The organism is Yinghuangia sp. YIM S10712 (genome assembly GCF_051388935.1).
GTDB lineage: Bacteria > Actinomycetota > Actinomycetes > Streptomycetales > Streptomycetaceae > Yinghuangia.
Genome location: NZ_JBPKBI010000010.1, coordinates 174384 through 231593 on the forward strand (window position 1 = coordinate 174384; position 57210 = coordinate 231593).

Consider the following 57210-nt stretch of genomic DNA (forward strand, 5'->3'; position numbering starts at 1 on the left):
TGGACGAGCGCGGGCCCGCGCCGTGGCCCACCGCCTCGATCGAGGCCTTCGCCGAGGCGGCCGACCTGTCGGTCGAGCGGGCGACGCTGCTCACCTTCGGCTTCGAACCCCGGGACGCGTACCTGATCGGTCGCGGCGGCACCGGACTGTCCGCGTCCCTGCTCGCCGCGTCCGGCCTACAGGAGAGCCGCGTGGCGGACGCGGGCGCCAGGCTCGCCCGCGAGGCGACGATCGAGGACCGCATGGAGGTGCCCGAACTGCTGATGCCGGACGACCCGGCAGACCTGTGGGCCGACCGCCTCGCCGTCGACCGCGCGGCAGCCTGGTGGAACTCACGGAAACGCAACACCTGAGCGCGACCAGGGCGCAAAACATCGCTACTTTGTCCGCGCTTGCTCGTGCAGCGCTGGTGTCCGTCAGGTCGGCGGCCCATTGGCGGCCGACCTGACGAGGAACCGCCGATGGCCCGGTACAGCCGTAGCGGATGGGCCTGCTGTCGTGGCAGGTTCGCTGCGGGCCGGGCCGATAGGTCCTCGGCGGGCCGAGGCGCGGGGCTGCCTGCCACCTGTCCCGCAGGGTCTTTGCGTCGCCCGATGGAGGAAATCGTTGCCGCCAACGGAGCAACGCGCCTTGAAAACACGAATCACGGGACGGCACGGTGAAAGTTCCAATCGGCCCTGGAGGTGCCCGTGACGGAGCGGGACGCGTCTCCGAAGGATCAGGTCACCACCGTGCTCCAGGCAGCCGTCGGCGGCACTTCCCTGGCGGCCGGGCTCGTATTCGTATTCATCAACGCGGCCTACATTCACTTCTATGAGGAATTTGGTGTACAGCCGGAGCAGGTCGGCCTCAATCGCCTCAATATCCTCGCCAGGACAGGAGGGATTGTTCTGGCGATCATGATCGTGGTGTTCTGTGCGGGGTCTCTCGCGGTCAGGTTCCCGTCTGGCAGACGGACTTCGCTCACCGCCTTTTCTGCCTGCGCCCTGGCATTCGCTTTCGCGGCGTACCGCTCCTTTGAATGGGCCTACCCCTGGGCGATTCTGAACGATCCCCCCGCCATTCTGCCGAAAGCAGGGGTAGGACTATTCCTGGGGACCTTTGCCCTTGGCTTCTGGCTCGTCGGATCCACCAGGGAGACGTGGCGCGATCGTCGGTATCAAGATGTCGCTCCTCGTGTGGTCGCCGAACGCAAGAGGAACTTCTGGTTCAGGTCGGCAGTCGGCCTATTCGCTATCGTGATGGCAATGGCGCTTGTCGAATTCGGTGCCGTGCAAGCCCGCCAGGAAAGCGTTCTTGCCGGCAAGAACGTCAAGGCGGCAACCATCCTCGAATACCCATTTCTGGATGTCAAAGCGCGATACGCCAGAGTCCTCCAGTCCGATGTGAAACCCGATGTGCAGGCGAGACTACAAGATCCTTGGCTGCTCTATCTGGGGCGGAATTCTGATTCCGCGGTATTCGTCAGTTGTGGAAGCGCCATCACATTATCTGCGGCGAACCTCGCGTTCGAGACAACCAACAAGGACGAGCCCTACGGTGGGGATAAGGACAAGTTGACCGGGAGCGGCCGCAACGCGGAACAAGCCAGGGACAGGTACAGGCGTTTTTGCGATTCGCGTTGAGACACGCTCCAGGCACCACTTCCTCCCACCGGAGGTATGCAAGCTGCTGCGACTCAAGGCGGTCGATGTCGGTTTGGTGGTGCCGGGTCAGGAGTTCACGATTCGGTCGACGGCCGCGTTGACGAGTTGGTCGCGTTCGGCGGCGGTGAACACGTCGGGCAGGGTGAGTTGTTCGACGATGAGCCAGTTGAGCGCCAGGTAGAGCAGCCGTACGGCGGTTGCGTCGCCGGGTAGGCCGGACGCCTCGTTGTAGGCCACGTTGGCGGCGACATCGGCACGTACGCGCTCGGTGAGTACGGCGCGCAGCCCCGGGCGCCGGGTGGCCTCCAAGCGCAGTTCGAGCAGCGCCAGGTAGCCGGTGCGGAAGGCGCTGACCCGCTCCACGAGCTCGCGCATCAACGTGGCGTAGGTCTCCCGGTCCGTACCGGCCGACCGATGGCGGGCGATCATCGCCTCGTCGGGCTGAAGCCGCTCGTACACCCGTGCGCCCGCCTGGGTGAGCAGGTCGTCTCGGTTGGCGAAGTAGTTGGACGCTGTCCCGGGCGGCACCGCGGCCGCGGCGTCCACCGCCCGCAGGGTCAGCCCCCGCGCACCCTCCCTGGCCAGGACCTCGATGGCGGCGTCGACCAGTGCCGCTCTCCGTTCGTCGTTCCTGCGGGCCATTGACACCACTCCAAGCAAAGTAGTAATTTCAAAGTACTTCAGTCAGAGTACTTCAATCGGAGCATGTCCATGCGCGAACTTGTGTACTACATCGCTTCCACCCTCGACGGCCACATCGCCGGCCCGGACGGCGCCGACCCCACCGGCCCCGACGGTTTCTGGCCGGTCCCGGGCGACTACCTGGAGCATCTCGCCACCGAGTACCCCGAGACCCTGCCCGGCCCGGCCCGTCAGGCACTCGGCATCACCGCCGAGGGCACCCGCTTCGACACCGTCATCGGAGGGCGGAAGACGTACCAGATCGGTCTCGACGCCGGCGTCACCGACGCCTACCCGCACCTGCGTCACCTGGTGTTCTCCCGAACCCTGACCGAAAGCCCGGATCCAGCCGTCGAGCTGGTCACCGGCGATCCGATCGCCAAGGTCCGGGAACTGAAGCAGCAGGACGGCAAGGACATCTGGCTGATCGGGGGCGGGGAACTGGCCGGCGCCCTTTACCCGGAGATCGATCGGCTCGTCATCAAGCTCGCCCCCCTGACCATCGGCACCGGCATCCCGCTGTTCGGCCGCAGCGCGACGTTCGATCCGCGCAACTGGCGGTTGACCGACCACACCGTCCTGGACAGCGGCGCGGCCTTCCTGACCTACGCCCGGCCCTCGACCGGGTAGGACGAGCTGTTCGCGGCGCGGCCCCGAGGACCGGTTCATCCGGGGGCGCGCAGGCGTCGCTGTGTGCGGGCGGCGGCGAAGCCGGTGACGGCTCCGAGGAGGGTGGTGGCGAGTTCGGTGGTGTTGAGCGCTTCGGTCTTCAGCAGTTCTTGGAGGACGGGGACGTACAGGGCGAGCAGACCGAGTGCGACGGAGCCGAGGACGGCGGCGGGCAGGGAGGGGTTGTCGCGGGTCAGCGGCCGGTCGCGCAGGCCCATGACAATGCCGAGCTGGGCGAACAGCAGGGTGATGAAGAGCATCGACTGCCAAGGGCGTTGGTCGTGGTCGGCCCAGGTGCCGACGGCGAGGGTGACCGCGGTGACGACCGCGCCGAGGACGAGGATGCGCTGCCACAGGCCGTCGCCCAGGATGCTTTGGCCGGGTGGGCGCGGCGGGCGGCGCATGCTGTGCGGTTCGGTCGGTTCTGCGCCGAGGGCGACGCCGGTCAGGCCGTGGGTCAGAAGGTTGATCCACAGAATCTGGGCGGCGACGAGTGGGACGGCCAGCCCGAACGCGGGGCCGAGCAGCATGACGGCGATCTCGGCCGCGCCGCCCGCGAGGCCGTACAACAGGAAGCGGCGGATGTTGGTGTAGACGCGGCGGCCTTCCTCGACCGCCGCGACAACGGTGCCGATTTCGTCGTCGGCGAGCACGAGGTCGGCCGCCTGCCGTGCGACTTCGGTGCCGCGGCGGCCCATCGCGACGCCGATGTCGGCCTGTCGGAGCGCGGGGCCGTCGTTGACGCCGTCGCCGTTCATCGCGGTGACCGCGCCGTCGGCGCGCCAGGCCTGGATGATCTCCAGTTTCTGTTCCGGCGTCGTACGGGCGAACACGCGCGTCGCGACGACCTGGGACGGTGCGGCGTCCGGGAGTTCGGCCCCGGTCAGCACCTCGGCGTCGTCGTCGGCGATGCCCAGGCGGCTCGCGATGGCGCGGGCGGTCGCGGGGTGGTCACCGGTGATCATGACGGCGGTGATGCCGGCTGAGCGGCACGCGCGAACGGTCTCGCGGGCCGACGGCTTGGGGGGATCGCTGATCGCGACCAGGCCCAGCAGGGACATGGTGTTCTCGACGTCCTCGGCCCGGGCCGGGACCGCGTCGAGGTTCCGTGTCGCCACGGCGAGCACACGGTGGCCTTGGGCGGCGAGTCGGTCGGCGGCATCGCGTGCCGAGGCGAGCAGTTCGGCTGTGCCTTCGACGAACTCCGGTGCGAGTACGACCTCGGGAGCGCCCTTGAGGACGGCCCGGATTCGGCCGGCGCGGTCCCGGTGAACGGTGGTCATGCGCTTGCGGGCGCTGTCGAAGGGCGCCTCCGCGACACGGGGGTGTTCGGCGCGCAGGTCGTCGCGGTCGAGCCCGAGCTTGGCCGCCGCGGTCAGCAGCGCCGCCTCGGTCGGGTCGCCGAGGGTTGTCCAGGATGCGTCGGGGGCTTCTGCCGCGGGTGGCACCAAGGCGGCGTCGTTGCACAGGGCGGCTGCGGTGAGCAGCTCGCGCAGGTGGGCGTCCCGCGTGTCGGCGCGGCGTCCGTCGACGAGGACTTCGCCGATGGGTGCGTAGCCAGTCCCGCTCAGGTCGGCGGTGCCGTACGGCGTCCACAGCCGCTGCGCGACCATGCGCCCCTCGGTCAGGGTGCCGGTCTTGTCGGTCGCCAGGACCGTCACCGATCCCAGCGTCTCGACGGCGGGCAGGTTGCGGACGATCGCCCGGCGCGCGGCCATGCGGCGTGCGCCGAGGGCGAGTCCGAGCGTGACGACCGCGGGCAGCGACTCGGGGACCGCCGCGACGGCCAGGCTGATCGCGGTGACCGCCATCTCCTCGACCGGCCGGCCGCGCAGCAGGCCGAGGACGAACACCACGACGCACAGCGCGATCACGACCGCCGCCAGCACACGCCCGAGCTGGGCGAGGCGGCGTTGCAGGGGCGTGGGGCCGGGCCGTCCGGTCATCAGGGCCGCGATCCGCCCGAGCGTCGACGCCGCGCCGGTGGCGGTGACCAGGCCGACACCGCGACCGCGGGCGACGACCGTCCCGGCCTGGAGCCGGCCGGCCGGATCGGGTCGGTCGGGTTTCGCACCGCTGCCCGCGGCGGTCGCCGGGGCGGTCTTGTCGACGGGGACCGATTCGCCGGTCACCGTCGACTCGTCCACGAGCAGCGCGGACGCGTCGAGGAGATCGGCGTCCGCGGGGACGATGTCGCCCTCTTCGAGGAGCACGACGTCGCCGGGCACCACGTCGGCCGAGGGGATCTCCGTCTCGCCGCCGTCGCGCCGCACGCGGACGGTCGGCGCGGACAAGTCCGACAGCGCCGTCACGGCCTTGTCGGCACGTACCTCCTGAATGACACCGACGACGGTGTTCACCGTGACGACCAGCAGAATCACCGCGGTGTCGGCGAAGTCGCCGGTGAGCGCGGTCAACACCGCGGCGCCCAGCAGTACGAGCACCAGCGGGTCGCGCAGTTGGGCGACGACGCGTGCCCACAGCGGAGTCCGGGCGCCGCGCGCGACGCTGTTGGGGCCGTATTCGGACAGTCGTTCGGCGGCCTCCCGGGTGGTGAGGCCGCCGAACGGGTCCTGTGCCGCCGGCTTGGCGGCGGACCGGGTTTCGGGTTCACGCATCGTCGGACCCGCTCGGGACGACGACCAACGGGCAGCGGGCGTGGTGCACGAGCCCGTGGCTCACCGAGCCGAGGAGCATGCGGCGAAACCCGCCCACGCCGCGGGAGCCCACGACCAGCGACAGCGCGTCTTCGGACGCTTCGGTCAACATGCGTACCGGATGCCCCGCACGAACCTCGCCATGAGCCGGGACGTCCGGATACCGGGCCGTCCACGAGGTGAGGGAGCGCTCCAGCGTCTCCCGGGAGTCGCGGGCGGCGGCGTCCGCGACCATGGTGGCGCCTGTGCCCAGCGGGAACGACCAGGCGAGGACCGCGAGCACCGAAGCACCGTGCGCGGACGCCTCGTCGAACGCAAACTCCATGGCGAGGTCCGCGCCCCGGGATCCGTCCACGCCCACGACGACGGTGGGCGGCGTGGGCGTGGCGTCGCTGTGTGGGGCATGACGGATGACGGCCACCGGGCACGAGGCGTGCGCGATCACCGGAACCGCGACGCTCCCGGTGGTGAACGCCTCGCGCAGAGACGACAGGTGACGCGAGCCGAGGACGACCATGGACGCTCCCTCGGCCGCTTCCCCGAGCACGTGCTCCGCGGTTCCGTCCGTCAGCCGCTCGTCGACGTGCAGATTCGGGTGCCGGGCCAGCGCCGCGGTCCGTACTTCGTTCAGGAAGCGCCGGTTGGCGTCCCGATAACGGCTGTGCCAGGTCTCCCAGGGGGCTTTGGGGGCAAGCGACTCGTCCGCACCGAACGGCCAGTCGAGCGCGCGGACCAGGCGCAGCGGCCGACCGTGCAGCGCGGCCTCGTCCGCGGCCCAGGCCGCGGCCAGCCGCCCGGCGTCGGTGTCCTCGACACCGACGACGATGGGCGCGTTCGTCGGAACGCTGGGCATGTCCGGTTCCCTTCCGCGGCCGACCCGGTGCCGGTCGCTGCTTTCGACTCTGTGCCACGGCCGACCGCCTCGCCACGGCTGCTCGGCCCTGTGCAACTGCTCGCAAGCGGGTTACCCGTTCTGCCCGCCTATCGTCCCGTCGTCCTGCCGGCCGATGCCGACGCGGAAGCCGCTCGGGCCGGGGAGCCGGGACGACCGGTGAGGCCGGTCCTGCGCCGCAAGTCCGAAGCATCGACTCTTCTGCTTCCCGTACCGGGCCACGGCACCCGCCGCAACCGCCGGGTCAGCGCTCGGTCAGAATCCTCGCACCCGCCAAGCGGATCGTCGGGCCACCCCGACCCGAGGCGACGCGGGCGGCGGGCGTCCGCGTCGTACGGCCCCAGGTTCGAGGCGTTGCCTTGCGGCAACGCGGTGGAAGGAGGCACATGGCCCAGCCCCCTGGCTCCGACGGGCCGAGCCGGCGCCGTTTTGTCCCCGGGATGCCCGGAGTCGCCGTGCTGAGGGAGTATCGGCTTGGTTGGCTTCGCGGGGATGTCGTCGCCGGTGTGACGGTTGCCGCGTACCTGGTGCCTCAGGTCATGGCCTACAGCAGCATCGCCGGCCTGCCACCGGTCGCCGGACTGTGGGCGATCCTGCCCGCCATCGGGATTTACGCTGTGCTCGGGTCCTCCCGGCTGCTGTCGGCCGGGCCGGAGTCGACGACCGCCCTGATGACCGCGACCGTGGTCGCACCGCTCGCGGCCGGGGACGCCGGGCGCTACGCGGTCCTCGCCGGGAAACTCGCCGTCGTGATCGGGGGGTTGTGTCTGATCGCGTGGGCCGCCCGCCTCGGTTTCGTCGCCGACCTGCTCTCGCGCCCCGTCCTGATCGGCTACCTCGCCGGCGTCGCGCTGCTCATGATCGTGGACCAGCTTGCCAAGCTGACCGGGGTGCCGGTCGACGGCGACGGCTTCTTTCCCCAGGTGTGGTCGTTTCTGAGGCGGCTGCCCGAGGCGGAGACGGCGACCGTCGTCGTCAGCGCCGGCGCGTTGCTGCTGCTGTTCGCCACGGCGTACTTCTTCCCCCGCGTGCCGGCGCCGTTGCTGATCGTCGTGCTCGGCGCCATCCTGGTGGCGGTCCTCGACCTGGAGCGGCACGGGGTCGAGTTGGTCGGCACCATCCCCTCCGGACTCCCCGAGTTCTCCGCACCGGACCTCGGCGAGCTGCACCAACTCGCGCTCCCCGCCGCCGGCGTGCTCCTCGTCGGCTACACCGACATGATCCTCACCGGCCGCGCCTTCGCCTCCACCGACAAAGGGGAACGCCTCGACGCGAACCAGGAGCTGCTCGCGCTGGGCACCGCCAATCTCGGCTCGGGCCTCCTGCACGGCTTCCCGGTGAGCAGCAGTGCCAGCCGGACCACGCTCGCCCAGGCATCCGGCGCCCGGACGCAGGCGTACGCCCTCATCGCGGGCGCGTGCGTCCTCGCGGTGCTGCTTTTCCTCGGCACGCCTCTCCGGTACGTACCGAAGGCCGTGCTCGGCGCGCTCGTCGTCTACGCCGCCGTCCGGATGCTCGACCTGGCGGGCTTCCGGCGGCTGGCGTCCTTCCGCCGCCGGGAACTCCTGCTGGCCCTCGGCTGCCTCGCCGGGGTCCTCGCCCTCGACATCCTGTACGGGGTGCTGGTGGCCGTCGGCCTGTCGGTGGCCGAACTGCTGACCCGGGTCGCGCGCCCGCACGATGCCGTCCAAGGGATCGTGCCAGGCGTGGCCGGCATGCACGACATCGAGGACTACCCGCACGCCCGCACCATCCCGGGGCTGGTGGTCTACCGCTACGACTCGCCGCTGTTCTTCGCCAACGCCGAGGACTTCCGCCGCCGCGCCCTGGCCGCCGTCGCCGAGGAAAGCTCCCCGGTACGGTGGTTCGTCCTCAATACCGAGGCCAACGTCGAAGTCGACATCACCGCGCTGGACTCGCTCGACTCCCTGCGCCGGGAACTGACCGAGCGCGGCATAACCTTCGCCCTGGCCCGGGTCAAGCAGGATCTGCACAAAGACCTGGACGCCTACGGTCTGATCGAATCCATAGGGCCGGCACGGATCTTCCCGACCCTGCCCACCGCGGTGAACGCGTACCAGGCCTGGCGGGATGCCGAGGAAGACGACACACAGGCAACCGGCCGTCCCGCATAGCCTGGACGACGCATGGGACATGCGTCGCCAATGAGCCGACCTTCGGAAGCGGCGACCACGGCGACGCAAGGGTCAGGTTCCGCCGTGGCCCGTGAGGTAGATCGCGAGCCAGATGGCGCCGCCGACGAGGTGCGTGCCGAAGAAGAACACGAGCATCCAGCGGATGATGCCCCGTTCGATGTCTCTCTGGGATTGTCCGCGCCGGACGGGCGGGCCCGGCGCGGTGGTCGGGGAGTGCGGGGGATCGTGGCGCCGGTCGGTCATGACGGCTCCCCGTCGCGCGAGAGCGGTTCGACGCTGTCCTCGCGGGCACCGCCGGGGGCGGTGGGGCGGATGCGCAGGTTGGCGCCGTCGATGGCGGCTCGGTCGAGTGCGGCGCGGACCGTCGCGGCGTCGGCGCGCCTGGGCGGAACCGGGATTCCGTCGGGGGTGATGACGGTGATTTCGTACGGCATGGTGTCGGCCTCTCGGCATGGGGTTGCGCGGGCATGGTGGCCGGTCACATCGGCAGGGTGATCCAGATGGTCTTGCCGCGTTCGTCGATGTCGGGACGGGCGATGTGCGTGCCGCCGAGTTCGTTGACGAGTTCGGCGATGAGGTCCAGGCCGCGTCCGGCCCGGTCGGTGGTGGGGGTGAAGCGCGGCAGGAAGGGGTGGCGGTCGTGGACGCCGAAGGCCAGGACGCCGTCGGCATGGGCGTAGATGACGTCGAGGCTGGGGGAGGCCGGAGCGGCGTGCCTGACGCTGTTGGTGACGAGCTCGGTGAGGATCAGCAGCGCCTGGCCGAGGGTGAGGTGGGTGGGGGCGACACCCCAGGCGGTCCAGGTCTGCTCGCCGGTCCGGCGGGCCAGGGCGACGGTGGCCGGAAGAGTCGGAGCGGTCAGCACATGCCGGCGGTGCGCGGCGGTCGGCAGGGTCATCGCGTGCTCCCGCGGCGCTGCTTGTCGGGGACGGAGTGGGCGGGGCGGACGAGCCGGTGGCCGGTGACGCTCTGCGGGTGCAGCCGCAGCAGGGTGTCGTGCGGGCCGAGTGCCCAGCCGGGCAGGTTGCGGCGGTGGTGCGCCTCGATGTGCGGGTCGGTGACCGGTGTGGCCGGGCCGAGCGCGGTGACGGACCATCCGTGCGCGGCTGCCGGGTCGATCTCGTCGGCGTGGTACGCGAGGATCGCCGGCCTGTCGGCGGAGCCGGACAGTGCGGCGGCGGGTATCGCGGCGCGCACGACCAGGGCGCCGTGTTCGAGGACGTGCCGGGCGGGACGGATCGCGGGCAGACCGTGCAGGGTGAACACCAGGCGGCCGACGGTGGAGCCGTCCAGCAGCCACAGGGCCTCGGCGCCGGAGACCTCCACGAGGCGCGGAGCGGACGAGCCGGAGGCGGTCATCGGGCACGCTCCCATCGGCCGATTTCTGCGGTGATCCCGGCGCCGTCCTCGGCGGTTGTGTCGTGGCCGGCGCCGACGGGCAGGATCCCGGCGTCGTGAAGGTGCCTCCGCGCGTCGGCGATCGCCTCCGGGGTGGTGGCGAACACCCGTCCTGCCGTCCGCAAGTGGTCGACGACCCCGAGGGCGTCGAGGGTGCGGTGGTGGTCGGGCCTGATGCCGGAGACGTACACGGCGATGCCCCGGGCTTCGAGGCGGTCGACCGCGTCCCCCAGGACGAGCGCGCCCGAGGCGTCGATGGTGCTGACCCGGGACATGCGCAGGATCACCACCTGGACATCGGCGACGTCGGACAGCTCCAGCAGGAAGCGGTGCGCGGCGGCGAAGAACAGCGGGCCGTCGATGCGGTACGCCACGATGTGCTCGGCCAGCAGCGCGTGTTCCTCCGCGCTGTGGTCCTCGGAAAGGTCGTCGTGCAGCGGCACGTTCTCCAACCGGGCGTCCTTCGCGACCGCGCGCAGCGCCAGCGCCCCGGCGACCAGCAGCCCCAGGATGACCGCCTTGACCAGGTCCAGCGCCAAGGTGGCGGCGGCGGTCGCCACCAGGATCACCGCGTCCGAACGGGTCGCGCGGGCCATCGCGCGGACCGAGCCGACCTCCACCATGCGGATCGCGGTGGCCAGCAGCACCCCGGCGAGCGCGGCAAGGGGGATTCTCTCCACCAGCGGGGCGGCGGCGAACACCACGCCTGCCAGTACCACCGCGTGGGTGATCGCGGCGAGTCGCGACCCGGCGCCGCTGCGCACGTTCACCGCGGTCCGGGCGATCGCCGCGGTGGCCGGCACCCCGCCGAACAGCGGGGTGGCCAGGTTGGCGATCCCTTGGCCGAACAACTCCCTGTCGGGGTCGTGCTTCTGATTGACCGTCATGCCGTCTGCCACGGTCGCCGACAGCAGCGACTCCAGCGCCGCCAACGCCGCGACCGCGACCGCGGGGGCGAGCAGCGAGGACAACGCCGAGGCGTCGACGAACCCGAAGTCCGGAGCCGGGAGTCCGGCGGGCAGTTCGCCGATCCGCGCCACATCGAGGTGCGCAACTTGCGCGGACACGGTCGCGGCGGCGACCGCGAGCAGGGAGAACGGCACGGTGGGGCGCCGACGCGCACCCAGCAGCATGACGACCGCCACCGATACGGCCAGCACCGGAGCCGCGCCGTGCGGTCCGCTCGCGAAGTCCCGGACGGTGCGCCACGCCACGACCGCGGTGTTGTCGCCCTCGGGCACCGGCACGCCGAGCGCGGCCGGGACCTGCTGCAAGGCGATGATCCCGGCGATGCCGAGCGTGAACCCCTCGACCACCGGGGCGGGGATGTAGGCCATGTAGCGGCCCGCACGAACCAGGGCCAGCCCGATCAGCAGCAGCCCGGCCAGGAAGCCCACGGTCAGGACACCGTTCGCGCCGTACTTGTGCACGATCGGTACGAGTACGACCGTCATCGCGCCGGTCGGACCGGACACCTGGAGGTTCGACCCGCCGAACACCGCCGCCAGCACACCCGCCACGACGGCGGTCGCCAGCCCCGCCTCCGCGCCCAGCCCCGAGGAGATTCCGAATCCGAGGGCGAGCGGCAGCGCGACAATGGCCACGGTGAACCCGGCCATCAGGTCCCGGCGCGGCTGTCGGCGCATCGCCGCCACGTCGGCGCGTACGGGCAGGAGGGAACGCAACCGGCGCCATGCCGGACGACACCACGTGCTCACTGTGCGGCGGCCTCCGCCTCGCGCAGTTCCTCCAGCAGTTCGTGCTGCCCGGCGAGCATCTCGGTGAGAATGCGGCGCGCGGCCCGCATGAGGTCGGCGACGTCGCCACCGGCGAGCTGGTAGACCACGGTCGCGCCGTCCCGGCTGGAGGTGACGATGCCCGAGCGGCGCAACACCGCGAGCTGTTGGGACAGGCTGGACGGCTCGATCTCGATCGCGGCCAGCAGGTCACGCACGGGCATCGGCCCGTTCTGCAACAGCTCCAGAACCCGGATGCGCACCGGGTGGCCGAGCATGCGGAAGAACTCCGCCTTCGCCTGGTACAGCGGAACCGGCACCACAGTCACCTTCTTTCCTCCTCACATGCGGCAGCGCCGCTGCCGTTCGCCGTTCGGCCGTCCTCGCCCGCGGGCACCTCGACGCGTTCGATCCGCGCGAGCGCCAGCGCCTCCTCCATCTCGTCCACGGCGTCCCGCACCGCGGACGCGTTGCGGGACGCGGCTGCCGCGGCCAAATCCGCGCGGGCCTTCCGCACCCGGCCGCGTACCGCTTCGGCGTGTTCGTCGCCCGTCCGCTTCGCAGGGGTCAACCGGCCTGCTCCGTTCGTTCGAAGGGATTGGTGTACGCCCGTTCCGCCATCGCTCCGGCGTCCTTCCTCGTCCGCAGGAACGCGTCGCGGACCGCGCCGCAGGACCGACCGTTGTGCCGCCCGCGTGCCCGACAACGCGATCGGCCGCACGCGACGAGGCCGGACGACCCTCACGGCCCATCGGGCAGCCCATCCGACGCGCGCATGAACCATCATGTAAGGAATTGAAGAAATTTGCAATTAACCAACAAGGTCATCCCGTCCGCCTGGTGAGGACGAGGCGCAACGCCGGCAGCGGGGCGCGCCTTCGACGAAGGCAAACCGGGCGCCTCCAGGCCGTCCCGAAGCCGGCGGACGGCGTGCCCCGGCTCCACTTTGAACGTGAACTTGTCGTAGCGCGCCGGGAGTTCGACACCGCCCCAGACGGCTCCTCACCGCCTCCCGAACCGGTCGGGGGAGGGCTTCAAGGCGCGTTGGTAAGGTCCGGCGGTGCGCCGGTGTCCGGCCGGGAGCGCGGGGGACGGAGTTCGGGAGGATGGAGACCCTGTGCAGAGGCAACTGCTCGGCGACCGCTACACCGTCACGACTCTGCTCGGCCGCGGCGGGATGGGCGAGGTGTGGGAGGCCTGGGACGCCGAGTTGGAGCGTACGGTCGCGGTCAAGCTGCTCACCTCCCCGCCTGCGGGCCCGGCCGCCGACCCGTCCGACGACCCGCGTGGCGGCCGACCGCTGCGTCGCGAGGCACGGGCGGTCGCGCGGTTGACACACCCGAACATCGCCGCGGTCCACGACGTCGGCCGTGCCACGGACGGGCGCGACTTTCTCGTGATGGAGCTGGTGCACGGGGCGAGCGTGCGCGAGCTGCTGGTCGGGGGTCCGCTGCCGTGGCCGACCGCGGCCGACATCGGTGCGCAGACCGCGCACGCGTTGGCGGCGGCGCACCGGGCGCAGGTGGTCCACTGCGACGTCAAGCCGTCGAACCTGCTGGTCACCGAGGACCACGTGGTGAAGGTGGTCGACTTCGGCGTTGCGGCCACCGGGCCGAATTCCACGTCCGACGGCGGCCCGGTCGCGGGTCGTGTGGAGCTGGTGGGTACGGCCGCGTACACCGCGCCCGAGCGTGCTTTGGGGCATCCGCCCCGCCCGGCGGCGGACCTGTACTCGCTGGGTTGTGTGCTGTACGAGGCCCTGACCGGACAGCCGCCGTTCGCCGGTGACGCGCCGACAAGCGTGCTGCACCGGCACGTTCGCGAACTGCCGACCCCACTGGGACAGCTACGACCGGACGTCCCCAAGGAGTTCGCCACGCTCGTGGACCGGCTCCTGGCGAAGAACCCGCACGACCGGCCGGATTCGGCCGCCGCGACCGCGGCGATGCTCGCCGGCATCGCGGGCACCGCCCCGGCCGGGCAGGCCGCCGGGGCGGATCCGGGCGCCACGCAACTGCTGCCGCCCGTACCGTCGGCAGCCGCCGACGACCCGCCCACCGCGCTGCTCCAGCCCGCGACCGAAGACGAGCACGTGCCGCATTCGGATGGTCGTCGTGACCGGCGTGGTCTGATGCTCGCCGCGGGGCTGGTCGGTGCCCTGCTGGCCGTCGGGCTGGTGATCGGGCTCCTGGTCGCCATCGACACCGGCGGTGGTTCCGAGGCACCCGAGGCAAAGGCCACCACCGGCGCCCCCACCTTGCCCGGCCCCTCCCTCCCGGCTTCACCGGGGACGGCAACCGCCTCCGAAGCCGCGGCACCATCGGCTGCCGCCTCACCGACCACGGCGTCCCCCACCCCGACGACCTCGGCGCCGACCTCCGCGCCGGCGACCACCACACCCCCGGTGACACCACAGGCCGACCTGGCCGCAGATCTGAGCGCCGCCTACACCACCGCGTCGGCCGGCATGCAGCCGAACCTGGCCCGGTCGACCCGCAGTGACGTGAACGAGATTGTCGCGAATCTGCGGAGCGGCGAAGAGGACAAGGCCGCCGCGAGAGCCCGCGACCTGCGCGGACGCTTGGTCGAAGCGCAGCAGAAGGGCCGGTGGGACGGCGACGCCGCGTTCCTGCAACTCCTCGGCCGTATAGCCGCCGGCTGAACCGGCGACCCGCTGGTCACGATGCGTGCGGTGCCCTGTCACCCCGGACTCCGGCCCCGCCTGACGGACTCAGCGGGTGGGACCGGGAGAAAGGCAACGGCGGCGTCCGCGCGGACGCCGCACAGGCAAAGGGCGCCGGCCGTGCGGAGCTCCCCCGCACCGCGAGGCCGGCGCCCCGGTGTCATCCGGAACCGATCCGTGTCAGAGGGACGTCCGCCGCACGACCAGGTCGAAGGCGAAGGCCGTGTCGCATGAAAGCGGAACGGTCTTGCCCAGGACGGTGACGGAAACCTGAGCCGCCAGAGGCGACTTGCGGCCCTTGGTCACGATGCGTTGCCCGGCGTCCTCGATCACCTCGTCCACACGCTCCGGGCGACCGGCGCGCTCGTATGTGCCCTCGACGACGAGGGTGTACCGATCTCCTGCCGGCTCCTCGCCGAGCGGGCCGATCTCCACGTCCGCCTGGACGCTGCCCCGCTTGAACAGGCTCGTCGTTTCCGGTCCGAAGCCGCCGCCGTACTCACCGGACGGGGTCTCCACGACAACGTTCGCGTGCGCGCCGTAGGCGGAGTTCTCGTACAACTCCACGTACGCCGAGACGCCTTCGGCCGCGCCCGAACACGAAAGCGCGTGCCCGCGCTCGACCGTGACCGTTCCCGCCCCGCCACCGGCCGCGTGCGCCGCGGTCGGTGCCGCCGTTGCCAACGCCGCGCCGAGTGCGACGATCGCTGCGGCCTTTGCTGTTTTGTTCACTTTGCCCCCCAAGTTCTTCACCTGTCAGCGAGAAGACGATCAGGGACACAGGTCGGTTGCGTGGTAGGCGCCATCCTGCTGTGAATCGGCGGCCCCGGCGGGATCGGATGGGTCAGGCGGGGGAGGCGGCGGAGATGTCCGGATACGGGCCGAACGACCAAGGACAACCGGGAGTTCGCGTCCGGCCTGGAGCCGAGGGCCGATTCGTGCGGTGTGGTCGGCCCCGGCTCCAGGCCCCGGCTCCAGGCCCCGGCCCCGTCAGGTCGACCGTGCCGTCGGCCGGTCACCGATTTGTTCGGCGGCGCGGAGCAGTAGCGCGAGGTCGTCCCGTGCCCGGGCGACCCGTGAACGGACCGTTCCTATGGGGCAGCCCAGGATCTGCGCGGTTGCCGCGTAGTCGAGCCCGATCACTTGGGTGAGGACGAATGCCTCGCGCCGTTGCGGTGGGAGTGTGCGGCACAGGTCGGTGAGCGCAACGCCTTCGTCGAATCCGGGCACCCCCTTGTCCTGCCGGCGTTCGACGAGGTCGGCCCAGTCGGCGACTTCGGTGGTGCGCGGCCTCGAAGACGCCGCGCGGTACCTGTCCACCACGACGCGGCGGGCGATCGCCAGGAGCCAGGTGCGGGCGGAGGAGCGGCCGGTGAAGCGAGGCAGCGCCGTCCAGGCCCGCAGATAGGTCTCCTGGGTGAGGTCGTCGGCGCTTTGCACGTCGCTCAGATAGGCCAGGAAGCGCCACAGGTCACGGTAGGTGCTTCGGACGAACTCCTCGACGGCGCCGGGGGTTCCCCGGCCGGCTGCGAGGGCGTGCGCGGTCACCTCGGAGTCGTCCACCGTGCTCCTTTGAGGTAATGGTTCCCGATGCGGATCGGAGACCATGACGTCATGGACTGCACGCAATGGCGGGAAGTACTCTCCGCGGCGCTCGATGCCGAAGCCGGCATCGAGGAATCGGCCGCGGCTCGCGAGCACATGGCCGCCTGTTCGGGATGCGCGGAGTGGTCGGACACCGCGGCGGCCGTGGGCCGGGCGGTGCGGCGCGCGCCCGAACCGCCGGTGACGGGCGTCGAGCAGGTGCTCGGCGCACTGCGCGGTGACGCGGGCGGCGAGGCGATGTCTCCAGCCGGAGGGGTGGCTTCGGCACCCGGAAGCGGGTGACCCCAGTTTCCGTGTGGCGGTGGTTGGGTCGAGGTTTTCATGGTCGACGTCCTTGTGGGCGTGCGCTGGCGGTGACCGGCACAGGGGCAGGCCACGACCGCGGAGTCTTCTGCTGACGGCCGGCCGCGTCGCGCGGCTCGGGCTGTGCAGGACATGGCAGTTCATCGCCTGGCGACGCAGACGAAACTCGGCATCGAGCCGGCCGGGCGACGACGGCTCCCTTGGGCAGGGCATGTCCTGTCAACGTGCGACCCCTGCCCGCGGGTGGGCGTGCGCCATCGACGGCGGACGCGCGCTCAGAATGCGCTCCTGCGGGCAGGTCAGATCGCGACGTGCGCCGGCGGGCCGCGTCGGCTCAGCGGGCGGAAGGCCCAGCGCGGCGTCGCCTTCGGCCGCCGGTGCGGAGCACGGGCGTGGCGGGCGGCCGGGGGGACTCCATAGCCCCCGGTCCACAGGCGAACAAGGGCCAGCACAAAGCTGGTTCGCGCAGCCAACAGTCGGAGGAGGTAAAAGAGGGCTTTCTCGCCGCGCCGCAGCCACAAGGCACAGCCGAACGCCGCGAATGCGTGCATGACCAGCATGCCGACGCCGCCGTGCAGCAGCACGGCTTCCGAGCCGTGCCCGGGGTGGGCCGCCATCGCGCTCATGACTTCGCCGTCCGGCATCTCGTGTGCATGCCGGACGGGCGGTGGCTGCCGGGCGAGTGCGGGGTCGAGACCCATCCGGTCCAGCAGTGACGCGGCCGACCATTGCGGTCCCGCGTCGGCGGGGATGCCGTCCTCGTTGCACAGCAACAGCCGCAGCCACTGGGCTTCGATCTGTTCCCGGGTGAGTCCGTGTCCCGAGGCGCCTGGTCGGGTCAACGCGAACAGGGTGTGCAGGGCCGCCTGCGTGGTGAGCACACCGGCGCTGATCGCGACCAGACCGCGCTCACGGGCCGCAGCGGCCCAGGCCACCGCGGTCAGCGCCGCGAAGGCCGCGAAGGCCGCCCACTCGGGAACCGGGGTGTCCGACATGAAGGCATGGCCGACCAGCGCGAGCAGTACGCAGACCGCTGCGAACAACGTGGCGCGCAGCAGTCGGAGCGGTCGGCCGGCAGGCATCGGGGCTCATGCTGCCATCCGCCCGCCCGCACCCTCGCGGCAGGTGGCGCGAACTCCCCACCGGCGTGCGGCTCCCGGAACCCGACAGACCAACCGTCCGACCCCTTCAGGGGCCGATGGGTGCTGTTCTGGGCGCGGTGGGTCAGCGGATGAGGCCGCGGGGGCGTACGACGCCGAGGCCGAGGTGTGTCACGAAGCCGGGGGCGGCGGCGCAGACGGCGGGGATGGCTGTCAGGCCGGCGTACGCGGTCAGGCTGCCGCCGTCGCGGTTGTCGTCGAGTGTGAGTTCCAGCGACGGTTCGCCGTCGATGATGATGCGGTAGCGGCCGTCGCCGTGATCCCAGGCCGGTTCCATGTCCTCGCGGCCGACCGCCCAGACGGTGTGGAAGGTGATGAGCGGCTTGCCGTCCGCCAGTGCGGTCCATTCGTAGTGCTGGCCGGCGACGGTACCGGCGGGGATGTCGCCGTTCGGATGTGCGATGTCCTTTTGTGCGATGGCGAATGTCGTCTCGGACTTCAAGCCGTCGATCGACTTGCCGAGGCCTTCCGCGATCATGGCCATGGATTGCGCGAAGTGGTGGATCGCGTCGGGTGATCGGCTGGGGTTGGCGGCCAGGTCCTCCGGGTCACGCCCGAAGCCCATGCGTTCCATCCAGGGCGACGGATGTGCCAGGAAGTCCACGATTTCGTACACGTGCACGTGGTCGATCCGACCCGTGAGCCTGGCGAGTGTGAGCGGCAGGATGTCGCCCGCGAAGCCGGGGTGGATGCCGGAGCCGTGGAACGAGACTCCGCCGTCGCGGCATGCCGCCTCGATCTTTTCGACGTCCGCGCGGACGTGCTCGGTCGGGTGGAACGGGCCGACCGGGGAGACGACGTTCTTTCCGGAGCGCAACAGGCGGCAGACCATGTCGATGTCCGGTACGAGCGGGGCGAAGTGGACGCAGTCGGCCTCCAGCGCGACTATCGCGTCCTTGTCGTCCGTCGCGGCAACGTGGACGTCGGCGATTCCCGCGATGTGTCCGGCGTCTTTCCCGACCTTGTCAGGGTCGGTGACCAGTACGCCGACGAGTTCCATGGCGGGGTTGTCCACGATGTGCCGGATGGACGCCTTCCCGATGTTTCCGGTCGCCCATTGCACGACGCGGTGAACTTTTTCGGGCATCGATGTCTCTCCTTTTTGTCGGGTGGCCCGGACCGGTGCCAGGTCATTCGTCGGTGTTCGGGGTGGTGGTCGTGCGGCGTTCGTCGGCACGGGCCCGGACGTCGGTGTCGGAGCAGAAGCCGCGGCCGGTGCGTTTGAGGCACAGCAGGCCGAGGAGCCTTCCGTGTTCGTCGATGACGGCGAGGCGGCGGCGCCCGGTGTTCCTCATGGAGCGCCGGACGGCCTCCAGGTCGGCGTCCGGTCCGATGACGCGGCCGTCGAGGCGACCGGTCAGGCGGGCCGGCAGGTTCGCGGGCCGAGTGTCGAGGTCCGGGCGTTCCACGACGGAGACCAGGTCGGCACCTTCGGTGATCAGCACGGCGTGGACGTGGTCGTTGCGGAGGATGTCGCGCGCCTGGGCGACCGTGCTTTCCGGGCCGCAGACTTTCGGGGCCCGGATCATCCCGTCCGCCACCGTACGACCGGAGGTGTCACGAATAGGCGCGGCCCCGGAGCAGGGCCGCCCTACGGCATCGGTGTCGGTGGGCGTGCCCGTACCGCCGCCGCGGACCGTCTGCGGGGGGACGTCGCCCCCGGGGAAGGCCGGGCGGTTCGGTCCGGGGGCTTCTGGGCCGGCCGGCGGTTGGGGATCGGCCATCGTGTCCCTTGTTCCGTACGGTCCGCGGCGGTTGTCTCAGCGCGGCTCGGGCGCGGATTCAGGCTTGGACGCTGACTCGACCGGGTGGATGGTGACCGGTATACCGGAGTAGTGGGCCATGCCGGTGACCAGGTCGATGTCGTCCTTGTCGGTGAGCCGGTTGACGTTGGCGCCCTGGTGCCCGTGCGGGACGGACACCGCCCCGCGGCGGATCACCGGGTCGGCCTTGGCGACACCGGTCAACTGACCCGTGGCGCTGCGGACCACCACCGGCTGTGCGTCGAGCACCCCCGCGGCCTCGGCGTCGTCCGGGTGGATGAGAATGAGCGGCGGCTCGCCCAGGAAGCCGAACTGCGAGTTGAGCTGCCGCTTTTGCCGTCGCGGCACCATGACCAGCGGGGCGGTGTCGGCGAGCGAGGCCAGCTGGTCGACGAGGATGCGGGGGGCGAGGCGCCAGCCGCCGACGCGTTCGATGTGCCGGTCGACCCAAGGTGCCGGGAACTCGCGTTCGACCTCGGCCCAGCCGTTGGCCAGCACCTCGTCGTAGGGGCGCCGCCCGTACGACGAGATCTGTGCGAGCCGCTCGTCGTCGCCGACGTCCGGGCCGGCGGGGTCGATGTCGTATCCCATGCGGCGGCCCATTTCGGAGATGACCCACCATGTGGACCGGCGGTCGCCGACCGGCGGGACGATCGCGGGGGTGTGCTGCGCGGCGATGCGCGGGCTCAGGAAGTCCCACAGCGACACGTCGGCCCGCTCCAACTGGTCCTTGGTGGGCAGGACATGCGTCGACAGGGCGGTGGTCTCGTTCTCGATGATCTCGATGGTCGCGAAGACGTCGAGCTTCTTGAGAGCCGGAATCAGCCTTTCCGTGTCCGGGAACGCGGTGACCAGGTGGCCGCCGAGGTTCAGCAGGACTCGGATGTTCCCGGCGTCGATCTCGTCGGGGAGGACCGCGCACGGCCATTCGCCCAGGAAGGACTGCGTCTCCGGGCGGCTGGGGGCGCCGGGACCAAACGAGCCCTCGGCCGGCGACACGGGCATTTCGGTGTCTTCGAGCCGGTAGCCGAAGCCGGGATGGAACCAGAAACCCCCCGGCCGGTTCATCGACCCGGTGACGGCCATCAGCGCCCACGTGAGCCATACCGTGACGTTCGCGCTCGCCGACATCGTGACGCCGGTTCCGGTCCCGATCGCGACGCGCCCGGCCCGACGAACCCCTTCGAGCAGGCGCACGAGCTGCTCCTCGGGGACGTCGGCTACCTCGGCGGCGCGGGAGAGCGTGTACGGCTCGACCGCCTCGGCCAGCACGTCGCAGTCCTGGGTGTGCCGGGCGATGAAGTCGCGGTCGGCGCCGTCCCGGAGGATCCCGCGGACCAGATAGGCGAGCACCGCGAAGTCCATCCCCGGGCGCGCCGCAATGTGGTTGCCGGCCAGGCGCGCGGTCTCGGTGTGGCGCGGGTCCATGACCCAGATCTCCGCGTGCTCGCGCACCTCGCGCAGATGGCCGGTCGGGTTGGGCATGGCGACGGTGTGGCCGTGCGAGACGACGGGGTTGCTGCCGACGTACATCATGAACGAGGCGCTGCCGTCGTCGGGCCGGCCGCTCAGCGCCACAGAGCCGCCGACCAGGTCGGCCACGAGGGTCTTGGCGGTGCCGTCGATGGTCAGCGGGCTGAACTTGGCGGGCGTCCCGATGGCCGCGTACAGGGCTTGGGCCATGCGGTACCCGGCGGCGTCCATGCCGATGCCGCTGCCGAAGAACACGCCGACCGATTGGGGGCCGTGGCGGTCGATGATCTCGCGTACGCGCGTGCCCAGATCGCCGAGAACCGCGTCCCAGGTGCTCGGCGCGAGGGCGCCGTCGATCTTCATCATCGGATGTTCGATCCGGTCCGGATGGTGGTGCATGCCCGGGAGCCCACGGCCCTTCGGACACGTGTAGCCCTGGGACAGCGGATGGTCGCGGTCGCCGCGCACCTTGACCACCTCGTCGCCGTCGACGTCGACGAGAATGCCGCAGACCGAAGTGCAGACGCGGCAGAAGCTTCGGACTGTACGCACACCGGTCATCGCAGTCTCCTGTTGTGGATGGCTTGTCGTGTCGCGCACGGCCATGGGCGGTCTCCGGCTCTCGTCCCGCGGCGTCGGTCGGGGCGATGCGTCTGCCGGAAGGGAAGGCCTTGGGGGGGAGCGGATGCGGCAGGCCAGGACGAGCACGGCCGGGATCGCGTCGACGGCTCGGTTCGGGGGTGCGGGCGGCCGAGACGAGGACACGGCGGGTGTGATCCATCCACCTGCACCTCCACCTCCGTCCGCGCCTTGGCCCGGACCGGGCGACGCACCCGAGATGTTAAACGATCGGCTAGCTTTCCTCTAGCCGATCGTTTAAAAAAAATGCCGTCGTTCGCCCATGGCTGTCCGTCTCCCCGGCGCCCGGCGCCCGGTGTGTTACCCGGTGTATTCCCTGCCCGGCCGGCACGCCGCGGGAACCCGGTGGCCGAGACGGAGCCCCTCCGTCCATGGGAGGACAACCTTGTGGTGGGCATTGCTAGGCTCCCTCGGATGCCCCCCAAGGACACTGCGGGAACCGCGCGCGAGCGGATGCGGAGCGCCGCTTTGAGCTTGATCTCCCTGCACGGAGTCAACGGCACTTCCCTACAGATGATCGCCGACGAGATCGGCGTCACGAAGGCCGCCGTTTACTACCACTTCCCCACCAAGGAAGACCTCGTCCACGCGATCATCGCCCCCTACGTCGCCCAGCTCACCCCCCTGGTCGAGGCGGCGGAACGGCAACGGCGGCGCGCCGACAGGGCCGAGGCCATCCTGGCCGGCCTGGTCGACCTGGTGGTGGGCAACCGCCACCTCAACGCCGCCCTGCTCGCCGACCCCGTCATCGTCCGCGTCCTGCGCGCCAGGTCGGACATGCGGGAACTGGACCGGCGCATCACCGAGTTGCTCGCCGGCCCAGACCCCGACGCCCGTACCCTGACCACCACCGTCATGCTCAGCAGCGGCCTCACGCTCGCCCCGGTCGACCCGCGCCTGGCCCACCTCGACGACGACACTTTGCGCGACAGCCTCCTCGCCACCGGCCGCCGACTCCTGCGGCTGCGCACACCTGCCCCCGGAAAAGCCTGACTGCCCTCACCAGTCGGCCAGGGCAGTCAGGGTCAGTCAGGGGTAGTCAGGCTCAGTCAGGGGCAGCCAAGTCACTGCTCGCCATCGCGGGCTGGTCGGGTCCCACGGCTCGGGCGCCGAGATGTGCCCGTCGTAGCCGGACCCGGTCGCCTCGGATGCCTCGCGCAGCAGCACGAATCCATTGACAGGGTGAGGCTCGAACCGCTCGACCGCGTTGGCCCGGCCCCGGATTCCGCCGCGCCCGCGGACGGGTGTCCGCCTCCTGAGGGCGATGGCCGGGGACGGACGCGATCTTCTCGGCTGGTCGGCCCCGATATCCACTTGCTTTGAGTAATCACATGATTTCCTCATTTGATGTGGAATATCAAGGATTCTCCCGCCCCCAGGGAAGGACAGCGGCATGATCCGTAAGCTGGCTGCGGAGTTGTTGGGAACAGGACTGCTCGTCTATGTCGCCGTCGGCGTGGCGACACTGTCTTTCGGTTTCGGTACCGCGGGGCAGAGCTTCGCCGCCGGCGTGGTCGCCACCGCACTTGCGTTCGGCCTCGTGCTCCTGGCCCTGGCGTACGTGCTCGGACCCATCTCCGGATGCCATGTCAACCCGGCGGTGACACTCGGGGCGCTCTTGGCACGCGGTATTTCGGTGACCGAGGCGGTCGGATACTGGGTCGCGCAGTTCGCCGGAGGCATTCTCGGCGCGCTGCTCCTGTGGGGGACCTTCACCGATTCGCCGTTCTACAGCCGCGGGTCCACGGGCCTCGGAGCGAACGGCTGGGGCGACGCCAGTCCCCTGGAGATCGGCTGGGGCGGCGCGTTCCTGATCGAGGTCGTGCTGACGGCGCTGTTCGTGTTCGTCGTCCTCAGCGTGACCGGCAAGACGGCGAACGCGACGATCGCCGGGCTGACCGTCGGGTTCGCGCTCGCCATGTGCCACCTGCTCGGCATCCCGGTCACCGGGACGTCGGTGAACCCGGCCCGCAGCCTCGGCCCCGCCCTCGTGGTGGGCGGCGACGCACTGGAACAGGTCTGGCTCTTCATCGTCGCGCCACTCGTGGGCGGCGTCCTGGCAGCCGTCCTGCACTGGCTGCTCAACACGAAACCCGTGGCCGCCCCGCCGAACGAACACCCCGCCGGCGGTGCCACGTAGCCGACACCAAGGTGCGCCGCCGACGAGGACGGGTGCCACCGGACGTCCTGAAGGCCGCCCGGTGGCACCCGTCCTCGCGCAGGCTTCCTCAGAACTCCTCGTCGAAGGTCACCGTGCCGGTCACGCCGACCTGGTAGGCGGACACTTTCCGTTCGAAGAAGTTCGCGAGCTCCTGGACGTCCTGCAGGGCCATGAACGGGAAGGGGTTGCCGCTGCCGTAAAGGGGGTCCAGGCCGAGCCGGGTCAGTCGTCGGTCGGCGACGTGCTCCAGGTAGGTGCGCATGTCCGCGGTCGTCAGGCCGGGTACGCCGCCGCCGAGGAGGTCTTCGGCGAACGCGGCCTCGGCGTCGACTGCCTCGGCGAGCATGCGCCTTACGTCGTCGGCGAGTTCATCGTCGAACAGGTCCGGTGACTCGGCCCGGACGGTGTCCACGACATCGAAGGCGAACTCCATGTGCGCCGACTCGTCGCGGAACACCCAGTTCGTTCCCGACGCCAGGCCGCCCAGGACACCGCGTGAGCGCAGGAAGTACACGTACGCGAACGCCCCGTAGAAGAAAAGGCCTTCCACACACGCGGCGAAGCAGATGAGGTTGAGCAGGAACACGCGCTGGTCCTCGCGCGTCTCCAGCCGTTCCAGCGCCGTGGCCGAGTCGATCCAACGGAAGCAGAACTCGGCCTTGCGCCGGATCGACGGAATGTGCTCGACCGCCGCGAACGCCTTTTCCCGCTCGGCTTCGTCGGGCAGGTAGGTGTCCAGCAGTGTCAGGTAGAACTGGACGTGCACTGCCTCCTCGTACAACTGCCGTGACAGGTACAGCCGCGCCTCGGGCGCGTTGATGTGCCGATAGAGGTTCAGCACGAGGTTGTTCGCGACGATCGTGTCGCCGGTCGCGAAGAACGCCACGAGCCGTTGCACCAAATGCCGTTCGGGCGGGGCGAGCCGCGCGAGGTCGGGCAGGTCGGACGCGAGGTCGACTTCCTCGACGGTCCACGTGTTGCGGATCGCCGCGCGGTAGCGCTCGTAGAACGCGGGGTAGCGCATCGGCCGCAGAGTGAGGCTCATACCCGGGTCCAGCAGGTTCGTCCGGGTCGCGGTCGCCGTGGGGTGGGTGGTCACTGGCAGGCCTCGCACGACTCGGGGTTCTCCAGCGAACAGGCGACCGCGTCTTCCGCGGCGACAGGTGCCTGGGTGGCCAGGTGGGTGGCCACGGTGGCCTGCGCGATGCGCGTCGCCGGCCGCGAGCGCAGGTAGTACGTCGTCTTCAGGCCCGACCGCCACGCGTGCCGGTACATCGACGACAGCTTCCCGATCGTCGGGTCGGCCATGAACAGGTTGAGCGACTGCGACTGGTCGATGTACGGAGCCCGCGCCGCCGCAGCGTCGATGAGCGCCCGCTGCGGGAGTTCCCATGCGGTTCGGTACAACGCCCTTACTTCTTGGGGAAGTTCAGTGATGTCCTGGACCGATCCCTCGGCCCGGCGGATGCGTTCGCGGACGTCGGCGGTCCACAGTCCGCGTGCCTTGAGCTCCCGTACCAGGTAGGCGTTGATCTGAAGGAACTCACCGGAGAGCGTCTCGCGCTTGAACAGGTTTGAGACCTGCGGCTCGACGCATTCGTGGCAGCCGGCGATGGAGGCGATCGTCGCGGTCGGTGCGATCGCGACCAACAGGGAGTTGCGCAAGCCGTGTTCGGCGATCCGGCCGCGCAGCGACGACCAACGGTCGTGCTGACGGGGCGCCACCCCCGGCCACAGGTCCGGCTGGAGCCGGCCCCGGGCGGCGTGCGTGGCCGCGAAGCCCGGATGCGGGCCGGCCTCGGCCGCCAGATCGCACGAAGTCTCCAACGCCGTCAGGTAGATCTCCTCCGCCAGGTCCGCGGACAGATCCCGTGCCCGCGCGGAGTCGAACGGCAGCCGCAGCGCGAAGAACACGTCCTGAAGGCCCATCACGCCCAGGCCCACCGGCCGCCACCGCGGGTTCGACCGCGCGGCCTGCTCGGTCGGGTAGTAGTTGATGTCCACCACCCGGTCGAGGAACGTCACCGCCGTGCGCACTGTCTCCCGCAACCGCTCGCGGTCGACGCCCGAACCGTCGTCGGCCAGGTGCGCGGCGAGGTTGACCGACCCCAGGTTGCACACCGCGGTCTCCTCGTCGGAGGTGACCTCCAGGATTTCGGTGCACAGGTTCGACAGGTGGACGACGTTGCCAGGCTCGGCGGCCTGGTTGCACGTGCGGTTCGCGGCGTCCTTGAACGCCATCCAGCCGTTCCCGGTCTGTGCGAGTGTGCGCATCATGCGCGCGTACAGGTCGCGCGCCGGAAGCTGTCGTACGAACCGGCCCGCCGCCTCGGCGTCGGTGTAGGCGCGGTCGAACTCCTCGCCCCACAGGTCCGGCAGTTCCGGGACCTCGTCGGGGTCGAACAGCGACCAGACCGCGTCCTCTTCGACCCGACGCATGAACAGGTCGGGGATCCAGTTCGCCAGGTTCAGATTGTGCGTGCGCCGCGCGTCTTCGCCGGTGTTGTCCCGCAGTTCGAGGAATTCCAGGATGTCCGGGTGCCACGTCTCCAGGTAGACGCAGGCCGCGCCCTTGCGCCGCCCGCCCTGGTTGACCGCCGCCACCGACGCGTCCAGCGTCCGCAGCCAGGGCACGATGCCGTTGGAGTGGCCGTTCGTGCCCCGGATCAGCGCGCCGCGCGAGCGTACCCGCGACCACGAGACGCCGATGCCGCCGGCGAACTTCGACAGGCGGGCGATGCGCCCGTACACCTCGTAAATCGAGTCCAGTTCGTCGCGCGGGGAGTCGAGCAGGTAGCACGACGACATCTGCGTGTGCCGCGTCCCGGAGTTGAACAGGGTCGGCGAGCTCGGCAGGTACGCCAGCGACGACATGAGCCGGTAGAAGCCGACCGCCTCCTCCACGGTCTGCGCGAGCCCGCACGCCACGCGCAGCAGGAAGTACTGCGGCGTCTCGGTCACCGCCCGGGTGCGCGGGTGCCGCAGCAGGTAGCGGTCGGCGACCGTCCGCAGTCCGAAGTACTCGAAACGGCGGTCCCCTTGGGGATCCACCGCCGCGTCGAGCACCTCGGCGTGCGCGGCCGTGAACGCCGCCGTCTCGTCTCCGATCAGGCCCTCGCGGTGCCCGGCCGCCACGGCGGACGAGAACGAGGCGATGCCTTGGGCGCGTACCTCGTCACCGATCCGCCGCGCCAGCAACCGCGCCGCGAGCTTGGAGTACGCGGGATCCTCGGCGATCAGATCCGCCGCCGTGTGCACCAGCAGCTCGGTGACCGCGTGATCGGTGGCACCGGGGGGCAGCCCGGCAGCCGTCCGCTCGGCCACGAGCCGGGTGTCGGCGTCCGGCAAGTCTTCGGCGATCAGGGCGAGTTCGGCGACGATCCGGTCCAATCGGGGATCGGCGCCGGCCTCGTGCACGTTGGCGTCGGAACGGAAACGGGCAGGCGTGTGCACGCCGTCCAGGACGGTCACAGGCTCTCTCCTCGCGAGCTCGTACTGCGGTGACCACCGCGCGCCGGACGGACGTGTCCGACACGCAGGCAGCCGGCAGGTCTTCGGACTCGCGGGCGCCGCACCTTGTCCCTACTGACCGTCGCTTCCCGGAACCGGACGGTTCCAGTGCTCATGACGGCGGTCGTTCCCGCTCACCGCTGCGGGGGCAGTCCCGGCTTCACACCGGGTTCCCTCTTCGAAGCCGCCGCCCCGGCCACGGATGGGCCCGAACAGACGGCTTCTCGACGGCCGTTCCCTCGGGAACGGCCGAACCAGCTACGCGAGTGAGCATACATGTTGGGGTGGCTCGCGTATTGCACCCCAAGTACTTGTGTCTCCACGGCCGACGCCGTGCCCGAGCCCTTCGCCTTCGCCGACGGCGGAGGGCCGCGGACGACTCCCGCCGGATGGCGCGAACGCAGCGCCCGTCGTGGCGAAGCGGCGCTGCCGCCCGGCCGCGACCATCCGCGTGCACAGCCTGTCGCGCGGCCGGGGCGGATCGCCCGGTGTTGCCGCCCCGGAGCGTCGTCGGGCGATGAGGTGCGGGTGAGGTGGGCGGGGCAGGGGACACTGCCCGGGAGAAATGGCGACTTGCGTGTATCATTTCGTCGCCGTGGAGGTGCCGACAGACGGCTCGAAGACAGGGAGCGTCACGGCGGACGGTGGCGCGATGGACAGCAAGGAGACACGGGCGTGGCAATCGAGGCGAACCGGCGCGTCGCAGTGGTCACCGGAGCCAGCTCGGGGATCGGCAGGGCGACCGCGCGGCAACTCGCGGAGCTGGGCTGGTGCGTGATCGGCGTGGGGCGCGACCCCCGGCGCTGCGCCGAGGCCGAGACGGAGATCGCGGCGGCAGCCCGCAACGGTGGCGAATTCACCATGCTGCGCGGTGACTTCACCTTGATGCGCGAAGTCGGGCGCGTCGCCGACGAGATCGCCGCGCGTACGGACCGCGTCGACGTCCTGATCAACAACGCCGGTGGCGTGCGCGACCGGAAGCTGGTCACCCCGGAAGGCACCGAAGCGACGTTCGCCGCGAACCACTTGGCGCCCTTCCTGCTGACCCGCGAGCTGCTGCCGCTCCTCCGGTCCGCCGCCGCGGGCCTGCCCCCCGGATCGGTGCGCGTGATCGCGGTGTCGTCCAGCGCCCACCGCATCAGCGACGGGCTGGACTGGGCGGATCTCCAGAGCCTCGGCGCCTTTCGCACGGCCGCCGCGTACGGCAGGGCGAAACTCGCCAACATCCTCTTCACTCGTGAACTCGCCCGTCGCGTCACTCCTGACGGGATCACCGCCCAGGCCATGCACCCCGGCGTCGTCGCCAGCAACTTCGCGGCGCACGGGGACGCCGCGATGCAGGCCCACATGGCCGCCGCCGACACCGTGTCGCCGGACGAACCCGCCGAAACGCTGATCTGGCTGGCCACCGACGACGAGCCGGGCCGCGGCGGCGGACGCTACTTCCACCGGAAGGCGGAGGAAATCCCTTCCGACGCCGCCCGCGACGACGATGCCGCCGCCCGGCTGTGGGCGGAAAGCGAGACCCTGTTGGCCCGACTCGCCGCACCCCGCTGACCCCGCTGACCCCGCCGCCCCCGACGACGATGCCGCCGCCGCCCGGCCGTGGGCGGGCAGCGAGACCCTGCTGGCCCGACTCGCCGCACCCCGCTGATCCGCCGCGCGCGTGCCGCCTCACCGCGCCGCGCCCTCGCGGTCAGAGGTCGTCCCACTGGTCGAGGAGCGCGTCCGCGTCCACCCCGCCGGCCCCCGCGGGGGGACCGTGGACGGCCTGCTCGGCCCAGATGATCTTGCCGCGAGGGGTGTAGCGGGTTCCCCAGCGATCGGAGTACCGGGCGACCAGCAGCAGGCCGCGTCCTCCCTCGTCGGTGGCGGTGGCACGCCGTAGGTGGGGTGAGGTGCTGCTCGCGTCGGAGACCTCGCAGATCAGGGTCTGGTCCCGCAGGAGCCGGACCCGGATCGGAGCGCTGCCGTAGCGGACGGCGTTGGTGACGAGCTCGCTGAGGATCAGTTCGGTGGCGAAGCCGACGTCCTCAAGCCCCCAGTCGCGCAACTGCCGTGTGCAGGCGGCCCGGACGGGCGCGACCGCGGCCGGGTCGGCGGGCACGTCCCAGGCGGCGACGTGATCGGCGGCGATCCGACGTGTGCGCGCGACCAGGAGCGCGACGTCGTCGGTGGGCTTGTCCGGGACGAGGGCGCGGATGACCTGCGCGCAGATCTCCTCGGGGGCGGCGCCTGATCCGGCCTGTTCCAACGCGCCGCGCAGGAGTCCGAGGCCGGTGTCGACGTCGCGGCTCCGGTCCTCGACCAGCCCGTCGGTGAACAGCACGAGCCGGGTATCCTCGGGCAGGTTCAATTCGGCGGTCTCGACCGGCACGCCGGCGCCGACGCCCAGGGGAGGGGTCACGGGGACGTCGGGTGCGGTGACGCGTCCGTCGGGGAGGATCAGCAGGGGGCCCGGATGTCCCGCCCGGGCCGCGGTGAGGGTTCCCGCGGTGGGGTCGTAGATCGCGTACAGGCAGGTCGCGCCGGTCATCCGGCCGGTGTCCTCCGAGTCGACGCCGTCCGCGTCGGCGATGTCCTGGTCGGTACGGGTGACCAAGTCGTCCAAGTGGCCGAGGAGTTCGTCGGGTGCGAGGTCGAGTGCCGAGAAGTTGCGCACGGCGGTGCGCAGCCGGCCCATGGTGGCGGCGGCGTGCAGGCCGTGGCCGACCACGTCGCCGACGACCAGGGCAACGCGGGCACCGGACAGGGGGATGACGTCGAACCAGTCGCCGCCGACGCCGGATTCGGCGGGCAGGTAGCGGGAGGCCACGTCAAGCGCCTCCTGCTCGGGCAGTCCGCGCGGCAGCAGGCTGCGCTGGAGCGTGACGGCCATGGCGTGTTCGCGCGTGTAGCGGCGGGCGTTGTCGACACTCACGGCGGCCCGGGCGCTGAGCTCTTCGGCGAACGCCGCGTCCTCCTCGTCGAACGCGTCCGCGGTGCGTCCCCGCCAGAAGCACGCGAGGCCGAGGACGACCCCGCGCGCCCGCAGCGGCACGGCGATCAAGGAGTGCAGGCCCTGCTCCAGGAGTCGCCCGACGTGCCCGGGAGCCTGCGCCCGCCAATCCGGGGCCGCGGCGAGATCGGACACCAGCGCGGCGTTGCCGCCGGACATGGCCTGAGTCACGGGGGACGAGGGGTCGACGGTGATCCGGTGGTCCACCGGATACAGCGCGTCCTGGTGCGCGCCCAGGGAAGCCAGGCGGCGCATGTGGGTAACCCGCGCAGGGGGTTCGTCCCCGCGCAGCACCTGGTCGAGCAGGTCGACGGTCACGTGGTCCGCGAACGCGGGTACAGCGGCTTCGGCGAGTTCCCGGGTGGTGCGCGCGACGTCGAGCGTCGTTCCGACGCGCACCCCCGCTTCGTACAACAGCCGCAACCGCCGGCGCGTGCTCTCCGCGCGCCCGGCCAGCTCTTCGAGTTCGGTGGAGTCCCGCAGGGTCACCACACTCCCCGCGGGACCGCCGGGCGGCCGGGTCAGCCGTTTGTTCACCGCAAGGAGACGCTCGCCGCTCGCGTGCACCTCGTCGGTCGCGGGCTGCTCCGACGCCAACAGCTCTGCCAGGCCCTCCCCGAGGCCCAGCTTGCCGACGGGCCGGCCCTCCGCGTTCGGCGGCAGGTCCAGCAGGCGCCGGGCCTCGTCGTTGGCCAGCACCAGCCTGCCGTCGCCCCCGACGATCAGCACCCCTTCCCGTACCGCGTGCAGCACCGCGTCGTGGTGCTCGTACATCCGTGTCATCTCGGCCGGCTCCAGACCGCGTGTCTGGCGCCGGAGCCGACGCGTCACCAATGTCGTACCGCCCCCGGCCAGCACCAGGGCCGCGGCGGCGCTCCCCAGCACCACCGGCAGTTGTCGATCGGCCGAATCCCGGGCCCGCTCCACCGTCACCGCGGCCGCCACCAGCCCCACCGGTCGGCCGCCGGGATCCCGCACGGGCACCGATGTGAGTACCGCCCGGCCTTCGGACGTGGGATAGGTGATCGTGGACGTGCTGCCCGTCCTGATGAACTCCTCGGCCCGGGGGTCGGGGGTCCCCGACGGCAAGGGCCGATCGCCCACGCTTGAGGAGTAGGCCGCTCCTCCGAGATCGACGACCACCATTTGGTCGACGCCCGAAGCCTCGCGTGCGGCTGTCAGACTCGGCTGGATCACGGGCCCCGGGTCCGGGCTGTCCAAGGCCTGTACGAAGCCGGGCGCCTTCGCGAAGGCCTCCGCCGCGGCCGTCGTGCGGTGCCGCGCATCGCGCAAGCCGTCACGGCGGGCCTGAAGCACCAGCGCCACCACCGCGACGACGACGAGCAGCACCACGATCGCCAGCTCCAGCAGGAGCACTTGGCCGGCCACGCTGCGGACATTGAACCGAGGAAACCGACGGCTCTTCGTGGCGTCCGGCGCGGCGGCCGGGCCCGATGGGTGCTCCGACCGGACCCGGCGTCCGGACACCCATGGCTGGTATGGGCCTTTGGTCCTGCTCATCACGTTTTTCTATCATTTGCAGCCCTGACGGGCCGCCCGGTGAGTCGTATGTGACCGCCTACGAGCTCGAAACCGACGACCTGGACGCGGTGCGGGCGGCACGGGTGGGCCGGGTCGGGTCACCCGTCCTCGGGGTCCGGGCCGGCGCGGAGGGCTTCGCCGAGGCGGGCGGCGATCTCCTTGGCGCCGGCGACGAGTTTCGCCTCGTCGGTGGAGCGCAGGCGGCCCTCGGGGCCGGAGACGGACATCGCGGTCGCGGTGGGCGCGCCGGGAACGGCGACGGCGATGCACCGGACCCCGAGCTCCTGCTCCTGATCGTCGATCGCGTAGCCCTGTTGCCGGATCGCGGCGAACTGGCGCAACAACTCGGCCGGGTCGGTGACCGTGAACGCGGTGTGCGCGGTCAGCGGGCCCGGGCCGAGCGCGCGGGCGGCCTGGTCGTCGGGCAGTTGTGCGAGCAGCACCTTGCCGACCGCCGTGCAGTGCGGCTGCACGCGGCGGCCGACCTCGGTGAACATGCGCATCGAGTGGCGGGACGGCACCTGCCCGACATACACGACCTCGCCCGACTCCAGCACCGCGAGGTTCGCCGTCTCGCCGGTCGACTCCATCAGCTCCGCGAGGTAGGGGCGAGCCCACGAGCCGAGCAGTCGGCCCGCGCTCTCGCCCAGCCGGATCAGGCGCGGGCCCAGGGCGTACCGCCGCGAAGAGTCCTGCCGCAGGTAGCCCGTGCGCACCAGGGTCCGCACGAGGCGGTGGATCGTCGGCATGGGCAGCCCCGAGCGGGACGCCAGGTCGCTCAGCCCCAGTACGCCGCCCGCGTCGGCGATGACTTCGAGTAGGTCGAAGGCGCGCTCCAGGGACTGCACCCCGCCGGTTGCCCGCTCGGCCATCAGGTCTCCTCCATGCCGTCGGCGCGGCCGAGCCGTCCGCGTGCCACTCGGCCTTGAAATTCCACAATCCAGAGACTATTTTCCACCATGCGAAAGTACTGCGACGCTGCGGACCTGCGCCGGGCCTGATCGTTCCATGGCATTCGTGCTTGGCGACCGGGCGCCCCCGGAGCCGTGTCGAGCAGCCGCCGCGGCGTGCGGTGCCCGAAGCCGCGCGCGGCACCCGCCTTGCGATGAATCGGCAGACGAGGAGACGAGCATGACTGCACCGGTTGTCACCGTGACCGGCGGCGCTGTGCCGCGCGGTGACGAGGTCCTGACCCCCGAGGCGCTGGACTTCGTCGCCGACCTGCACCGCCGCTTCGAGGGCCGACGCACCGAACTGCTCGCCAAGCGCAGGGAACGGCGTGCCGAGATCGCCCGCACCGGACGCCTGGACTTCCTTCCCGAGACGCGCGGGATCCGCGAGGCCGACTGGACCGTCGCCCCGGCCCCGGCCAAACTGCGCGACCGGCGTGTCGAGATCACCGGGCCCGCGGACCGCAAGATGACCATCAACGCCCTCAACTCCGGGGCGAAGGTGTGGCTCGCGGACTTCGAGGACGCCTCCGCGCCGACCTGGCACAACGTCGTCGCCCACCAGCTCAACCTGATCGACGCGTACGAGCGGCGCGTGGACTTCACCACCGACGACGGCAAGGCGTACACCCTGGGGCCCGACGACGAACTCGCCACCGTCGTCATGCGCCCGCGCGGATGGCACCTCGAAGAACGCCACGTGCTCGTCGACGGGACCCCGGTCGCCGGAGCGCTGTTCGACTTCGGCATGTACTTCTTCCACAACGCGGCCCGCCTGCTCGCGCGCGGCTCCGGCCCCTACTTCTACCTGCCCAAGCTCGAAAGCCACCTCGAAGCACGCCTGTGGAACGACGTGTTCGTCCACGCTCAGGAGGCGCTCGGCATCCCGCACGGCAGCATCCGCGCGACGGTGCTCATCGAGACCATCACCGCGGCGTTCGAGATGGACGAGATCCTGTACGAACTGCGCGACCACGCCTCGGGGCTCAACGCCGGGCGCTGGGACTACCTGTTCTCCATCGTGAAGAACTTCCGGGACGCGGGCGCCCGGTTCGTCCTGCCCGACCGCAACTCGGTCACCATGACCGCGCCGTTCATGCGCGCATACACCGAACTGCTCGTCAAAACCTGCCACCGGCGCGGCGCGTACGCGATCGGCGGCATGTCCGCGGTCATTCCCTCCCGCCGCGACCCCGCAGCCAACGCCGCCGCCCTGGCCAAGGTCCGCGACGACAAGGACCGCGAGGCGGGCGACGGCTTCGACGGCTCCTGGGTCGCGCACCCCGACCTGGTGCCGGTCTGCCGCGACGCGTTCGACGCCGTCCTCGGTGCCAAGGAGGCTCAACTCGACCGGCTGCGCGACGAAGTCGAGGTCACCGCGGACCAACTCCTCGACGTCGCCTCGGCCGACGGCCGCACCACCTCGGCGGGCCTGCACAACGCGGTCGCCGTCGGCCTGCGGTACCTGGAGGCGTGGCTGCGCGGGCAGGGGGCGGTGGGTGTGTTCGGTCTCATGGAGGACGTGGCGACGGCCGAGATCTCCCGTTCACAGGTCTGGCAGTGGCGGGCCAACGGCGTCGTGCTCGCGGACACGGGTGAGAAAGTCACCGCCGACCTGGTCCGCCGCCTGGTCGACGAGGAACTCGCCGGGCTGCACCAGGAGTTGGGCGACACAGCCTTCGAGGCGGGCCGCTGGACCGAGGCCCGCGACCTGTTCCTCGTCCTCGCACTCGCCGACGACTTCGCCGACTTCCTCACCCTCCCCGGCTACGCCCTGCTCGACTAGACCGACCAGCCGCACCCGGCCCTCGCGGGCCGGCGGCAACCTACGGAGGACCATGAAGATCGTCAGTGTCGAGAGCTTCCAACGGGACCACCACCTGGCCGTGGTGAGGGTGCGCACCGACGACGGCCTGGAGGGCATCGGCCAGACCTCCCCCTATCTCGCTCATCTGAGCGTCGAGATGCTGCACACGGTGGTGGCGCGGTGGTTCCTCGGCAAGGACCCCTGGGATCTGGAGGCTCTGGTCGACCGGTTCCTCCGCGAGCGCTACAAGCTGCTGGGCACCGTGTTGTTCCGAGCCCTCAGCGGCCTGGAGTCGGCCTTGTGGGACCTTCTGGGCAAGGCCACCGGGCAGCCGGTGTACCGGCTCCTCGGTGGGCAGGTCCGCCGCGGCATTCCCGTCTACGGCTCCAGCATGAGCAGGACGATCAGCCCGCAGGACGAAGCCGACCGCATGGTCAGGCTGGCGGACTCGCACGGGTTCCGGTGCTTCAAGATCCGCGTCGGCACACCCATGGGCCGCGACGCCGACGCGTGGCCGGGCCGGACCGAGGAACTGATCGAGAAGGTGCGTACGGCACTGGGCCCCGACATCGGGCTGCACGCCGACGCGAACGGCGGGTACTCCGTCGCCCGCGCGATCGCCGTGGGGCGACGGCTGGAGGACCACGGCTTCCTGCACTTCGAGGAGCCCTGTCCCTACCCGGAGATCGAGAACACCGCCCAAGTGGCGGCAGCGCTCGACATCGCGGTCGCCGGCGGCGAGCAGGACAACTCGCTCGAACAGTTCCAGCGCATCATCACCGGACGCAGCGTCGACATCATCCAGCCCGACATCGGCTACATCGGCGGCATCTCAAGGGCCCGGAAAGTGGCGTACATGGCCGAGGCCGCCGGCATTCCGTGCACACCCCACTGTAGTAACCGGTCCCTCCTCCAGATCTTCACGCTGCACCTCGCCGCGGCCATGCCGAGCATCTCCCAGTACCAGGAGTGGACCATCGAGGACAACGACTGGGCACGGGACCTCTACGGCCCGGTCCCCGAAGTGGTCGACGGACACGTGGAGTTGACCGAGGAGCCGGGCTGGGGTGTGCAGGTCTCCGACGGCTTCCTGTCCGACGCCCGCCGACGCGTCACCGAGTAGACACGCGTCCGACGCGGACCGATCAGCGGACAGGTGGCGTGCCTTTGTGCGAGAACCGTCACGGTGTCGTCGGCCTTGGTGGACCGCCGGATCCGGTCATGGCGCAAGGATGCCGCGATGCTCCTCGGGCTTTCCGCGCCACGGGACCGCCGGGGCCGTGACCGCGAAAGCGGCTGCGGCCCCGGGGAGTTGCCGTGTGTCAGAGTTCCTGCGCGGAGGCCTGGGCGAGCTGCCGGCGGATGTCGTCGATGTCGACGTGTCCGCCGCTCAGGGCCGCGAGCCGGGTCAGCGGCAGCGATTCGACCATGCGCAGGATCGCCGGGTCGCCGAGTCCCGATCCCGGGATGCGGTCCAGCGACGCCCGCAGTGCGGGACCCCCTGCCGGGTCGGCGAGCCACTGCGCGACCGTCGACTCGTCGGTGAGGGGCGCGACCGGCTCGGGGGCGTGGACCGTCACCGGCGCGGACAGGCGCAGGTCGCGCGAGGACGCGCCGACGTGGATCACAAACTCGCCGGGCTCCAACACCCACCCGTCGTGGGTCGTGCTGAAGTACGAGAAGTCGCGTGCATACAAGGCCAGTTCGACCTGCGCCGATTCGCCGGCGGCCAGCGCGACTTTGGTGAACGCCTTGAGTTCCCGTGCGGGGCGGTCCACCGACGACGCGGTGTCGCCGACATACACCTGCGCCACCTCCTTGCCCGCGACCGGGCCGGAGTTGGTGAGGGTGAACCGCACCCGCACGACCACGTCGTCACCGGAGCCGTCGACCCGGATGTCCAGGTCGGAGTAGGCGAACGAGGTGTACGACAGGCCGTGCCCGAAGGGGTACGCGACCGGCGCGTCCACCGTGTCGTAGTAGCGGTAGCCGACGTACACGCGCTCGCCGTACGTCACAGTCCCCTCGCCGCCGGGGAAATTGAGGTACGACGGGTTGTCCGCGAGCCGCAGCGGTATCGTCTCGGCGAGCCGCCCCGACGGATTGACCCGGCCGAAGAGCAGATCCGCGATCGCGCTGCCGCCCGCCTGCCCGCCCAGCCACCCTTCGAGGACCGCCCGCGCGTGCCTGTGCCAACCGGCGACCTCGACCACGCCGCCGTTGGCCAGCACGACCACCACGTTGCGGTTGACCCGGGCCACGGCTTCCAGCAACCTCACCTGGACCGCGGGCAGGTCTATGTCGTCGCGGTCGTGGCCTTCGGACTCAACGCCCTCGGGCAGCCCAAGGAACAGCACCGCGACATCGGCCGCCTCGGCCGCGGCCACCGCCTCGGACACAAGCTGCGGCTCTTCGTCGCCGGAGAGGAGGAATCCGGGGGAGAACGACAACCGCAGCTTCTCGCCCGCGGCGTCCCGCAACGCGTCCAGGGCGTTGTCGAGCCGTGTGGGGGTGACGCGTGAGCTTCCGGCGCCCTGGTATCTCGGGGTGCGGGCGAACTCGCCGATCACGGCCACGGCCGCATCCGCGTCGGGGTCGAGCGGCAGGATCGCGTCGTCGTTCTTCAGCAGCACCGCGGATTCCGCGGCGGCCTGCCGCGCCAGCGCGTGGTGCACGTCCAGGTCGGGAGCCGCCGCCGGTTCCCTGCCCGCTGCCGTCCACTCGATCAGTTCGAGCAGGCGCACAACCGCGCGATCGATCGCCGCCTCGTCCAACCGCCCGTCGCCGACCGCCTGGACGAGTCGCTGTGCGCTGAATCCGTTCGTCGACGGCATCTCCAGGTCGAGGCCCGCCGCGACGGCGGACACGGGGTCGAGCACGGCTCCCCAGTCCGACACCACCAGGCCGTCGAAACCCCACTGGTCACGCAGGACCTGGGTGAGCAGCCACGGGTTCTGCGCGGCGTGGACTCCGTTGATCTTGTTGTACGCCGCCATCACCGTCCGCGGCTTCGCGGTGGTGACGATGTGCTCGAACGCGGCCAGGTAGATCTCGCGGAGTGTGCGCTCGTCGACCTCGGCGCTGATGCGCATGCGCTCGGTCTCCTGGTTGTTCGCGGCGAAGTGCTTCACCGACGTGCCGACGCCGGTGCTTTGCACCCCACGTACCAGGGCCGCGCCGAGGTGGCCGCCGAGCAGCGGATCCTCGGACAGGTACTCGAAGTTGCGGCCGCACAGCGGCGACCGTTTGATGTTGACCCCCGGGCCGAGGAGCACGGACACACCTGCGGCGCGGCTCTCCGCACCCAGCGCCTCCCCGATCCGGGCCAGCAGGTCGACGTCCCACGACGAGCCCAGCGCCGCCGCGGTGGGGAAGCAGGTGGCAGGCAGGCTCGCGTTGATGTCGAAGGCAGAGCCCCCGGCATTCGGGTCCTGGAGGCGCACACCATGCGGCCCGTCCGTCAGGACGATGGACGGCACCCCGAGGCGCTCGACGCCGACGGTCTTCCACGCCCCTTGTCCGCAGAGCAGGGACGCCTTCTCCTCCAGCGTCAAGGCCGATGCAACAGCCCCGGCACCCGTCTTCTCCTGCACAGCTCACTCCTTCGAGTCAGACCGCGAAGCGCCGCCGATGCGCGTCCCCAGAGCGGACGCGAACCCCGGCGAGATCCCGGACGTCGGGGCTAATGCGTATTAGTCTTCCGGAAGACAATATATTCGAGTCGCAACGCCGTGAGAAGCCACGCGTGACCAACCTCACCACCGCGCGACCCCGGCGACGTGGGAGTATGACGCACTTGCCCCGTGTCAGGAAGAGGCGTCCGCTGCGCCGACGGGGGCGGTGAGGGCGGGCAGCAGCACGTGGTCGATGACGGACTCGGTGAGCGCGCGGGAAGGCTCCTCGTCCGAAATCAGCTCCTGGATCATCAGCGGACCGAACAGCACACGGTCTGCCAGTTCCACGGCGGCGATATTCGTGACCTCTCCCCGTTCCACTCCGCGTTGCAGGATGCGGTGCAGGGTCCTCAGCCCCGGAACCACCAGGATCTCCCGCAACAGGCGCGTGAGTTCCTTGTCGCTGCCGACCGCGTGCCAGATGCTCATCATGGGCTTCGACGAACTGGGCTCGCCGAAGACGCCGGCGACCAGACGCAGGAGATCGCCGCGCAGGGATCCGGTGTCGAAGTCCAGGGTGGCCCCTTGTTCTTCGTTGCGGATCTTCAACGCGGTGATGACCATTTTCGGCTTGCTCTCCCACTGCCGGTAGAGAGTTGCCGTGCTGCTCTGCGTACGCTTCGCCAACTCGGCCATCGTGAACCGCTCGTAGCCGACCTCCGCCACCAAGTCGAGCGCTGCTTGCAGCAGTTCGCGCTCGCGTGCGGGAGTCAGGCGCCCCCGTCGGTTGACCGCTGAAGGGGCGGCGTCCATGGAGATGGCTCCCGTCGGCGAAGCGGAGGTTGCGCGGCACACGGTAGGCATGGTGCCAACGGAAAGCAAGTTTTCGAAAACAGGCTTCTCTTATGGGGCCGAGGGAGCGGATCGAGGATCCGTCGATGCGCGCCCTGCTGGGGACGATGCGCGCATGTGTCCGTGTGACGTCGGCGGCCATGCCGACGTGCCCGGCAGTCGGGCCCGCCGTTCGTCGGCCCTGAGACTGCGGAGTGTCCGCAGTCCGTACAGGGCCAGCAGCGGCTTGGCGACCGTCCACCGGCCAGGGCGGTAGTCGTCCGCACGCACAAGCCTCTCGGCGAGATCAGGGCGCTGTCGCCGCAGGTACGCGCGGGCCTTGAGTGCGTGAGCCGGCTGCGAGACGATCTTGATGCGATCGACGTCCTCAAGCAGCGGGATCGTATTCGCGATGTTCTCCCATGTCGTCCTGCTCCGGTCTTCGAGGAGAACCGTGCCGTCGAACTTGAGTACTGTCTTCGCGTAGTCCGCCATCAGCCGGGCCTCCGCAACATCACTGCCCACCGCACCGCCGCTGAAGATCAGGCGAGTCGCGTGCGCACGGTCGGCGGTGACGGAGCGAAGCCCGGCACGGACTCGCCCGCGGTTGACGAAGTTCGCCGTCGTCTGAGGGTTCCGGTAACCCAGCACAACCACGGCCTCGACAGCACCCGCGCGATTCCCCACGAGAGTTCGGGACCAGCGCCAGTTCAACCACTCACCCCAGGCGAGCACTGCCGCCCCGGCCAACGCCACTCCCGTTCTCCGTCGCATGCGGCGACTGTAGACCGGCTCGGTGCCGGAGGGCGAAGTCCCCAACCGCTGCGGAGCCCGAGGTCTGTATCCGGTGAGGCGCGCCGTCTTGCGGAGGGCCTCGATCGCGTCGCGGTGCGGGGCACACGGTTGTCCGGGGGCGGGGAGGAAGCCCTCGGCCCGCCCGCCGGCTTGCGATCGGGCGCCTGTCAGGCCGTCGCCGTATCCGCGGGTCGCGGTGGTGGCCTGCCGTGCTTGCCGCCGTGTCTCACAGGACGGGGTCCCGTACGGTCGGCCGGGGGTGCGCCCGGCTGTCCGCCGCGTTGGTGCCGTCGGTGCGGAGTACGCCTCGGCGGGTCAGCTCGTCGATCACCTGTTTCGCGGCGGCCTTGGTTTCGGCGAGTCGTGCCTGTGAGGCTCGGCGGGAGTCACCGGCAAAGATCGCCTCGATGACGCGCCTGTGGCCCTCGACGATCTGGTCGTGGGTTCGGCGTTCGCTCTCGTCCGCCGCCCATCCGAGGAAGCCGGCGTAGCCGTGCAGCTCCGCCAGGAGCCGGGGTGTCGCACCGGCTCGGTGTTGCGTGCGCAGGATCTCGTTCGCCACGTCCCTGCGATGCGTGACCGAGTCGCTGCTGCCCGCGAGTTCGTCGAGAAGGCTTTCGAGCCGGCCGAGAACCTCCGGGTCGCGGTCCATCGCGACGCGGGCGGCGGCCACCCCTCCGAGGAGGCCCAGGACGTGGAAGTCCGCGCGGAGTGTGCGCGCGTCGAAGTGCTGGACGAATGTCGCCCGGTGGACCTGCGCCGTGACGAGGCCGTCCCGTTCGAGGAGAACAAGGGCTTCTCGGACCGGGGTCGGGCTGACGTCGAGTGCCGCGGTGAGGCGTTCGACGTGGATCCGGTCACCGCAGCGCAGACGCCCGTCGAAGATCTCCCGCTGCACGTACTCGACGACCACAGCGCTCGCCTTCATCCGCTGCGGTCCGGCTTTCGTCATCACCCCGGCATCATCGCGGCAGCGCCTCGGGCCTCGCAATGAAAAATAAAAAATTGCCAGCCCTCATAAGTGAGCGTACACTTACCAACGCGCCGGGGCGGCGCGCTTGGGGCGGACACAAGGAGGCTTCCGGTGGTCGAGTTGGCTGAAGGACTGCGCGTGGTCGACGCCGATGCTCATATGACGGAACGTCATGACCTGTTCACCGAGCGGGCGCCCCGGGGGTTCGAGGACAGGGTCCCGCACGTCGAGCGGATCGACGGCGTGGACATGTGGGTGATCGACGGGAAGACGTTCGGGAAGGCGGGGTCGGGGGGCACCGTCGACCACCAGGGGAAGAAGCACGCGTTCCGTGCATCCCAGGGCGGGTCGTGGACCATCCACGACGTGCACCCGGCGGCGTGGAACCCGGTGGAACGGCTGCGCCTGATGGACGAGATCGGGATCCACACGCAGGTGCTGTATCCGAACGCCATCGGCATCGGGGGGCAGAACCTGCGGAACTCGGTGAAGGACCCGGTGCTGCTGCGGCTGTGTGTCGAGCTGTACAACGACGCGATGGCGGAGGTGCAGGCCGAGTCGGGGAACCGCCTGCTGCCCATGCCGATCATGCCGGCGTGGGACATCCAGGCCTGTGTCCGCGAGGCCGAGCGCTGTGCCGCGATGGGCTACCGCGGGGTGAACATGACCGCCGACCCGCAGGACTCCGGCTCACCCGATCTGGGGCACCGCGACTGGGACCCGTTCTGGGAGGTCTGTGCGGGGCTCGGCCTGCCGGTGCACTTCCACATCGGGGCCAGCCAGACGTCGTTGTCGTACTTCGGCACCACGTACTGGCCCAGCCAGGACGACTACGTCAAGCCGGCGATCGGCGGCGCGTCACTGTTCCAGAACAACTCCCGGGTGTTGCTCAACAGCGCGTACTCCGGCATGTTCGACCGCCACCCCGACCTGAAGATGGTCTCCGTCGAGAGCGGAATCGGGTGGGTGCCGTTCATGTTGGAGGCGATGGACTACGAGCTGGAGGAGAACGCGCCCGCGCACGCGGCCAAGCTCGGCAAACTGCCCTCGGAGTACTTCCGCGACAACTGGTACGCGACCTTCTGGTTCGAGACCGGCCGCGGCGACCTGCAACACCTCATCGACCAGGTCGGCGAGGACAACGTGATGTTCGAGACCGACTTCCCGCACCCCACGTGCCTGCACCCGAACCCGCTGGACATCGTCGGCGACACCATCGCCACGCTCCGTCCCGAGACACAGCGCAGGGTCATGGGAGCCAACGCGGCCAAGCTCTACCGGATCTGACGACACCGAAGCGGGCCGGGTGCCTCCGACGGACGGCACCCGGGCCAAAGACCCGTGTGCGCCCCACTGTTCGGTCAGGCGCAGGGCCGAGCGGCCCGGTGCCGCAGCCGGTGTCGAGGACGTGGGGCCCCGGCCAGGAGTCCAGGGGCCGGATCAGGTAGTCGAAGTAGCGGTCCTGGGCGTGGAACCACAGGTCGACCGGGTCGAGGCACAGCGACGGGGTCACCGGCGGGGACGCCCGGCCCCGCCATGCCAAGGCCGACTGCTTGCCGCGCGTTCGTCGCAGAGCCCGAGAGCACGGTCCTCGTCCGAGCCGAACGCAGCTTCGCCTGGTTGCATGGCTTCCGCCGACTTCGCATCCGCTGGGAACGCCGAGCCGACATCCACGAAGCATTCTCAAACTTGGGTGCTGCCCGATCACTTACCGGCAACTCAACTCTTTTTGTCAGCTGTTGTACGTGCAGCGAAAAACCTCGACGGAACCGCAGCACTCCCGCGGAGCGCCGACCGCCGCCAGGGCCTGTGCCTTGAACGCCCGGGCGGCGAGGCTCAACCGATGGCAGTCATCTCGGCCCGTGTCCTCTCCCGCCGCAGCCCGGCGGGAGTCCCAGAAGCGGATCTCGACCGCGTTGTCGTCCGCGCTCGACCGCACCCAGCGACGCATGCGTTCCTCGTGCTCGTACAAACCGCTCGCGACGGCGACGGCACGTGGCAGCCGGGCGCTTGTGTGAGGCGGGTCGCCCGCGGATCTGCCGCATGCCGTGGCGCCGAGAATGGGAAGCGCCTGACAGCCGGGCGCGGAGCCGTCCATGGTGACGACGGTGACGCGCCACCCGAGGGAGGCGCGGTCGAACATGAGCCCGCCCGCGAACCGCACGGCGTCGGCTGCGGTCGACGCCGCCACCAGCAGCACGGGTGCCAACGTGCCGGGCAGCTCGTCGACCGCATCGGCCGCCGTGCCCCCTTCGCCGTGGCGCCTGTCCTCCCGCCATGCCTTGGTCCACTCGCGCAGGACCTCACCGTGGTACGGGCGACGCCGGGGGGCTGCCTCGATTCCCTTGTTCCTGCCTGGAGTCACCGTGCTCCTGACCTGTTTCGGGTGGCTTCTTGGTCAGCTCGGGACGACAAGCCGTCCCGGTCGGGCTTCGGTGAGTTCGTCGTGGTCGACCAGGACCTGTCCGTTGACGAGGGTGTAGTCGTAGCCGCGGGCCTGCTGGACGAAGCGGTCGGCGCCGAGGGGGAGGTCTGCGGCCATCTCGGGGGTGTCCAGGTCGAGGTGGTCGAGGTCGATGACGTTGATGTCGGCGTACGCGCCGGGGGCCAGCACGCCGCGTCCTTCGAGGCCGAAGAGCTGTGCGCCTTCGGAGGTCAGTTTGCGCACGGCCCGCCCGACGTCGAGCAGCCCGCGGTCGCGGACCCAGTGCCGCAGCAGGTAGGTGGCCTGGCCGGCGTCCATGGTGAGGGCGACGTGGGCGCCGGCGTCGGCGACGCCGAGGACCACGTCGGGGTTGGTCAGCATGGCCGCGACGGCGTCGAGGTCCTGGTTCAGGACCGGGTAGTAGAGGAGCCCGCGTCCGCCGGTGTCGAGGGTGTAGTCGATGAACGCCTCGGCGGCGGATGTGCCCCGGCGTGCGGCTTCGGCGGCGAGGCTGTTGCGAGGGCTGACGTTGTACGCGGCCGGCCCCGGGGGCAGGAGGTACATCTTGGCCGGATCCTTCGGAGCCAGGGGCCCCGACTGTGTGACCGGCTGCTCGGCATCGGCGACTAGCCGGCCGCGCCATGTGTCGTCGGCCAGCGCTTTGAGCCTTTGCTCCCAGGGGAGTTCCTTGAGTTCGCTCCAGGCCGGGAGGGCGTCGTACGGGGTGCGGCCGACGAGTCCGAACAGGATGGCGCTGCCGCGCGCGGCCGTCTGGGGCCGCAGGTCGGCGCCCCGGGCGCGGGCAGCGGCGACCTGCTCCATCACCCACGACCACAGGCCCGGGCGGCGGTCGCTCTGCATGATGGCGAAGGTGAGGGGCCGGCCGGAGGCGCGGCTGACCTGTTCCATCCAGGCGAGTTCGGCGACGGAGTTCTCCCGCTGCGGTCCGTCCCGTTCGCCGATCCGCGGGACGACTTCGATGACGCCGCGGTTGCGGGTTCCCAACGCCCCTGCTATCGCGGCGAGTTCCTCGGGGCGGGCGAACGTGCCGGGCACCGGGCGTCCGTCGGGCACGGTGTGCATGAGGCTGCGGGAGGTGGAGAAGCCGAGGGCCCCGGCGTCCATCGCTTCGCCGACCAGGGCGGCCATGCGGGCGATGTCCTCGTCGGTGGCGGGTGCCTCGTCGAGGCTGCGCGGGCCCATGACGTGGTGGCGCAGGGCGCAGTGGCCGATCATTCCTCCGGCGTTGACGCCGAGCGGGCGGCTCGCGAGGCTGCGCAGGTAGTCGCCGTAGGAGTGCCAGCCCCAGTCGAGCCCGGCCATGATGCTGTCGGCGGGGATGTCCTCGACGGCCTCCATCATCTCCGCGAGGTAGCGTTCCTGTCCGGCGCCGACCGGGGCGAAGGTGACCCCGCAGTTGCCGAGGACGACGGTGGTCACGCCGTGCCGGCACGACGGGCTCGCGACCGGGTCCCAGAACAATTGGGCGTCGAGGTGGGTGTGGATGTCGACGAACCCGGGGGTGACCAGGCGCCCGGCGGCGTCGATGCGGCGGCGCGCCGGCCCGCTCACCGTGCCGATCTCGGTGATCCGGTCGCCGTCGACGGCGACATCCGCGCGGCGCGGCGCCGAACCCGTGCCGTCGACCACCTCGCCGCCGTGGATCACGATGTCGTGCATGGCATCTCCCTCGGCCGGGTCGCAGCGTCCTGCCCGACACCACTAAGTGAGTACTTATTTTCTTAGAAGTGTCAGGCGGTGACAGAGCGGTGTCAAGACCCGCGGCCACGCGGCGGCCGGAGAAACAGCCCGTTCCGGCTAGAATAGTGGGTACTTACTCATCTGAGCCGTGGCGGCTGTGGAGGACCAGTGGCTGAGCGTGTGAATCGATCGTCCAAGCTGGTCGGTGCCCCCGGGCGCCGGCGGCTCAGCGCGGAGGCTCGCAAGAGCTCCATCCTGAAGGCCGCGCGACTGGAGTTCGCCGACACCGGTGACATGAGCGGCACGACCGTCAAGGCGATCGCCGAGCGCGCCGGGATCAGCGAGGCGGTGATCTACCGCCACTTCGAGAGCAAGGAACAGCTTTTCTACGAGGCTGTCGTCGAGCCGCTGCGGATCGCGGTGGACGAGCTGGTCGCCGCGGCCGAGGTCGTCGACCTGGACGAACCCTTGTCCCCGCAGCGCCAGTTGCAGACGATGAACAGTCTGTATCGGCACCTGGTCTCCACCTTGGAGGAGGTGCTGCCGCTGCTGGGGCTCGTGCTGTTCGGGGATCCCGAGGTGGCGCGGAAGTTCTACCGCAGCCACTTCGCGGTCGCCATGGACCGCCTGGCCGAGGCGTGGCGCAAGGTCGAGGACCGCTACGGCTACGAGATGGAGTCGCCGGAGATCTCGGCGCGTGTGGTCATGGGCACCGCGCTGATTCTCGCTCTGGAGAGCCGCCACAGCACGAAGTTCAGCCGGAACCGTACGCTGTCCGCGGTCGCCGAGGGGACCGTCAAGGGCTTCTTCCCGGCCATCGAGCCGGCGCAGCGGCGTGCCGCCCGCGGGACCAAGAGGCCCTCCGCTGTGCCTTTTTCCGAGGCGTAGATAAGTCAGTACTTACTATAGTAGCTTCATGGCACCGGTCGCCGTGGGGCGGGTCGGGGTGCGCCTGTCCGGGCGGTGGACGGTCTGGTGTCCCGGCGGCGCGACGCGTAGGCTCAGTGACAAGCGAATACTCACTTATCTGTGAGGCTCTGCTGGTGAGCACCTGACCACCTCGCGACGCGGGAGGCTCTTTGACATCCTCCCCTCCCTGAAGGGAGGGGATTCCTGGCTCAGGCTGCCTCGGGGAGCGGCGCTCCCGGAGGTCTTCCGACATCAACACCAGCCGGGTTGAGACCAGCCCGGACCAGCATCACGCGCGCGGAGTTCTTGTCCCTCGGGGACACCGCCCCGCACGCGGCGCAGGTGTAGGTACGTTCGGAAAGGGGGAGTGCGTGCTTGGTTCTCGCTCCGCACTGCGCGCAGTCCATGGTGGTGTGCACGGGGTTGACGAGGCGGATGTCCCGCCCGTGTTTGCGGCCCATCTCGACCAGCGCCGCCTTCGTGGCGCTGATCGCCGCGTCAGCGGCCTTGCGTGCCATCGTCGTCTTCGCAAGGAACTTCGGGCGGAAGTCCTCGACGGCGACCGCGTCGTGATCACGGACCACGCGCTTGGCCCACTTCCGGGCGGTGTCCTGACGCTGCCGCGCGACCTTCTTGTGCACCTTCGCGGTCTGCCGCCGCGCTTCGCGGTAGCCCTTGGAGGCGGCTTGCCCGCGCGCGGGCTTGCGGCGGGCCATCATCCGCTGATACCGCGCGAGGCGCTGCGCGGCGCGCCTGCCGTGCTCGGCGTGGGGGAGGTCGTGCGCGTCGGAGGTGGTGGCCGCGGTTTCCCTCACACCCCAGTCGACGCCGATCACCGCGCCCGTCTCCGGGAGGGGTTGTGCCTCGGTGGCGACGACGAACGACGCGTACCAGTGCCCGACACTGTCCCGGTACACACGGACCGACGAAGGCACGGACGGCAGTTCCCGGGACCACACCACCGTCGCGACGATCCCGCCCGCGAGGTGCAGCCTGCCGTCTTTGAGGCGGAAGCCCCGGATGGTGTAGTTCAGCGTCGGCAGGGCGCAGCGTTTCCTCTTGGTCCGGGGCATGCCCGCGCGCTGCCGCACCGGCAGGCGGCTCGCGATGTCCTTGAGGGCTTTGGTGCGGGCTTTCGCGAAGTCCCGGATGGTCTGCTGCTGGGGGACGCTCGCGCCGTCGCGGAGCCACAGTGTGATCGCGCGGGCGTCGGTGAGCATCTTGTCGAGCTGCGCCGGGCCGCACGTCAGCTTCTCCCCGTTGGGGTTGGCGCGGTTGAGGTCGTGGGCCTGCCGGGATTTGGCGACGCATTCGTTCCACACCCACCGGCACCGGTCCCACTCCGCGAGCAGCTTCGCGCGGGCGGTCGACGACACACGCAGCCGGTAGGTGTACCGGGCGCGGGCGGCACCATCAGCCGCCCTTCGTGTCGTCATGGTGTCATCCTACCAGCCCCAAGATGTCGCCATGGCCCTACTCTGGGGTCATGGAAGAGACGACACGTATCACGCTCCGCCTGCCCACCGACCTCCATGAGTGGCTGGCCGCGCAGGCGAAGTCCGCCCGCAGGTCCCTCAATTCGGAGATCGTCCACCGCTTGGAGACCGAACGCGACGCCGCCGAAACAGACGCCGAATCGCCTTGACGGCGATTCAGCTGCCCCTGCCCTGCTTCGCAGGGGTCCGATCCCTCCCCGGCCTGAAGGCCGGGGCATCCACGGAGGAAAACGGTGAAAGACCGGCTGATGGATCGGCGCGCATTCCTGATCGGGGGCACCTGGACCCAACCGGTCGACGGAGCCGTGGTGGACGTCGTCTCGCCGTCCACCGAAGAGCCCGTCGGACAGGTGCCCCTCGCCGGGGAGCGGGACATCGACCGCGCCGTCGCGGCCGCGCGCCAGGCCTTCGACGAGGGCCCCTGGCCCCGTATGCCACCCGCCGATCGTGCCGAAGTCCTGGCGCGGGCAGCAGAGTTGTTGGACAAGCGCGCGGACGAGATCGCCCGGGTGACAGCGGACGAGATGGGCTGTGCGATCAGCCAGGCCCGCAAGGCCCAGACCGGTCTGGTCGCTTCGGTCTTCGAGTACTACGCCGAACTGACCCGCACGTTCGCGTTCGAGTGGACCGCCCGGACCGGCGACCGGGCCGGGCTGGTGAGCGAGGAACCCGTCGGCGTGGTCGGTGCGATCGTCGCGTGGAACGCACCCGTGACGCTGGCCGCCTGGAAGGTCGCCCCGGCGCTGGCGGCCGGGTGCACGGTGGTGGTCAAGCCCGCGCCCGAGGCGCCGCTGAGCAACTACATCCTCGCCGAGGCCCTGTCGGACGCGGGCGTTCCGGCGGGCGTGGTCAACGTGGTACCCGGCGGTCGGGAAGCGGGCGAGCACCTGGTGAGGCACCCGGGCGTCGACAAGATCGCATTCACCGGCTCGACCGCCGTCGGGAAGCGCATCATGAGCCTGTGCGGCGACCAGGTGAAACGGGTCTCCCTCGAACTGGGCGGCAAGTCCGCCGCGGTGATCCTCGACGACGCGGATCTGGACACGGTCGTACCAGCCGTCGTACGCGCGGGCATGCACCTGTCCGGGCAGGTGTGCGGAGCCCACAGCCGCGTCCTGGTTCCGCGGGCGCGGTACGAGGAGGCGCTGGCGATCGCGGGCGCCACTGCGGCCGCCGTGCCGGTGGGCGACCCACACGATCCGGCCACGGTCGTCGGGCCGTTGGTCGCGGAGCGGCAGCGCGAGCGGGTGGAGGGGTACATCGCCTCGGCGGTGGCGCAGGGGGCCCGTGTGGTGGCGGGCGGGGGACGCCCGCCGCACCTGCCCAAGGGCTGGTACGTCGCTCCCACGATTCTCGGCGACGTGCACAACGGCATGAAGGTGGCACGCGAGGAGATCTTCGGGCCGGTCCTGTGCTTCATCCCGTACGACGACTTGGACGACGCCGTACGCATCGCGAACGACTCGCCGTTCGGGCTGTCCGGTGGGGTCTGGAGCGCCGATCCGGCGCGGGCGCTGGCTGTCGCCCGCCGGGTCCGCACCGGGAGCGTGGTGGTCAACGGATCCAGCCCGCCGTTCCCGCACGTGCCGTTCGGCGGTTTCAAGCAGTCCGGCCTCGGACGCGAGCTCGGGCCGGACGGGCTGCGGAACTTCCTGGAGCCCCGCGTGATCGGCGTCCCGGCGACTCTGCTGCCCGCGGACTGACCACCGCGAGTCCGCAACCCGGAGCGCACAGACCCCGCGAGCACAGGCGCACGCATGCACATGCGCGCGAGCACAGCCCCCGCGCGTGCAGGACCCGCCCGGCTCCGCGAGCACAGGCGGCGAGCGCAGCCCCCCGTGAACACAGGACCCGCGAACCAGGGAGGTCGTCATGGCACGAGGCATCATGATCGTCGAATCCGGTCCGGTGAGTCCCGAACGCGAGGACGAATACAACGCCTGGTACACCGAGACGCACATCCCCGAACTGTGTGCGATTCCCGGGTTCGTCGGGGCCCGCCGCTACAAGCTGCGGCGCCGCGGGGGAGTGGACGCCGAGTCCGAACTGCCCGTCTATCTCGCCGTCTACGAACTCGAAGCGGACGACCTTGCCGAGCCGCAGGCCGAACTCGCCCGGCGCCGGGCCGACGGCCGGGCCGGCAAGGTCAGCGACGCGCTGCGGACGGACCCGCCGCCGGTCGTCTCCCTCTATGAGCTCGTCGGCGGACCGGACGAGTGACCCCCTGAGACGTCGTCCCCACCGGCCCTGACCCGGCCGGAGGGGCCGCCTCGCATGCCCGCATCCCCCGCCGACCAAGCCTGACGTGCGCTTCGCCGAGGAGTACCGATGTCGACACCCGAACCCGCCGTCACCCCCGCGTCGCCGTTCCTGAAGGCCGGGCGCAAGCAACTGCTGATCGACGGCACGTGGGTGGACGCCGTCTCCGGCCGGACGTTCCCCAGCATCAATCCCTCGACCGGCCGACCGATCGCCGAGATAGCCGAAGGCGGAGCCGAGGACGTCGACCGGGCGGTGACGGCGGCGCGTACGGCGTTCGACACAGGCCCGTGGCGGCACATGAGGCCACGTGACCGGCAGGAGCTGTTGTGGGCGCTCGCGGACGCGGTGCAGGCGAATTTCGAGGAGCTGCGCCTGCTCGAAGTCCTCGACATGGGCTCGCCGATCGGCCGCGGGCGGGCCGGCGCCGCGCCGGCGTGGGAGGCCGACGTCCTGCGCTACTTCGCCGGGTGGGCGACGAAGATCCACGGTGAGACGCTGCCGAACTCCATTCCGGGGCCGGTGCTCAGCTACACCGTCAAGGAACCGGTGGGGGTGGTCGCGGCGATCGTGCCGTGGAACCGGCCGATCAGCAACGCGGTGTGGAAGCTCGGGCCCGCGCTTGCGACCGGCTGCACCGTGGTGCTCAAGCCGGCCGAGGAGGCGAGCCTGGTCGCGCTGCGGCTCGGCGAACTGCTCACCGAGGCGGGGCTTCCCGAGGGTGTCGTCAACGTCGTGACGGGCCACGGCGAGACGGCCGGCGCGGCGCTCACCGAGCATCCCGGCGTGGACAAAGTGGCCTTCACCGGTTCGACGGCGACCGGTCAGCAGATCGTCCGCGCGGCGGCGGGCACGATGAAGCGGGTCACGCTGGAGCTGGGCGGCAAGTCGCCGGACATCGTCTTCGCCGACGCCGACCTGGCGCGTGCGATCCCGGGCGCGGCCATGGGGGTTTTCGCGAACTCCGGCCAGACCTGCTCCGCCGGGACGCGCATCTACGTGGAACGGTCGATTCACGACGAATTCGTCGCGGGCGTCTCGGCATTCGCGGACAGGCTGAAGGTCGGCAACAGCCTCGACCCCGAGACGAAGATCGGTCCGGTCGTGTCGGCCGCGCAACTCGACCGCGTGGTCGGCTACTTCGACATCGGGCGGGAGGAAGGCGCACGAACCGCCGCTGGTGGCACGCGCGTTGACGCGGGCGAGCTGGCGGGCGGCTACTTCGTCGCCCCGACGGTCCTCGCCGATGTGCGAGACGACATGAGGGTGGCCCGCGAGGAGATCTTCGGGCCGGTGGCCTGCGTCATGCCGTTCGACACCGTGGACGAGGTCGTCAGGCGGGCGAACGACTCGGAGTACGGCCTCGGCGGCGGCGTGTGGACCCGCGACGTCGGCAAGGCCCACCGCGTGGCCCGCGAACTGCGGACCGGAACGGTGTGGGTGAACACGTACAACCTGTTCGATCCGGCGGTGCCGTTCGGCGGCCACCGGATGAGCGGCTGGGGGCGGGAGATGGGCCGGGACGCGCTGGATGCGTACCTCGACGTCAAGGCCGTCTGGATCGACACCCGCTGAGGCCGCGCTGTGTGCACCCGGCGGGGCGGCGAAGTCCCGCACCGGACACTAGAAAGTAAGTACTTACAACACTACACTCCCGAGTGTGGCACCGAGGCCGTCCGACCGTTGAGGGGTAGTGATGGGTACCGCGTCACCGGCATACAGTCCGCTCAGCGACGAGTGGTGTATGCACCGTTTCAACCATCTTTCGCCGGAACTTGCCGCGGACCTGCCCGACACGCTGGCCCGGATGCGGTCGATGTGCCCGGTGGCCCACAGCGAGGAGTACGGCGGGTTCTGGGTGGTGACCCGGTACGAGGACGTGGTGCGGGTCGCCCAGGACTGGGAGACGTTCAGTTCCGCCCACGGTCTCAGCGTGCCCAGCGCGCCGACCCACGCGCGGCACTACCCGGTGCAGGTCGACCCGCCGATCCAACGGGTCTACAAGCGCCTGGTCAACGCGTTCTTCACACCGGCCGCGCTCGCCCCATGGGAGCAGCCGATACGCGGCCTGGCGGGGCGGCTGATCGACGGGTTCGTCGAAGACGGCAGTTGCGACTTCATGGACGCCTTCGCCCGGCCCTTCCCGGCGCTGTCGTTCTTCGACCTGGCCCTCCACGCCCCGGCCGAGGAGGTCGAGACGGTCGCCCACCTCGCCTCGACCTCCTCGATCCCGAACCACCCGGACGCCGCCGCGTCCTGGGCCGGGTTGTCGGCCTGGGTGACGGAGTTCCTGGACCGGCGGCGGAGGGGGCCGGTCCTCGGCGACATGATCGACGCGGTCCTGAACGCCGAGATCGAGGGCCGGCCGATCACGCAGGAGGAGATCGTCGGCACCGTCCAACTGCTCATCCTCGGCGGGCTGGAGACCACCGCCGGCTCACTCGGCCTGATGATGCTGCGGTTCTGCGGCCATCCCGAGATTGCCGCGCTCCTGCGCAGCCGCCCCGAGCTGGTCCGCGACGCCGTCGAGGAACTCCTGCGTCTGGACGGCTCGTTCATCGCGATAGCCCGAACAGCGATGCGCGACACGGAACTTGGCGGCAAGCAGATCAGGAAGGGCGACAAGGTCGTCATCTACTGGGCCTCGGCCAACCGCGACGAGGCCGAGTTCCCCGACCCCGACACCTTCCGCATCGACCGCTCACCCAACCGCCACCTGTCCTTCGGCCTGGGCCCCCACCGCTGCGTCGGATCCAACCTGGCGCGCCTGAGCCTTCGGATCGCCTTGGAGGAAGTGCTCGGCCGGCTCGACGACATCAAGGTCCCGGAGGCCGCGGCCGTCCGCTTCCACTCCACCCTCACCCGGGCGCCGCTCCATCTGCCCATCACGTTCACACCAGGACCGAAGAGCGGCACAGACCCGCGGAGTTGAGGGGAGTTCGTCATAGGCCGGAGCGGCACGACTGCCCCTGCGGACGCCCGCGTCCGGTGGCCTGCCCACCCCACCGCCGCGCGGCGACGCCGGCGGTCGACCGTGCCAGTTGAGGAGTAGTGGTGACCTTGCACGAAGCAGTGATCGTCTCGACGGCCAGGACCGCGATCGGTACGGCCCGCAAAGGCTCGCTCGTGGACGTCGACGCCTTCGAACTCGGCACCCGGGCGGTGGCCGAGGCCGTCCGGCGGGCCGGCGTCGACCCCGGGTGTGTCGACGACGTGGTGCTCGGCGAAAGCCTGTACGGCGGCGGGGACATCGCCCGCTACGCCGCCCTGGAGGCCGGTCTCGTCAACGCGGCGGGTATCGCCCACAACCGGCACTGTGCCTCGGGGTTGGCCGCGGTGCAGACCGCCGCGGCGTCCATCCGCGCCGGCATGGACCGCGTCGTCGTCGCCGGTGGGACCAACTCCGCGTCCACCGCGCCCCGCAGCAGTCGGCGCCGGCTCGGCGAGGCGGAGGAGGAGTGGGAGGACTGGTTCCCACCGAGCCACGTGGAGACCCCGGACGCCCCGGTGATGGACATGTCCGTCACGGTCGGCTGGAATGCCGCGGTCAAGGCCGGTCTGACCCGCGAGGAACTGGACGCCTGGGCGCTGCGTTCCCACCAGCGGGCGGTCGCGGGCATCGACGCGGGTGCGTTCGCCGAGGAGATCTTCGCACTGGAGGTGACCCGCCGCGACGGCTCGACGTTCACGTTCGAGGTCGACGAGCACCCCCGCCGAGGCACCACGGCGGAAAAGCTCGCGGCGCTGAAACCGTTGCACCCCGAGATCGCGGGCTTCAGCATCACCGCGGGCAACGCCTCCGGCGTCAACGACGGCGCCGCCGCGCTGGTGCTCGCCGAAGGCGCGGAGGCCGAACGCCTCGGCCTGGAGCCGTTGGCCGTGGTGCGTGCCTGGGCGTCCGCGGGTGTGCTTCCGGCGGACACAGGCCTGGCACCCATCGTCGCCATCCCCAGGGCGCTGGAACGCGCCGGCCTGGAGATCGGCGACATCGCGCTCTGGGAGATCAACGAGGCCTTCGCGTCGGTCCCTCTGGCCACGTGCCGCAAGCTGGGCATCGACGAGTCGATCGTCAACGTGCTGGGCAGCGGGTGCAGTCTCGGCCACCCCATCGCGATGACCGGCGCCCGTCAGGTGATCAGTCTCGTGCACGAACTCCGCCGCCGGGGAGGCGGTACGGCGGTATCGGCCATGTGCGCGGGCGGAGGCATGGCGAGCGCGCTGGTCCTCGACGTACCCGCACCCGCGTGAGACGAGCCCGCGGGGTTCGCCGTTCCCGGTCCGGGCCCGTGTCAGGGACCGGGAACGGCGGTCTATGAACGCGCGTTGCGGGCACAGGCATCCATTCCGACGGTTGTATTCGCCAACCCGACAGCATACGGTTCTCAAATGCCGATAATCAGTGTCCATGGCTTGTCGGTCGCCTACGAGGTGATCGGTGAAACGGGGCGTCCCTGGGTCATCACTCCGGGCGGCCGTTTCAGCATGGAAACTCCCGGAGTACGCGAACTGGCAACCGCATTGGCGGATCTCGGAAATCGCGTCCTGATCTGGGACCGCCCGAACTGCGGTTCCTCCGACGTGTGTTTCACCGGGAATTCCGAATCCGAGATGCAGGCCGATGTCCTGGCCGGTCTCCTGGAGGAACTGGACATGGCGCCCGCCGTGATCGCGGGCGGTTCCGGCGGGGCGCGGGTCTCGCTGCTCACCGCCGCGCGGCACCGCCAGGTGGCGTCAGGGCTGGCCACATGGTGGATCAGTGGCGGCGTGTACGGCCTGATGACGCTCGGCGTCCACTACTGCGGCGGCTCTTTGGCCGCGGCCTGGAGAAAGGGCATGCCTGCCGTCGCCGCGCTTCCCGAATGGGCGGAATCCCTCGAACGCAATCCCGGAAACCGGCAGCGCATTCTCGACCAGGACCGCGGCGCGTTCATCGCGGCGATGGAGCGCTGGATGACGGCATACTGCCCGCGCGAGGACCAACTCGTGCCCGGCCTGCCGGATTCCGAGGCACGCCGTCTCGACATTCCCGCGCTGGTATTCCGCAGCGGAGAGAGCGACTGCAACCACACCCGCGAGACATCCGAGCGATTGGCCGGACTGCTGCCGAACTCGCGGCTCGTCGAACCGCCTTGGGACGACGACGAATGGAACGTCCGGTCGACCGCCCGGCGGCATTTCACCGGCTGGCCCGCCCTGGCCCCACCGCTCCAGGCGTGGGCCGAAGAGGCTCTGCGCTGACCGCAGCGGACGAACCGCCCGGTGCCGTCCGTCCCGGAACGCGGGCGGGGCGCCGGGCGTACCTCTGTCGACGGCGCGCCCTTGGGAAGCCCGCGCGAGCGTGCCTGTCTGCGAACGTCGCGCGGGAGGGCATGCCTTGCGGTCCGCCGCCGGATCCGAACACGCCCCGACGTGCCCCTTGGCCCGGACCGGGAACACCGGTAGCTTAAGTATGTAAGTGCTTGCTTGCTAAGGAGGCCGCTGTGGCGTTCAGTTGGTTCATCTCGGTCGACGACCACCTCATCGAACCCGCCCGGCTGTGGCAGGAGCGGCTGCCTGGGCGGTGGCGGGAGACGGGCCCGCGCATCGTGCGGGAGGGCGAGTCGGAGTTCTGGATGTACGAGGACCGGCAGGTGGTCACCACGGGCCTCAACGCGGTGGCGGGCAAGACGCGCGAGGAGTTCTCGCCGGAACCGATCACGTACGAGGACATGCGGCCGGGCTGCTACGAGCCCGCCGCGCGCGTGGCCGACATGAACCAGGGGCACGTGCTGGCCTCCATGCTGTTCCCGTCGTTCCCGCGCTACTGCGGCCAGGTGTTCCACGAGGCGAAGGACAAGGAACTCGCGCTGCTGTGCGTGCGGGCGTGGAACGACTTCATCTTGGAGGAGTTCGCGGCGGCGTACCCCGGCCGGTTCATCCCGATGATGATCATCCCGCTGTGGGACCCGGTCGCCGCCGCGGCCGAGATCGAGCGGACCGCCGCGCTCGGCGCGAAGTCCATCGCGTTCTCGGAGAACCCGACCAAGCTCGGGCTGCCGTCGATCCACAACGGCTTCTGGGACCCGGTTTTCCGCACGTGTGACGAGGCCGGAATGGTCGTGTCGATGCACGTGGGGTCGTCCTCGAACCTCATCCGCACGTCGGACGACATGCCGACGCTGGCGTTCATGGCGTACTCGGCGGCGGCCAACCAGGCGGGCACCCTGCTGGACTGGCTGTTCAGCGGCAACTTCACGAAGTTCCCGAACCTGCGGATCGCCTTGTCGGAGGGGTCGATCGGCTGGATCCCGTACTTCCTGGAGCGGGCCGAACAGGTCGTCGACAAGCAGCGGTACTGGGCCTCGCGGTTCGACATCGACATGAACGCCAACCACGAGCGCGGCGAGCAGAAGGGCGAGGCGGGCTTCGACATGGACACCGACGTCCGCGCGCTGTTCCGCGACCACGTGTACGGCACGTTCATCGAGGACCAGGCGGGCATCCGGCTGCTCGACGTGATCGGCGAGGACAACGTGATGCTGGAGTGCGACTACCCGCACTCGGACTCCACCTGGCCCGACACCCCGCGGCTGGCCGGCAAGTGGCTCGGCCATCTGTCCCAGGAAGTCCAGGACAAAATCACGGTCGGCAACGCCAGTCGGGTCTACGACTTCACGCCGGCCGACCCCGCCACGATCGGCTGAGCGCAGGGTCGGACGAACCCGCTGACGAGGAGGACGCAAGGTGGACAGGGAAGCACTGGACCTCAGCCTCGCACGCCGTCTGGTGGACCACATCGAGAACGGGACGACCGACCTGGCCGACTCCGTGTACGAGATGTCCACCGACGCTTACTCGGCGGCGCACCTGGCGGAAGAACTCGAGGTGTTGTTCCTCGGGCAGCCCCTGGTGCTGGGGTTGTCCGGCGACCTGCCGAACCCCGAGACGTACCGCACGGTCGACCTGTGCGGCACGCCCGTCCTGCTGACCCGCGACCGCGAGGGGCGGGTACGGGCGCTGCTGAACGCGTGCCGCCACCGCGGGGTCCGGGTGGCCGACGGCGTGGGCCGGGGGAAGAGGGTGACCTGTCCGTTCCACGCCTGGAGCTACGAACTCGACGGCCGGCTGGCCGCGATGCCTGTCTCGGACGCCTTCGAGGGCATGTGCCGGGACGACAAGGGCCTGGTCGAACTGCCCGTGGACGAGGGCCACGGCCTGATCGTCGGACGGCTGAGGCCCGGTCCGCCGGTGGACGTCGACGCCTACCTGGGTCCCGAACTCCGCGACGAGCTGGCCCTGTTGGACTTCGCCGACTGGGAGCGCCTCGGTGAGCCGCACACCCATCGGGTCGGTGCCAACTGGAAGGTCACGCTGGACACCTTCCGCGAGAACTACCACTTCGACTTCCTGCACCGCAGGACGCTGCGCAAGATGGCATACGGCGGCGTCCTCACCTTCGACGCCTTCGGACCGCACCTGCGCAACAGCTCCGCGCTCCGCACGATCGACGAGCTGCGGGACCGGCCGGAGTCCGAATGGACGGACGTCGCACGGCACTTCAGCTACCAGTACGCGCTGTTCCCCAACACCAGCCTGACGTTCGACAGCCGGCACATCGAGCTGTGGCAGATCGTCCCCGTCGACGCGCACACCTCGGAGGTCGTGCACACCTCGTACCTGCGGCCCGGATTGTCCGACGAGGAACGGGACAAGGCCGCCGAGATGACCCCGTGGATCTGCGAGACCGTTGTCGACGGGGAAGACTTCTGGGTCGCCGGCCGGACCGAGCCCGGCGTCCG

At 70.5% G+C, this 57210-nt stretch carries 48 protein-coding genes, 2 pseudogenes and 1 riboswitch (1 of these 51 cut by a window edge); of the genes and pseudogenes, 23 read left to right on the plus strand and 27 right to left on the minus strand.

Translation table 11 applies throughout. The annotated features are described in order from the left end of the window. Positions 1-353, plus strand: a 353-nt coding sequence (locus tag ACRX5W_RS20970; protein WP_436789754.1) for a hypothetical protein, incomplete at its 5' end; no start/stop codon positions are given. A 336-nt stretch (positions 354-689) separates the two neighbouring features. Continuing rightward, entirely contained in the window at positions 690-1625 is a 936-nt protein-coding gene (locus ACRX5W_RS20975; RefSeq protein ID WP_436789755.1) for a hypothetical protein, read from the plus strand. An 87-nt stretch (positions 1626-1712) separates the two neighbouring features. Here ACRX5W_RS20975 and ACRX5W_RS20980 read toward each other — a convergent pair whose 3' ends face one another. Then, positions 1713-2288 carry a TetR/AcrR family transcriptional regulator gene (locus ACRX5W_RS20980; RefSeq protein ID WP_436789756.1) on the minus strand — a complete coding sequence of 192 codons (576 nt, stop codon included), beginning with the start codon at positions 2286-2288 and terminating at the stop codon, positions 1713-1715. 69 nt (positions 2289-2357) lie between these two features. Between ACRX5W_RS20980 and ACRX5W_RS20985 the strand changes: the two genes are divergently transcribed. Further along, positions 2358-2957 (plus strand): dihydrofolate reductase family protein, encoded by a 600-nt coding sequence (locus ACRX5W_RS20985; RefSeq protein ID WP_436789832.1) that lies wholly within the window; start codon positions 2358-2360, stop codon positions 2955-2957. Between the two features lie 35 nt (positions 2958-2992). Here ACRX5W_RS20985 and ACRX5W_RS20990 read toward each other — a convergent pair whose 3' ends face one another. Beyond that, complete coding sequence (locus tag ACRX5W_RS20990; protein ID WP_436789757.1) at positions 2993-5614, minus strand: cation-translocating P-type ATPase; 2622 nt, start codon at positions 5612-5614, stop codon at positions 2993-2995. Further along, on the minus strand, positions 5607-6506 hold the full coding sequence (locus ACRX5W_RS20995) for a universal stress protein (RefSeq protein ID WP_436789758.1): 900 nt from the start codon (positions 6504-6506) through the stop codon (positions 5607-5609). Before ACRX5W_RS20995 ends, ACRX5W_RS20990 begins: the two co-directional genes overlap by 8 nt. A 425-nt stretch (positions 6507-6931) precedes the next feature. Here ACRX5W_RS20995 and ACRX5W_RS21000 point away from each other — a divergent pair, with 425 nt between their 5' ends. Next, positions 6932-8680: a SulP family inorganic anion transporter gene (locus tag ACRX5W_RS21000; protein ID WP_436789759.1), complete on the plus strand. Its 1749-nt coding sequence runs from the start codon at positions 6932-6934 to the stop codon at positions 8678-8680. 72 nt (positions 8681-8752) lie between these two features. Here ACRX5W_RS21000 and ACRX5W_RS21005 read toward each other — a convergent pair whose 3' ends face one another. The 7 genes from ACRX5W_RS21005 to ACRX5W_RS21035 all read right to left on the minus strand — a co-directional run bounded on the left by ACRX5W_RS21005 (position 8753) and on the right by ACRX5W_RS21035 (position 12406). Beyond that, complete coding sequence (locus ACRX5W_RS21005; RefSeq protein WP_436789760.1) at positions 8753-8944, minus strand: DUF6126 family protein; 192 nt, start codon at positions 8942-8944, stop codon at positions 8753-8755. After that, positions 8941-9135: a hypothetical protein gene (locus ACRX5W_RS21010; RefSeq protein ID WP_436789761.1), complete on the minus strand. Its 195-nt coding sequence runs from the start codon at positions 9133-9135 to the stop codon at positions 8941-8943. Before ACRX5W_RS21010 ends, ACRX5W_RS21005 begins: the two co-directional genes overlap by 4 nt. Positions 9136-9179: 44 nt before the next feature. Next, the gene (locus ACRX5W_RS21015) at positions 9180-9599 is read right to left on the minus strand and encodes an ATP-binding protein (protein WP_436789762.1); all 420 of its coding nucleotides are present in this window, start codon (positions 9597-9599) and stop codon (positions 9180-9182) included. Next, positions 9596-10060, minus strand: coding sequence for a pyridoxamine 5'-phosphate oxidase family protein (locus ACRX5W_RS21020; RefSeq protein ID WP_436789763.1), 465 nt, complete (start codon positions 10058-10060; stop codon positions 9596-9598). The genes ACRX5W_RS21015 and ACRX5W_RS21020 overlap by 4 nt, the downstream gene beginning before the upstream one ends. Further along, positions 10057-11745: a SulP family inorganic anion transporter gene (locus tag ACRX5W_RS21025; RefSeq protein WP_436789833.1), complete on the minus strand. Its 1689-nt coding sequence runs from the start codon at positions 11743-11745 to the stop codon at positions 10057-10059. Before ACRX5W_RS21025 ends, ACRX5W_RS21020 begins: the two co-directional genes overlap by 4 nt. 68 nt (positions 11746-11813) lie before the next feature. Next, complete coding sequence (locus tag ACRX5W_RS21030; protein WP_436789834.1) at positions 11814-12155, minus strand: ArsR/SmtB family transcription factor; 342 nt, start codon at positions 12153-12155, stop codon at positions 11814-11816. Positions 12156-12160: 5 nt separating this feature from the next. Then, positions 12161-12406 (minus strand): hypothetical protein, encoded by a 246-nt coding sequence (locus ACRX5W_RS21035; protein WP_436789764.1) that lies wholly within the window; start codon positions 12404-12406, stop codon positions 12161-12163. Positions 12407-12952: 546 nt separating this feature from the next. Here ACRX5W_RS21035 and ACRX5W_RS21040 point away from each other — a divergent pair. Next, positions 12953-14497, plus strand: a complete 1545-nt coding sequence (locus ACRX5W_RS21040) for a serine/threonine-protein kinase (RefSeq protein ID WP_436789765.1) — start codon at positions 12953-12955, stop codon at positions 14495-14497. Between the two features lie 201 nt (positions 14498-14698). Here ACRX5W_RS21040 and ACRX5W_RS21045 read toward each other — a convergent pair whose 3' ends face one another. Further along, on the minus strand, positions 14699-15250 hold the full coding sequence (locus ACRX5W_RS21045) for a hypothetical protein (protein WP_436789766.1): 552 nt from the start codon (positions 15248-15250) through the stop codon (positions 14699-14701). Between the two features lie 258 nt (positions 15251-15508). Then, a complete protein-coding gene (locus ACRX5W_RS21050) occupies positions 15509-16126 on the minus strand; it encodes a sigma-70 family RNA polymerase sigma factor (RefSeq protein ID WP_436789767.1) in 618 nt (205 codons plus the stop codon). 6 nt (positions 16127-16132) lie between these two features. On the opposite strand from ACRX5W_RS21050, the gene ACRX5W_RS21055 reads away from it, so the two are divergent. Next, positions 16133-16405, plus strand: coding sequence for a zf-HC2 domain-containing protein (locus ACRX5W_RS21055; RefSeq protein ID WP_436789768.1), 273 nt, complete (start codon positions 16133-16135; stop codon positions 16403-16405). 320 nt (positions 16406-16725) lie between these two features. Here the strand turns inward: ACRX5W_RS21055 and ACRX5W_RS21060 are convergent, their stop codons facing one another. The 4 genes from ACRX5W_RS21060 to ACRX5W_RS21075 form a co-directional block, all read right to left on the minus strand. Continuing rightward, positions 16726-17508 (minus strand): hypothetical protein, encoded by a 783-nt coding sequence (locus ACRX5W_RS21060; RefSeq protein WP_436789769.1) that lies wholly within the window; start codon positions 17506-17508, stop codon positions 16726-16728. 142 nt (positions 17509-17650) lie between these two features. Beyond that, positions 17651-18673 carry an NAD(P)H-dependent amine dehydrogenase family protein gene (locus ACRX5W_RS21065; protein ID WP_436789770.1) on the minus strand — a complete coding sequence of 341 codons (1023 nt, stop codon included), beginning with the start codon at positions 18671-18673 and terminating at the stop codon, positions 17651-17653. Positions 18674-18716: 43 nt separating this feature from the next. Beyond that, entirely contained in the window at positions 18717-19115 is a 399-nt protein-coding gene (locus ACRX5W_RS21070) for a CBS domain-containing protein (RefSeq protein ID WP_436789771.1), read from the minus strand. Between the two features lie 231 nt (positions 19116-19346). Then, positions 19347-21383, minus strand: a complete 2037-nt coding sequence (locus ACRX5W_RS21075) for a molybdopterin-containing oxidoreductase family protein (protein ID WP_436789772.1) — start codon at positions 21381-21383, stop codon at positions 19347-19349. A 492-nt stretch (positions 21384-21875) separates the two neighbouring features. On the opposite strand from ACRX5W_RS21075, the gene ACRX5W_RS21080 reads away from it, so the two are divergent. After that, positions 21876-22454, plus strand: coding sequence for a TetR/AcrR family transcriptional regulator (locus ACRX5W_RS21080; protein WP_436789773.1), 579 nt, complete (start codon positions 21876-21878; stop codon positions 22452-22454). A gap of 400 nt (positions 22455-22854) precedes the next feature. After that, complete coding sequence (locus ACRX5W_RS21085) at positions 22855-23601, plus strand: aquaporin (RefSeq protein ID WP_436789774.1); 747 nt, start codon at positions 22855-22857, stop codon at positions 23599-23601. 88 nt (positions 23602-23689) lie between these two features. Here the strand turns inward: ACRX5W_RS21085 and ACRX5W_RS21090 are convergent, their stop codons facing one another. Then, positions 23690-24667 carry a ribonucleotide-diphosphate reductase subunit beta gene (locus tag ACRX5W_RS21090; protein ID WP_436789835.1) on the minus strand — a complete coding sequence of 326 codons (978 nt, stop codon included), beginning with the start codon at positions 24665-24667 and terminating at the stop codon, positions 23690-23692. Positions 24668-24717: 50 nt separating this feature from the next. Continuing rightward, the gene (locus ACRX5W_RS21095) at positions 24718-27093 is read right to left on the minus strand and encodes a ribonucleoside-diphosphate reductase subunit alpha (RefSeq protein ID WP_436789775.1); all 2376 of its coding nucleotides are present in this window, start codon (positions 27091-27093) and stop codon (positions 24718-24720) included. A 57-nt stretch (positions 27094-27150) separates the two neighbouring features. Further along, positions 27151-27350: riboswitch (cobalamin riboswitch) on the minus strand. A gap of 457 nt (positions 27351-27807) precedes the next feature. On the opposite strand from ACRX5W_RS21095, the gene ACRX5W_RS21100 reads away from it, so the two are divergent. Continuing rightward, complete coding sequence (locus ACRX5W_RS21100) at positions 27808-28689, plus strand: SDR family NAD(P)-dependent oxidoreductase (RefSeq protein ID WP_436789776.1); 882 nt, start codon at positions 27808-27810, stop codon at positions 28687-28689. A gap of 139 nt (positions 28690-28828) precedes the next feature. Here the strand turns inward: ACRX5W_RS21100 and ACRX5W_RS21105 are convergent, their stop codons facing one another. Continuing rightward, positions 28829-31519, minus strand: coding sequence for a SpoIIE family protein phosphatase (locus ACRX5W_RS21105; protein ID WP_436789777.1), 2691 nt, complete (start codon positions 31517-31519; stop codon positions 28829-28831). Positions 31520-31770: 251 nt separating this feature from the next. Continuing rightward, on the minus strand, positions 31771-32544 hold the full coding sequence (locus tag ACRX5W_RS21110) for an IclR family transcriptional regulator (RefSeq protein ID WP_436789778.1): 774 nt from the start codon (positions 32542-32544) through the stop codon (positions 31771-31773). Positions 32545-32803: 259 nt separating this feature from the next. Between ACRX5W_RS21110 and aceB the strand changes: the two genes are divergently transcribed. Beyond that, positions 32804-34408 (plus strand): malate synthase A, encoded by a 1605-nt coding sequence (aceB, locus tag ACRX5W_RS21115; RefSeq protein ID WP_436789779.1) that lies wholly within the window; start codon positions 32804-32806, stop codon positions 34406-34408. Between the two features lie 52 nt (positions 34409-34460). Then, a complete protein-coding gene (locus ACRX5W_RS21120; RefSeq protein WP_436789780.1) occupies positions 34461-35552 on the plus strand; it encodes a mandelate racemase/muconate lactonizing enzyme family protein in 1092 nt (363 codons plus the stop codon). Between the two features lie 199 nt (positions 35553-35751). On the opposite strand, the gene ACRX5W_RS21125 is transcribed toward ACRX5W_RS21120, so the two are convergent. The 4 genes and pseudogenes from ACRX5W_RS21125 to ACRX5W_RS21140 all read right to left on the minus strand — a co-directional run bounded on the left by ACRX5W_RS21125 (position 35752) and on the right by ACRX5W_RS21140 (position 40621). Beyond that, positions 35752-38022: a glycoside hydrolase family 3 C-terminal domain-containing protein gene (locus ACRX5W_RS21125; protein WP_436789781.1), complete on the minus strand. Its 2271-nt coding sequence runs from the start codon at positions 38020-38022 to the stop codon at positions 35752-35754. Positions 38023-38235: 213 nt separating this feature from the next. Beyond that, positions 38236-38856: a TetR/AcrR family transcriptional regulator gene (locus ACRX5W_RS21130; RefSeq protein WP_436789782.1), complete on the minus strand. Its 621-nt coding sequence runs from the start codon at positions 38854-38856 to the stop codon at positions 38236-38238. A 204-nt stretch (positions 38857-39060) separates the two neighbouring features. Next, a pseudogene (locus ACRX5W_RS21135) lies at positions 39061-39648 on the minus strand (YdcF family protein); the annotation flags it as partial. A gap of 247 nt (positions 39649-39895) precedes the next feature. Then, positions 39896-40621: a GntR family transcriptional regulator gene (locus ACRX5W_RS21140; RefSeq protein ID WP_436789783.1), complete on the minus strand. Its 726-nt coding sequence runs from the start codon at positions 40619-40621 to the stop codon at positions 39896-39898. A 132-nt stretch (positions 40622-40753) separates the two neighbouring features. Here ACRX5W_RS21140 and ACRX5W_RS21145 point away from each other — a divergent pair, with 132 nt between their 5' ends. Next, entirely contained in the window at positions 40754-41929 is a 1176-nt protein-coding gene (locus tag ACRX5W_RS21145) for an amidohydrolase family protein (RefSeq protein ID WP_436789784.1), read from the plus strand. A 315-nt stretch (positions 41930-42244) separates the two neighbouring features. Further along, positions 42245-42343: pseudogene (locus ACRX5W_RS21150) on the plus strand (IS5/IS1182 family transposase); the annotation flags it as partial. Between the two features lie 31 nt (positions 42344-42374). Here ACRX5W_RS21150 and ACRX5W_RS21155 read toward each other — a convergent pair. Beyond that, complete coding sequence (locus tag ACRX5W_RS21155; protein WP_436789785.1) at positions 42375-43007, minus strand: hypothetical protein; 633 nt, start codon at positions 43005-43007, stop codon at positions 42375-42377. 33 nt (positions 43008-43040) lie between these two features. Beyond that, positions 43041-44747 carry an N-acyl-D-amino-acid deacylase family protein gene (locus ACRX5W_RS21160; protein WP_436789786.1) on the minus strand — a complete coding sequence of 569 codons (1707 nt, stop codon included), beginning with the start codon at positions 44745-44747 and terminating at the stop codon, positions 43041-43043. A gap of 189 nt (positions 44748-44936) precedes the next feature. Between ACRX5W_RS21160 and ACRX5W_RS21165 the strand changes: the two genes are divergently transcribed. After that, positions 44937-45656, plus strand: a complete 720-nt coding sequence (locus ACRX5W_RS21165; protein WP_436789787.1) for a helix-turn-helix domain-containing protein — start codon at positions 44937-44939, stop codon at positions 45654-45656. A gap of 230 nt (positions 45657-45886) precedes the next feature. Here ACRX5W_RS21165 and ACRX5W_RS21170 read toward each other — a convergent pair whose 3' ends face one another. Beyond that, a complete protein-coding gene (locus ACRX5W_RS21170) occupies positions 45887-47113 on the minus strand; it encodes an RNA-guided endonuclease InsQ/TnpB family protein (protein WP_436789788.1) in 1227 nt (408 codons plus the stop codon). A 50-nt stretch (positions 47114-47163) separates the two neighbouring features. Between ACRX5W_RS21170 and ACRX5W_RS21175 the strand changes: the two genes are divergently transcribed. From ACRX5W_RS21175 to ACRX5W_RS21215, 9 genes are all read left to right on the plus strand, one after another. Then, the gene (locus ACRX5W_RS21175) at positions 47164-47322 is read left to right on the plus strand and encodes an Arc family DNA-binding protein (protein ID WP_436789789.1); all 159 of its coding nucleotides are present in this window, start codon (positions 47164-47166) and stop codon (positions 47320-47322) included. 99 nt (positions 47323-47421) lie between these two features. Further along, positions 47422-48876, plus strand: coding sequence for an aldehyde dehydrogenase (locus ACRX5W_RS21180; protein WP_436789790.1), 1455 nt, complete (start codon positions 47422-47424; stop codon positions 48874-48876). A gap of 169 nt (positions 48877-49045) precedes the next feature. Next, a complete protein-coding gene (locus ACRX5W_RS21185) occupies positions 49046-49393 on the plus strand; it encodes a hypothetical protein (RefSeq protein ID WP_436789791.1) in 348 nt (115 codons plus the stop codon). A 108-nt stretch (positions 49394-49501) separates the two neighbouring features. Beyond that, a complete protein-coding gene (locus ACRX5W_RS21190; protein WP_436789792.1) occupies positions 49502-51007 on the plus strand; it encodes an aldehyde dehydrogenase family protein in 1506 nt (501 codons plus the stop codon). Positions 51008-51176: 169 nt separating this feature from the next. Next, positions 51177-52364 carry a cytochrome P450 gene (locus ACRX5W_RS21195; protein ID WP_436789793.1) on the plus strand — a complete coding sequence of 396 codons (1188 nt, stop codon included), beginning with the start codon at positions 51177-51179 and terminating at the stop codon, positions 52362-52364. Positions 52365-52486: 122 nt separating this feature from the next. Further along, on the plus strand, positions 52487-53680 hold the full coding sequence (locus tag ACRX5W_RS21200; protein WP_436789794.1) for a thiolase family protein: 1194 nt from the start codon (positions 52487-52489) through the stop codon (positions 53678-53680). Positions 53681-53818: 138 nt separating this feature from the next. Further along, entirely contained in the window at positions 53819-54670 is an 852-nt protein-coding gene (locus ACRX5W_RS21205) for an alpha/beta fold hydrolase (RefSeq protein WP_436789795.1), read from the plus strand. Between the two features lie 242 nt (positions 54671-54912). Then, positions 54913-56115 (plus strand): amidohydrolase family protein, encoded by a 1203-nt coding sequence (locus ACRX5W_RS21210; protein WP_436789796.1) that lies wholly within the window; start codon positions 54913-54915, stop codon positions 56113-56115. Between the two features lie 40 nt (positions 56116-56155). Further along, on the plus strand, positions 56156-57210 hold the 5' portion of the coding sequence (locus ACRX5W_RS21215; protein ID WP_436789797.1) for an aromatic ring-hydroxylating oxygenase subunit alpha. It continues 148 nt past the right edge of the window; the window shows 1055 of its 1203 coding nt (coding positions 1-1055); its start codon is at positions 56156-56158; the stop codon falls past the right edge of the window.

Excerpts from the sequence above, each read along its gene's own strand:
- ACRX5W_RS20980 (WP_436789756.1), bottom strand. The coding sequence starts at position 2,288 with ATGGCCCGCAGGAACGACGAACGGAGAGCGGCACTGGTCGACGCCGCC.
- ACRX5W_RS20985 (WP_436789832.1), top strand. The coding sequence starts at position 2,358 with ATGCGCGAACTTGTGTACTACATCGCTTCCACCCTCGACGGCCACATC.
- ACRX5W_RS20990 (WP_436789757.1), bottom strand. The coding sequence starts at position 5,614 with ATGCGTGAACCCGAAACCCGGTCCGCCGCCAAGCCGGCGGCACAGGAC.
- ACRX5W_RS20995 (WP_436789758.1), bottom strand. The coding sequence starts at position 6,506 with ATGCCCAGCGTTCCGACGAACGCGCCCATCGTCGTCGGTGTCGAGGAC.
- ACRX5W_RS21000 (WP_436789759.1), top strand. The coding sequence starts at position 6,932 with ATGGCCCAGCCCCCTGGCTCCGACGGGCCGAGCCGGCGCCGTTTTGTC.
- ACRX5W_RS21005 (WP_436789760.1), bottom strand. The coding sequence starts at position 8,944 with ATGACCGACCGGCGCCACGATCCCCCGCACTCCCCGACCACCGCGCCG.
- ACRX5W_RS21010 (WP_436789761.1), bottom strand. The coding sequence starts at position 9,135 with ATGCCGTACGAAATCACCGTCATCACCCCCGACGGAATCCCGGTTCCG.
- ACRX5W_RS21015 (WP_436789762.1), bottom strand. The coding sequence starts at position 9,599 with ATGACCCTGCCGACCGCCGCGCACCGCCGGCATGTGCTGACCGCTCCG.
- ACRX5W_RS21020 (WP_436789763.1), bottom strand. The coding sequence starts at position 10,060 with ATGACCGCCTCCGGCTCGTCCGCTCCGCGCCTCGTGGAGGTCTCCGGC.
- ACRX5W_RS21025 (WP_436789833.1), bottom strand. The coding sequence starts at position 11,745 with ATGCGCCGACAGCCGCGCCGGGACCTGATGGCCGGGTTCACCGTGGCC.
- ACRX5W_RS21050 (WP_436789767.1), bottom strand. The coding sequence starts at position 16,126 with ATGGTCTCCGATCCGCATCGGGAACCATTACCTCAAAGGAGCACGGTG.
- ACRX5W_RS21055 (WP_436789768.1), top strand. The coding sequence starts at position 16,133 with ATGGACTGCACGCAATGGCGGGAAGTACTCTCCGCGGCGCTCGATGCC.
- ACRX5W_RS21060 (WP_436789769.1), bottom strand. The coding sequence starts at position 17,508 with ATGCCTGCCGGCCGACCGCTCCGACTGCTGCGCGCCACGTTGTTCGCA.
- ACRX5W_RS21065 (WP_436789770.1), bottom strand. The coding sequence starts at position 18,673 with ATGCCCGAAAAAGTTCACCGCGTCGTGCAATGGGCGACCGGAAACATC.
- ACRX5W_RS21070 (WP_436789771.1), bottom strand. The coding sequence starts at position 19,115 with ATGATCCGGGCCCCGAAAGTCTGCGGCCCGGAAAGCACGGTCGCCCAG.
- ACRX5W_RS21075 (WP_436789772.1), bottom strand. The coding sequence starts at position 21,383 with ATGACCGGTGTGCGTACAGTCCGAAGCTTCTGCCGCGTCTGCACTTCG.
- ACRX5W_RS21080 (WP_436789773.1), top strand. The coding sequence starts at position 21,876 with ATGCCCCCCAAGGACACTGCGGGAACCGCGCGCGAGCGGATGCGGAGC.
- ACRX5W_RS21085 (WP_436789774.1), top strand. The coding sequence starts at position 22,855 with ATGATCCGTAAGCTGGCTGCGGAGTTGTTGGGAACAGGACTGCTCGTC.
- ACRX5W_RS21090 (WP_436789835.1), bottom strand. The coding sequence starts at position 24,667 with ATGAGCCTCACTCTGCGGCCGATGCGCTACCCCGCGTTCTACGAGCGC.
- ACRX5W_RS21110 (WP_436789778.1), bottom strand. The coding sequence starts at position 32,544 with ATGGCCGAGCGGGCAACCGGCGGGGTGCAGTCCCTGGAGCGCGCCTTC.
- aceB (WP_436789779.1), top strand. The coding sequence starts at position 32,804 with ATGACTGCACCGGTTGTCACCGTGACCGGCGGCGCTGTGCCGCGCGGT.
- ACRX5W_RS21120 (WP_436789780.1), top strand. The coding sequence starts at position 34,461 with ATGAAGATCGTCAGTGTCGAGAGCTTCCAACGGGACCACCACCTGGCC.
- ACRX5W_RS21130 (WP_436789782.1), bottom strand. The coding sequence starts at position 38,856 with ATGGACGCCGCCCCTTCAGCGGTCAACCGACGGGGGCGCCTGACTCCC.
- ACRX5W_RS21140 (WP_436789783.1), bottom strand. The coding sequence starts at position 40,621 with ATGACGAAAGCCGGACCGCAGCGGATGAAGGCGAGCGCTGTGGTCGTC.
- ACRX5W_RS21160 (WP_436789786.1), bottom strand. The coding sequence starts at position 44,747 with ATGCACGACATCGTGATCCACGGCGGCGAGGTGGTCGACGGCACGGGT.
- ACRX5W_RS21170 (WP_436789788.1), bottom strand. The coding sequence starts at position 47,113 with ATGACGACACGAAGGGCGGCTGATGGTGCCGCCCGCGCCCGGTACACC.
- ACRX5W_RS21175 (WP_436789789.1), top strand. The coding sequence starts at position 47,164 with ATGGAAGAGACGACACGTATCACGCTCCGCCTGCCCACCGACCTCCAT.
- ACRX5W_RS21180 (WP_436789790.1), top strand. The coding sequence starts at position 47,422 with ATGGATCGGCGCGCATTCCTGATCGGGGGCACCTGGACCCAACCGGTC.
- ACRX5W_RS21185 (WP_436789791.1), top strand. The coding sequence starts at position 49,046 with ATGGCACGAGGCATCATGATCGTCGAATCCGGTCCGGTGAGTCCCGAA.
- ACRX5W_RS21190 (WP_436789792.1), top strand. The coding sequence starts at position 49,502 with ATGTCGACACCCGAACCCGCCGTCACCCCCGCGTCGCCGTTCCTGAAG.
- ACRX5W_RS21195 (WP_436789793.1), top strand. The coding sequence starts at position 51,177 with ATGCACCGTTTCAACCATCTTTCGCCGGAACTTGCCGCGGACCTGCCC.
- ACRX5W_RS21205 (WP_436789795.1), top strand. The coding sequence starts at position 53,819 with ATGCCGATAATCAGTGTCCATGGCTTGTCGGTCGCCTACGAGGTGATC.